Source organism: Stappia sp. TSB10P1A (genome assembly GCF_900185725.1).
Taxonomy (GTDB): Bacteria; Pseudomonadota; Alphaproteobacteria; order Rhizobiales; family Stappiaceae; genus Stappia.
The window spans coordinates 167964-222323 of sequence record NZ_FYAU01000026.1; the positions used below are offsets into that span (position 1 = coordinate 167964).

The 54360-nt window shown below is 68.8% G+C and carries 57 protein-coding genes (2 of these 57 running past the window's edge); 20 read left to right on the forward strand and 37 right to left on the reverse strand.

Features of this window, described 5'->3' with window-relative positions; translation table 11 throughout:
* Nucleotides 1-557 carry the 5' portion of a sigma-70 family RNA polymerase sigma factor gene (locus tag TSB10P1A_RS12160; RefSeq protein ID WP_244293091.1) on the reverse strand. Its footprint begins 22 nt before the window's first position, so only the first 557 of its 579 coding nucleotides appear in the window; the start codon lies at nucleotides 555-557; the stop codon falls past the left edge of the window.
* Nucleotides 558-966: 409 nt separating this feature from the next.
* Nucleotides 967-1488, reverse strand: a complete 522-nt coding sequence (locus TSB10P1A_RS12165) for a superoxide dismutase family protein (protein ID WP_186388190.1) — start codon at nucleotides 1486-1488, stop codon at nucleotides 967-969.
* Nucleotides 1489-1636: 148 nt separating this feature from the next.
* On the opposite strand from TSB10P1A_RS12165, the gene TSB10P1A_RS12170 reads away from it, so the two are divergent.
* Nucleotides 1637-1936: a hypothetical protein gene (locus TSB10P1A_RS12170; protein WP_186388191.1), complete on the forward strand. Its 300-nt coding sequence runs from the start codon at nucleotides 1637-1639 to the stop codon at nucleotides 1934-1936.
* 30 nt (nucleotides 1937-1966) lie between these two features.
* Here the strand turns inward: TSB10P1A_RS12170 and TSB10P1A_RS12175 are convergent, their stop codons facing one another.
* The 7 genes from TSB10P1A_RS12175 to coxB form a co-directional block, all read right to left on the reverse strand.
* Nucleotides 1967-2695, reverse strand: a complete 729-nt coding sequence (locus TSB10P1A_RS12175; RefSeq protein ID WP_186388192.1) for a S9 family peptidase — start codon at nucleotides 2693-2695, stop codon at nucleotides 1967-1969.
* Nucleotides 2692-3813, reverse strand: coding sequence for a DUF3182 family protein (locus tag TSB10P1A_RS12180; protein ID WP_186388193.1), 1122 nt, complete (start codon nucleotides 3811-3813; stop codon nucleotides 2692-2694). Before TSB10P1A_RS12180 ends, TSB10P1A_RS12175 begins: the two co-directional genes overlap by 4 nt.
* Nucleotides 3814-3865: 52 nt before the next feature.
* On the reverse strand, nucleotides 3866-4291 hold the full coding sequence (locus tag TSB10P1A_RS12185) for a hypothetical protein (protein ID WP_186388194.1): 426 nt from the start codon (nucleotides 4289-4291) through the stop codon (nucleotides 3866-3868).
* Nucleotides 4292-4372: 81 nt separating this feature from the next.
* The gene (locus TSB10P1A_RS12190) at nucleotides 4373-4549 is read right to left on the reverse strand and encodes a hypothetical protein (RefSeq protein ID WP_186388195.1); all 177 of its coding nucleotides are present in this window, start codon (nucleotides 4547-4549) and stop codon (nucleotides 4373-4375) included.
* An 18-nt stretch (nucleotides 4550-4567) separates the two neighbouring features.
* Nucleotides 4568-4897, reverse strand: coding sequence for a hypothetical protein (locus TSB10P1A_RS12195; RefSeq protein ID WP_186388196.1), 330 nt, complete (start codon nucleotides 4895-4897; stop codon nucleotides 4568-4570).
* A complete protein-coding gene (gene ctaD / locus TSB10P1A_RS12200; RefSeq protein WP_186388197.1) occupies nucleotides 4894-7416 on the reverse strand; it encodes a cytochrome c oxidase subunit I in 2523 nt (840 codons plus the stop codon). The genes TSB10P1A_RS12195 and ctaD overlap by 4 nt, the downstream gene beginning before the upstream one ends.
* On the reverse strand, nucleotides 7413-8081 hold the full coding sequence (gene coxB, locus TSB10P1A_RS12205) for a cytochrome c oxidase subunit II (protein WP_244293092.1): 669 nt from the start codon (nucleotides 8079-8081) through the stop codon (nucleotides 7413-7415). Before coxB ends, ctaD begins: the two co-directional genes overlap by 4 nt.
* Before the next feature lie 72 nt (nucleotides 8082-8153).
* Here coxB and TSB10P1A_RS12210 point away from each other — a divergent pair, with 72 nt between their 5' ends.
* Nucleotides 8154-8645, forward strand: a complete 492-nt coding sequence (locus TSB10P1A_RS12210) for a DUF2231 domain-containing protein (protein ID WP_244293109.1) — start codon at nucleotides 8154-8156, stop codon at nucleotides 8643-8645.
* Here the strand turns inward: TSB10P1A_RS12210 and TSB10P1A_RS12215 are convergent.
* The 4 genes from TSB10P1A_RS12215 to TSB10P1A_RS12230 all read right to left on the reverse strand — a co-directional run bounded on the left by TSB10P1A_RS12215 (nucleotide 8626) and on the right by TSB10P1A_RS12230 (nucleotide 11555).
* Nucleotides 8626-9120, reverse strand: coding sequence for a CopD family protein (locus tag TSB10P1A_RS12215; RefSeq protein WP_244293093.1), 495 nt, complete (start codon nucleotides 9118-9120; stop codon nucleotides 8626-8628). The genes TSB10P1A_RS12210 and TSB10P1A_RS12215 overlap by 20 nt on opposite strands.
* Complete coding sequence (locus tag TSB10P1A_RS12220; RefSeq protein ID WP_186388200.1) at nucleotides 9120-9848, reverse strand: cytochrome c oxidase assembly protein; 729 nt, start codon at nucleotides 9846-9848, stop codon at nucleotides 9120-9122. The genes TSB10P1A_RS12215 and TSB10P1A_RS12220 overlap by 1 nt, the downstream gene beginning before the upstream one ends.
* Nucleotides 9849-9960: 112 nt before the next feature.
* Nucleotides 9961-10449, reverse strand: a complete 489-nt coding sequence (locus TSB10P1A_RS12225) for a hypothetical protein (protein WP_186388505.1) — start codon at nucleotides 10447-10449, stop codon at nucleotides 9961-9963.
* The gene (locus TSB10P1A_RS12230) at nucleotides 10446-11555 is read right to left on the reverse strand and encodes an AI-2E family transporter (RefSeq protein ID WP_244293094.1); all 1110 of its coding nucleotides are present in this window, start codon (nucleotides 11553-11555) and stop codon (nucleotides 10446-10448) included. The genes TSB10P1A_RS12225 and TSB10P1A_RS12230 overlap by 4 nt, the downstream gene beginning before the upstream one ends.
* A gap of 221 nt (nucleotides 11556-11776) precedes the next feature.
* Between TSB10P1A_RS12230 and TSB10P1A_RS12235 the strand changes: the two genes are divergently transcribed.
* Together TSB10P1A_RS12235 and TSB10P1A_RS12240 are read left to right on the forward strand one after the other, a co-directional pair.
* Nucleotides 11777-11971, forward strand: coding sequence for a DUF3008 family protein (locus TSB10P1A_RS12235; protein ID WP_186388201.1), 195 nt, complete (start codon nucleotides 11777-11779; stop codon nucleotides 11969-11971).
* Nucleotides 11972-11983: 12 nt separating this feature from the next.
* Complete coding sequence (locus TSB10P1A_RS12240) at nucleotides 11984-12262, forward strand: BON domain-containing protein (RefSeq protein ID WP_186388202.1); 279 nt, start codon at nucleotides 11984-11986, stop codon at nucleotides 12260-12262.
* Between the two features lie 116 nt (nucleotides 12263-12378).
* Here the strand turns inward: TSB10P1A_RS12240 and TSB10P1A_RS12245 are convergent, their stop codons facing one another.
* Nucleotides 12379-12645 (reverse strand): hypothetical protein, encoded by a 267-nt coding sequence (locus TSB10P1A_RS12245; RefSeq protein ID WP_186388203.1) that lies wholly within the window; start codon nucleotides 12643-12645, stop codon nucleotides 12379-12381.
* A 319-nt stretch (nucleotides 12646-12964) separates the two neighbouring features.
* On the opposite strand from TSB10P1A_RS12245, the gene TSB10P1A_RS12250 reads away from it, so the two are divergent.
* The 3 genes from TSB10P1A_RS12250 to TSB10P1A_RS12260 all read left to right on the forward strand — a co-directional run bounded on the left by TSB10P1A_RS12250 (nucleotide 12965) and on the right by TSB10P1A_RS12260 (nucleotide 15193).
* The gene (locus TSB10P1A_RS12250; protein ID WP_186388204.1) at nucleotides 12965-13201 is read left to right on the forward strand and encodes a hypothetical protein; all 237 of its coding nucleotides are present in this window, start codon (nucleotides 12965-12967) and stop codon (nucleotides 13199-13201) included.
* A 127-nt stretch (nucleotides 13202-13328) separates the two neighbouring features.
* Nucleotides 13329-14699 carry a trehalose-6-phosphate synthase gene (locus tag TSB10P1A_RS12255; RefSeq protein ID WP_186388205.1) on the forward strand — a complete coding sequence of 457 codons (1371 nt, stop codon included), beginning with the start codon at nucleotides 13329-13331 and terminating at the stop codon, nucleotides 14697-14699.
* 284 nt (nucleotides 14700-14983) lie between these two features.
* Nucleotides 14984-15193: a hypothetical protein gene (locus TSB10P1A_RS12260; RefSeq protein ID WP_186388206.1), complete on the forward strand. Its 210-nt coding sequence runs from the start codon at nucleotides 14984-14986 to the stop codon at nucleotides 15191-15193.
* Nucleotides 15194-15291: 98 nt separating this feature from the next.
* On the opposite strand, the gene TSB10P1A_RS12265 is transcribed toward TSB10P1A_RS12260, so the two are convergent.
* From TSB10P1A_RS12265 to TSB10P1A_RS12280, 4 genes are all read right to left on the reverse strand, one after another.
* The gene (locus TSB10P1A_RS12265; protein ID WP_186388207.1) at nucleotides 15292-16533 is read right to left on the reverse strand and encodes a cytochrome c; all 1242 of its coding nucleotides are present in this window, start codon (nucleotides 16531-16533) and stop codon (nucleotides 15292-15294) included.
* A complete protein-coding gene (locus TSB10P1A_RS12270) occupies nucleotides 16530-18290 on the reverse strand; it encodes a GMC family oxidoreductase (protein WP_186388208.1) in 1761 nt (586 codons plus the stop codon). The genes TSB10P1A_RS12265 and TSB10P1A_RS12270 overlap by 4 nt, the downstream gene beginning before the upstream one ends.
* Before the next feature lie 25 nt (nucleotides 18291-18315).
* Complete coding sequence (locus tag TSB10P1A_RS12275) at nucleotides 18316-19050, reverse strand: gluconate 2-dehydrogenase subunit 3 family protein (RefSeq protein WP_186388209.1); 735 nt, start codon at nucleotides 19048-19050, stop codon at nucleotides 18316-18318.
* 151 nt (nucleotides 19051-19201) lie between these two features.
* The gene (locus TSB10P1A_RS12280) at nucleotides 19202-20134 is read right to left on the reverse strand and encodes a PRC-barrel domain-containing protein (protein ID WP_186388210.1); all 933 of its coding nucleotides are present in this window, start codon (nucleotides 20132-20134) and stop codon (nucleotides 19202-19204) included.
* Nucleotides 20135-20211: 77 nt separating this feature from the next.
* On the opposite strand from TSB10P1A_RS12280, the gene TSB10P1A_RS23890 reads away from it, so the two are divergent.
* The 3 genes from TSB10P1A_RS23890 to TSB10P1A_RS12290 all read left to right on the forward strand — a co-directional run bounded on the left by TSB10P1A_RS23890 (nucleotide 20212) and on the right by TSB10P1A_RS12290 (nucleotide 21842).
* On the forward strand, nucleotides 20212-20337 hold the full coding sequence (locus tag TSB10P1A_RS23890) for a hypothetical protein (protein ID WP_256376674.1): 126 nt from the start codon (nucleotides 20212-20214) through the stop codon (nucleotides 20335-20337).
* A gap of 1 nt (nucleotide 20338) precedes the next feature.
* The gene (locus TSB10P1A_RS12285) at nucleotides 20339-20836 is read left to right on the forward strand and encodes a ferritin-like domain-containing protein (RefSeq protein ID WP_186388211.1); all 498 of its coding nucleotides are present in this window, start codon (nucleotides 20339-20341) and stop codon (nucleotides 20834-20836) included.
* Between the two features lie 79 nt (nucleotides 20837-20915).
* Complete coding sequence (locus tag TSB10P1A_RS12290; RefSeq protein WP_186388212.1) at nucleotides 20916-21842, forward strand: lysylphosphatidylglycerol synthase domain-containing protein; 927 nt, start codon at nucleotides 20916-20918, stop codon at nucleotides 21840-21842.
* 24 nt (nucleotides 21843-21866) lie between these two features.
* Here the strand turns inward: TSB10P1A_RS12290 and TSB10P1A_RS12295 are convergent, their stop codons facing one another.
* The 16 genes from TSB10P1A_RS12295 to TSB10P1A_RS12370 form a co-directional block, all read right to left on the reverse strand.
* Nucleotides 21867-22091: a formate dehydrogenase subunit delta gene (locus tag TSB10P1A_RS12295; protein ID WP_186388213.1), complete on the reverse strand. Its 225-nt coding sequence runs from the start codon at nucleotides 22089-22091 to the stop codon at nucleotides 21867-21869.
* The gene (fdhD, locus tag TSB10P1A_RS12300) at nucleotides 22081-22896 is read right to left on the reverse strand and encodes a formate dehydrogenase accessory sulfurtransferase FdhD (RefSeq protein ID WP_186388214.1); all 816 of its coding nucleotides are present in this window, start codon (nucleotides 22894-22896) and stop codon (nucleotides 22081-22083) included. The genes TSB10P1A_RS12295 and fdhD overlap by 11 nt, the downstream gene beginning before the upstream one ends.
* 4 nt (nucleotides 22897-22900) lie before the next feature.
* Nucleotides 22901-25771: a formate dehydrogenase subunit alpha gene (fdhF, locus tag TSB10P1A_RS12305; protein WP_186388215.1), complete on the reverse strand. Its 2871-nt coding sequence runs from the start codon at nucleotides 25769-25771 to the stop codon at nucleotides 22901-22903.
* A 4-nt stretch (nucleotides 25772-25775) separates the two neighbouring features.
* Complete coding sequence (locus TSB10P1A_RS12310) at nucleotides 25776-27332, reverse strand: NADH-quinone oxidoreductase subunit NuoF (protein ID WP_186388216.1); 1557 nt, start codon at nucleotides 27330-27332, stop codon at nucleotides 25776-25778.
* Nucleotides 27329-27808 (reverse strand): formate dehydrogenase subunit gamma, encoded by a 480-nt coding sequence (locus TSB10P1A_RS12315; protein ID WP_186388217.1) that lies wholly within the window; start codon nucleotides 27806-27808, stop codon nucleotides 27329-27331. The genes TSB10P1A_RS12310 and TSB10P1A_RS12315 overlap by 4 nt, the downstream gene beginning before the upstream one ends.
* 282 nt (nucleotides 27809-28090) lie before the next feature.
* Nucleotides 28091-29836, reverse strand: a complete 1746-nt coding sequence (locus TSB10P1A_RS12320) for an OFA family MFS transporter (protein WP_186388218.1) — start codon at nucleotides 29834-29836, stop codon at nucleotides 28091-28093.
* A 341-nt stretch (nucleotides 29837-30177) separates the two neighbouring features.
* Nucleotides 30178-32229: a HAMP domain-containing sensor histidine kinase gene (locus tag TSB10P1A_RS12325; RefSeq protein WP_186388219.1), complete on the reverse strand. Its 2052-nt coding sequence runs from the start codon at nucleotides 32227-32229 to the stop codon at nucleotides 30178-30180.
* On the reverse strand, nucleotides 32222-33628 hold the full coding sequence (locus tag TSB10P1A_RS12330) for a sigma-54 dependent transcriptional regulator (protein ID WP_186388220.1): 1407 nt from the start codon (nucleotides 33626-33628) through the stop codon (nucleotides 32222-32224). Before TSB10P1A_RS12330 ends, TSB10P1A_RS12325 begins: the two co-directional genes overlap by 8 nt.
* A gap of 172 nt (nucleotides 33629-33800) precedes the next feature.
* Nucleotides 33801-34115: a hypothetical protein gene (locus tag TSB10P1A_RS12335; RefSeq protein ID WP_186388221.1), complete on the reverse strand. Its 315-nt coding sequence runs from the start codon at nucleotides 34113-34115 to the stop codon at nucleotides 33801-33803.
* Between the two features lie 49 nt (nucleotides 34116-34164).
* Nucleotides 34165-35214: a dihydroorotase gene (gene pyrC / locus TSB10P1A_RS12340; protein ID WP_186388222.1), complete on the reverse strand. Its 1050-nt coding sequence runs from the start codon at nucleotides 35212-35214 to the stop codon at nucleotides 34165-34167.
* Nucleotides 35211-36494 carry a Zn-dependent hydrolase gene (locus tag TSB10P1A_RS12345; protein WP_186388223.1) on the reverse strand — a complete coding sequence of 428 codons (1284 nt, stop codon included), beginning with the start codon at nucleotides 36492-36494 and terminating at the stop codon, nucleotides 35211-35213. Before TSB10P1A_RS12345 ends, pyrC begins: the two co-directional genes overlap by 4 nt.
* Nucleotides 36491-37435 (reverse strand): dihydroorotate dehydrogenase, encoded by a 945-nt coding sequence (locus TSB10P1A_RS12350; RefSeq protein WP_186388224.1) that lies wholly within the window; start codon nucleotides 37433-37435, stop codon nucleotides 36491-36493. Before TSB10P1A_RS12350 ends, TSB10P1A_RS12345 begins: the two co-directional genes overlap by 4 nt.
* Nucleotides 37429-38280, reverse strand: coding sequence for a dihydroorotate dehydrogenase electron transfer subunit (locus TSB10P1A_RS12355; protein WP_186388225.1), 852 nt, complete (start codon nucleotides 38278-38280; stop codon nucleotides 37429-37431). The genes TSB10P1A_RS12350 and TSB10P1A_RS12355 overlap by 7 nt, the downstream gene beginning before the upstream one ends.
* On the reverse strand, nucleotides 38277-39563 hold the full coding sequence (locus tag TSB10P1A_RS12360) for a TRAP transporter large permease (RefSeq protein ID WP_186388226.1): 1287 nt from the start codon (nucleotides 39561-39563) through the stop codon (nucleotides 38277-38279). The genes TSB10P1A_RS12355 and TSB10P1A_RS12360 overlap by 4 nt, the downstream gene beginning before the upstream one ends.
* The gene (locus TSB10P1A_RS12365; protein WP_186388227.1) at nucleotides 39560-40063 is read right to left on the reverse strand and encodes a TRAP transporter small permease; all 504 of its coding nucleotides are present in this window, start codon (nucleotides 40061-40063) and stop codon (nucleotides 39560-39562) included. The genes TSB10P1A_RS12360 and TSB10P1A_RS12365 overlap by 4 nt, the downstream gene beginning before the upstream one ends.
* Nucleotides 40064-40407: 344 nt before the next feature.
* Nucleotides 40408-41421: a TRAP transporter substrate-binding protein gene (locus TSB10P1A_RS12370; RefSeq protein WP_186388228.1), complete on the reverse strand. Its 1014-nt coding sequence runs from the start codon at nucleotides 41419-41421 to the stop codon at nucleotides 40408-40410.
* Between the two features lie 230 nt (nucleotides 41422-41651).
* Here TSB10P1A_RS12370 and TSB10P1A_RS12375 point away from each other — a divergent pair, with 230 nt between their 5' ends.
* Entirely contained in the window at nucleotides 41652-42599 is a 948-nt protein-coding gene (locus TSB10P1A_RS12375; protein WP_244293095.1) for a helix-turn-helix domain-containing protein, read from the forward strand.
* Nucleotides 42600-42618: 19 nt separating this feature from the next.
* Here the strand turns inward: TSB10P1A_RS12375 and TSB10P1A_RS12380 are convergent, their stop codons facing one another.
* The 3 genes from TSB10P1A_RS12380 to TSB10P1A_RS12390 form a co-directional block, all read right to left on the reverse strand.
* On the reverse strand, nucleotides 42619-43272 hold the full coding sequence (locus TSB10P1A_RS12380) for a bifunctional 2-polyprenyl-6-hydroxyphenol methylase/3-demethylubiquinol 3-O-methyltransferase UbiG (protein ID WP_186388229.1): 654 nt from the start codon (nucleotides 43270-43272) through the stop codon (nucleotides 42619-42621).
* Nucleotides 43269-43967, reverse strand: coding sequence for an amino acid ABC transporter permease (locus TSB10P1A_RS12385; RefSeq protein ID WP_186388230.1), 699 nt, complete (start codon nucleotides 43965-43967; stop codon nucleotides 43269-43271). Before TSB10P1A_RS12385 ends, TSB10P1A_RS12380 begins: the two co-directional genes overlap by 4 nt.
* Before the next feature lie 181 nt (nucleotides 43968-44148).
* Nucleotides 44149-44955, reverse strand: a complete 807-nt coding sequence (locus TSB10P1A_RS12390) for a transporter substrate-binding domain-containing protein (protein WP_186388231.1) — start codon at nucleotides 44953-44955, stop codon at nucleotides 44149-44151.
* Nucleotides 44956-45300: 345 nt separating this feature from the next.
* Between TSB10P1A_RS12390 and TSB10P1A_RS12395 the strand changes: the two genes are divergently transcribed.
* The 9 genes from TSB10P1A_RS12395 to TSB10P1A_RS12435 all read left to right on the forward strand — a co-directional run.
* Complete coding sequence (locus tag TSB10P1A_RS12395) at nucleotides 45301-47016, forward strand: ABC transporter ATP-binding protein/permease (protein ID WP_186388232.1); 1716 nt, start codon at nucleotides 45301-45303, stop codon at nucleotides 47014-47016.
* Nucleotides 47013-48665 carry an amino acid ABC transporter ATP-binding/permease protein gene (locus tag TSB10P1A_RS12400; RefSeq protein WP_186388233.1) on the forward strand — a complete coding sequence of 551 codons (1653 nt, stop codon included), beginning with the start codon at nucleotides 47013-47015 and terminating at the stop codon, nucleotides 48663-48665. Before TSB10P1A_RS12395 ends, TSB10P1A_RS12400 begins: the two co-directional genes overlap by 4 nt.
* Nucleotides 48666-48778: 113 nt before the next feature.
* Nucleotides 48779-50392, forward strand: a complete 1614-nt coding sequence (locus TSB10P1A_RS12405; protein WP_186388234.1) for a cytochrome ubiquinol oxidase subunit I — start codon at nucleotides 48779-48781, stop codon at nucleotides 50390-50392.
* A 5-nt stretch (nucleotides 50393-50397) separates the two neighbouring features.
* Nucleotides 50398-51561: a cytochrome d ubiquinol oxidase subunit II gene (gene cydB / locus TSB10P1A_RS12410; protein ID WP_186388235.1), complete on the forward strand. Its 1164-nt coding sequence runs from the start codon at nucleotides 50398-50400 to the stop codon at nucleotides 51559-51561.
* A 14-nt stretch (nucleotides 51562-51575) separates the two neighbouring features.
* Nucleotides 51576-51704 (forward strand): cytochrome bd-I oxidase subunit CydX, encoded by a 129-nt coding sequence (cydX, locus tag TSB10P1A_RS12415; RefSeq protein ID WP_186388236.1) that lies wholly within the window; start codon nucleotides 51576-51578, stop codon nucleotides 51702-51704.
* A 151-nt stretch (nucleotides 51705-51855) separates the two neighbouring features.
* Nucleotides 51856-52824 (forward strand): SLAC1 anion channel family protein, encoded by a 969-nt coding sequence (locus TSB10P1A_RS12420; protein ID WP_186388237.1) that lies wholly within the window; start codon nucleotides 51856-51858, stop codon nucleotides 52822-52824.
* Nucleotides 52825-52839: 15 nt separating this feature from the next.
* Nucleotides 52840-53295: a DsrE family protein gene (locus TSB10P1A_RS12425; RefSeq protein WP_186388238.1), complete on the forward strand. Its 456-nt coding sequence runs from the start codon at nucleotides 52840-52842 to the stop codon at nucleotides 53293-53295.
* A gap of 272 nt (nucleotides 53296-53567) precedes the next feature.
* Nucleotides 53568-53789 (forward strand): hypothetical protein, encoded by a 222-nt coding sequence (locus tag TSB10P1A_RS12430; protein ID WP_186388239.1) that lies wholly within the window; start codon nucleotides 53568-53570, stop codon nucleotides 53787-53789.
* Between the two features lie 88 nt (nucleotides 53790-53877).
* Nucleotides 53878-54360 carry the 5' portion of a Crp/Fnr family transcriptional regulator gene (locus tag TSB10P1A_RS12435; protein ID WP_186388240.1) on the forward strand. The gene runs 198 nt beyond the window's last position, so 483 of the gene's 681 nt are visible here — the first part of the coding sequence; the start codon lies at nucleotides 53878-53880; its stop codon lies off the right edge, out of view.

Genomic DNA, 54360 nt, shown 5'->3' on the forward strand with positions numbered 1-54360 from the left:
TCCAGCGAGGCGACCGGATGGCTGGCGTCGTGTTCGAACGAGGAATTGGGAGAGCGCTCGCCCAGCTCTTCCAGAAGCCGGTGGCGGGCGCGGTTGAGCCGGCTCTTGACCGTTCCCATGGCGCAGCCGCAGATCGCCGTCGCCTCTTCATACGAGACGCCGCGCAGGCCGATGAGCACCAGCACCTGCCGCTGCTGCTCCGGCAGGCGCTCGATCGCCTGAGCGATCTCGCGCCCCCGGCAGGACCATTCCTGCGTCGGATCGGCGGCCGGACGCAGCGACACGCAGTCGGCCGCGCCCGGCGCCTCCCGCGTCTCGATCTTGATCTTGGTGTAGAACGTGTTCCGCATGATCGTGAAGAGCCACGACTTCATGCTCGTCCCTGGCCTGAACTGATGAATGCTGGCAAGCGCCCGCGTCAGCGTCTCCTGGACGAGATCATCGGCGGGACTGGGTTCGCGGTAGAAGGTCCTGGCGAAGGCCCGCAAGGCGGGAATGAGGTGAACGATCTCGGTTTGCGGACCACTCAGGCCGGCACGCTTGGGCATCCCCGGCATCGGGTTCCCTCCTCGTCTGCACGAGGTCGTGAACTCATAATTCCGGCGAGAAACGGTCTGCGCGAACCTGTCTGGATACAAGCAGCAAGACCTCAGGAAACCATCAGATTTTCAAGGGCTTCCGACGTCGTTGCCGACGGGTTCGCACAGGTCCGAAGGGCGCCTGCCCGGCTTTGATCTGCGGCGTCGGACCGCTCGGCCGGGGAACCTGCCCCGGCCATCGCGCTCCTCCTGGCATATCCTTGCCGGGCCAGACGCCGTTTCCGGCACAATCATGAGTTCACGACCTAGCTGGCTGGCCCCCTTACGCCCTCCCCAACCCAACGTGGCACCGCGGTCATGGTTCCCCGCGCCCCCGATTTCCGTTCGGCCTCCGCACTCCCGACAGGCCCCGTCCCGCCCCGGCCGGCTAGTCGATGACGGCGCAGGCCTGACGGTCGCCGGCATCGCCGGTCGGCTGGCTGATATAGTCGTCCTCGCCGCCGTGGATCATCAGCGCCCTGCCGCGGATGGCGTTGTCGCCGTCGAGGCTCACCATGGCGTTGAAGACCTGGGCGCGCAGCGTGCCGCCCGCATCCACCCACTGATTGGGCATGTCCCCGGCATGGGGTCCGCCTTCGGCGAGATAGCCGTGACTGGCGTCGGTGGGGTTGAAGTGGCCGCCGGCGGACTCGTGCCCGGTCTGCGCGTCGCAGGTGCCGGTCTCGTGCACATGGAACGCCACCCATTGCTCGGCCGGCAGGCCGGTGACCTCGAGTTCGATGAGCACGCCGCCGGGCGTTTGGGTCAGCGTCGCCTTGCCGTTTTCCTCGCCCGCCTGGTTGACGAAGGTCGCGCTCGCCTGCGCCCGGTTCTGGTCCTGGTTCTGATCCTGGGCGAAGGCCGGCAGTGCCGTCGCGGCAAGCAGGCTTGCTATCATGAGGGTCTTCATCTGGATCTCCTGCGGTGGTGGGATGCCGCCCAACCGCCGGCGGCCGGACTTGTTCCGGGTCGGCGGAACACCGCGCGGCGGCGGGACGTTGGGAGGGGGACGTTGGGAGGATGGAAGGGCAAAAGCCGTGACACGAAGGAGACCGGCCATGACCTGCAGGACAGCCGCGACAGCCCTCGGCCTGGCGCTGCTTCTGGCCTTCGCCATGCCGGCGAGCGGCCAGCCGAAACCGAAGCCGGAGACGCAGGCGCAGGCTCAGGACGAGGAGCACTGCCGGCTGGTGCCCGGCGAGGGCGAGAAGACCCTGTCGGACCGTCTCGGCGCCTGCGACGGCGTGCTCGAGCCGCCGCCCGCCGGCGATGCCGAGATCATCCAGCCGCCGCCCGACATCGGAGAAACGCCGGTGATCCCGCCCGAGCGCCTGCCGGACCAGCAGGACGCCGACTGACGCGCCGCGGGGCGGCCTTGCCGAGGCCGGTCAGCGCGCGCTCAAGACCATTTCCCGAATCCAGCGGATCAGGAGTTCGTCATAGGAGCGCCGGCTTTCGGCGTCGGACAGGGCGTGGTCGGCCCCCTTGATGATCCGGTGGGTGATCGAGCAGGCATTGCCGAAGGCCGCCAGATAGCTGGCGATGGTCGGATGCGGCACCAGGTGATCGTTCTCCGATTCCACGATCAAGACGTCGCCGGCGAAGTCCTGGCAGTGGCGCAAGGCCCGGTTGGCGTGACGCGGCACCTGCCGGCTGCGATAATCCTGCAAGTCGCGCCGGTCCAGCGACCGCTTGGGCGTGTCCCAGTCCTCGTCGCGATAGAGCGCGGGAACGCGCAGGGCCAGCCAGCGCACCGGACGCGAGGAGATCAGGAACGTGCTGAGATAGGCACCGTAGCTGCTGGCGATGACGGCGATCGATGACGCATCGACGGAGGGATGCGCGGCGAGGACATCATAGGCGGCGCAGATATCGGCGAGATTGTCGGCGCGGCTGACCCGCGCCTGGTCGAGATCCGTCGCGCCATGGCCGCGCATGTCGAAGGTCAGGCAGATGCAGCCGAGCCGGGAGATCGCCCGCGAGCGTTTCTCGTCGCGCGTCTGGCTGCCGGCCCAGCCATGCACGAAGAGCACGCCCGGCCAGCCGGTGCGCGGTTCGAAGATGTGGCCGGCTAGCCGGACACCGGCCACCTCGATCCGGGTATCGGTCTTTCTCAACGCTCTTCGCCCTGCACCACGGCATATTTCAACATCGGCCCGACAGCGGCATCGGTGCCGTGGAAATAGAGTCTCGCCCCTTCCGGGGGAACCGCCGTCGCGCCGTATCGTTCCACCGAGGCGGCGACGGCATGCCGGCGGGCCGGATCCTTCGCGAAGGCCTCCAGCGCCACCAGTTCCGCCGGGCTGGCCCCGCCGACCCGCCAGGACTGTTCGAGCACGGCGCAGCGCCGCCGCCCGCCGTGGTCCGTGCCGACGATCACGTCGTAGTTGCGCCGCGAGGCGACCAGCCCGAACTCGCGCTCGGCAAGCTGGTCGAACCTCAGCCCGGTCAGGCACAGGGTCGCCACCTCCGGCGAAACCAGTTTCAGCAATTGCGGAGACCTGCCCCTGACGAGAAACAGCCGCGAACCGCCATAGACCCGCTCGCCGTGGTTGTTGTCGGTCGTTTCCTGCAGGCCGACATAGGCGGCGCTGAGATCGCCGAGCACGATCTCGCCGACGCTGTAGGTCTTCGCGTCCTCCAGGTGCTCCTCCAGGACGAGGCCGCCCGCGATGAGCCCGTCGTCCTGCGCCCGCGCCAGAACCTGGTCCAGCTCGCCGGCCGAGCGGGCGACGAACTGCCCGCTGCCGCCGCTCGCCCCGACCGCCTTGACCCGCACCGGCCCCTTGGCGAGCAGGCCCTCTCCCGCCCGGGCCGCCCCCTCGGCCGTGAACGCGGTCGCCCCGTCGAGGACGATGTCGCGCACCGCCTCGGCAAAGCCCGTGGGCCAGCCGTCCGGCGGCTCTTCCCCCGGCGCCAGCGGATGGACGATGGCCTTGGTCGCGAGCAGGCGCGCGGGCACCCATCCGCCGAGGAACCGGCGCGGGTCGGGGCGCGCGCTTGCGAACACCTGACGGCACTCCGCGCCGCACAGGGTGCCGCGCGGAATGCAGTAGGGCAGCTCTTCGCCGCAAAAGTCCTCCAGCCGCCCGTCATAGCGGCACTGGAGCAGGTCGGCCGCATGCCGGGCCAGCGCCACATGGGTGTGCAGCGCATGGCCCGGCATGTCCTCGCAGCCCCAGGTGACGAGCGGGCCACGGCTCGAGGCGCCGTCAACATCGCAACCGGATCCCATGGACCATCACTCCCGGCGCCGGAGACAGGCCGACCGATCCGGCCGGCAGCGGTTACTGCTCGATCCAGCTACAGACCTGCTGGATCGACGCCGTGTAGTCGGCACCCGCGCCGGCGCCCGCACCCGGCAGGTCCGTCCCGGCCGGCGGCTGGTCGCCGGTGGCGCCGGTCGACCCGGTCACGTCGCTGCCGGTGTCCGGCAGGGTGGTGGCGCCCGCCGTGTCGACGCTGACGCAATGGGAGCGGACCTGAGCCTGCTGCTCGCTGGACAGGGTATCCCAGTTGGCCCGGGCTTCGTCTTCCGAGCGCAGCGTGCCGGTCTGCGTGTCGCTGAAGAAGGCATCGCCGATGGCGCCGTCCCAGCCCATCGGCAGATTGCCGGCGCCGCCGATGGCGGGATCGGTGCTGGTCTGGGCGACTGCCGCCGTGGCGAGGCCGAGGGACAGCGAGGCGGCGAGAAGCAATTTGTGGCAGGTCATGAACAGTCCTCCTGGTTTGTTGACGCCTGCCAACCCGCGGGAGGCGGTTATGTTCCCCGGCGGGCCGCGCTGCCGCGCAAATCACCCGCCGCTCTCGTGCCGGTCCGTCTGGCGGCTCTTCGGATCGGCAGGCGGCGCAAGGTCCACCGGCTCGTCGATCTCCGCGCCACCCAGGGCGCGGGCGCAGGCAAGGCCGGCGAAGCCGCCGCCGACGATGACGACATGCGGTCTGGCCGGGTTGGCGGATCTCGGTGGCATCTCTCGTCACCTCTCGGTTCAGGCGCAGGTGGACAGGAAGAAGACGGCGCCGAAGGAAAAGACGCTGGCACTGAGCGCCGCGATCGCCGCGACATAGGCGAGCGGGTAGAGGAAGCCCCGGTCCTTCCACCGCCGCAGCAGCGCGACCAGCGCAACGCCCGCCGCCAGATGCACCAGGAAGATCGCGACGAGCTGCAAGCGTTGCAGCGACAGGCCGCCGGCCCCTTCGAGCGCCACCTCGTGCCAGCCGAAGCGGCAGCCGACCGACAGCATGGCGTAGAGCGCGACGAAGGCCGAGGCCCAGATGGTGAAGCCGGCGCCGAGAAGGAGGATACTGCGCGGTCTCATGGCGCCGCCCCCGCAGATGAGGCCAGCCAGGCGAAGACGAAGGCGGCACCGATCCCGACGATGCCGGTGGCGGCGGCATAGTCGTGCCAGATCCGGCCGATGCGCAGGTCGAGGCTGCGGACCGGCGACAGGTAGCCGGCCCGCTCCCGCCACAGACCGTAACCGGCGAGCAGCGCACCGAAACCGGCCCGCAGGCCGCACAGGGCAAAGAGCACAAGGGCTGTCGCGTTGTGGGCATGGGTGGTCGGCACCGGCACGCTGGCGGCCATCAGCGCGAAGAGCAGCGCCGCCCCGCCATGGGCACCCGCGCAAAGGGCAAGACGCAGGGCGGGCGGGCCGCCGCGCGTCAGCGCCCGCACCGCATCCCGCCCAAGCAGTGCCGCCAGCAGCATGAGGACAAGACAGGCCGCGGCGAGCAGCGGATCGGGCATCGCCGGCTGCGGCGGCGGCCAGGCCGGCGCCACCAGCCACAGGAACAGCCCGCCGAACAGCAGCGAGGAGAACAGCGTCGCCTCGGCGGCGCAGGCAAGCACCATCGCCCACCACGAGGGCGGGGTGGCGGTCTCCCAATGCGGACGGGCGGAGGCGCCTTTGCCGATGGGAAGCGCGCCCGTGTCCTGCCGCGCGCCGGTGCCGCCGGTCCAGGCCAGCAGCGAGACGACGATGGCGGCGAAGGCGAAAAGCGACAGCCAGTAGAGCTTGGCGAGCAGGCACAGCACGAAGGCGGCGGTGAGGAGCCCGCTCCACAGCGGCAGGAAGGACTGGCGCGGCAGGACGATGAGCTGGTCCGGCCGGCCGCTGGTCATGTCGACGCCGAGCGTCTCCATCCAGCCGTTGCGGGTGAAGCCGAGATAGCCGTGCCCGCCGGCAAGCCGTGCCCCTTCCGCGTCGGGCGCAAGCCGGTCGCCGCGCTCGGTGATATGCGGCAGCGAGGCGAAGGCATAGGAGGTCGGCGGCGTCGGCATCGCCCATTCCAGGGTGCGCGCGGCCCAGGGATTGCGCCGGAACCTTTGGCCGAAGCGCATCTGCACGACGAGGTCGATGACGAACAGCGCAAAGCCGATGATCATCACGAAGGAGCCGACCGAGGACAGGAGATTGAGCCAGTCGAGCCGCGCCTCCACCGGATAGGTGTCGACCCGGCGCGGCATGCCGCGAAGGCCCGTCAGATGCATGTGGAAGAAGGTCAGGTTGAAGCCGAGGAAGATCGCCCAGAAGGCGGGCTTCGACAGCCGGTGCTCGGCACGGCGGCCGGTGAAATGCGGCAGCCAGTAATAGGCCGCCGCCATCATCGGGAAGACGAAGCCGCCGACCAGCACGTAGTGCAGATGCGCGACGACGAAATGCGTGTCATGCGCCTGCCAGTTGAACGGCACCATCGCCAGCATGACGCCGGTCAGCCCGCCGATCACGAAAATGAAGAAGAAGCCGCCGAGATAAAGCATCGGCACGTCGAAGCGCGGCCGCCCGGCCGCAAGCGTCGCGATCCAGGCGAAGATCTGCACCGCCGTGGGGATCGCCACCAGCCCGCTGGCGGCGGAGAAGAACGCCAGCGCCAAGTGCGGGATGCCGACGGTGAACATGTGATGGACCCACAGGCCGAAGGACAGGAAGGCCATGGCGATCAGCGCGACGATGATGGCGCGGTAGCCGATCAGCTCGTGCCGGGCGAAGGTCGGGATCATCATCGAGATCGCCCCGGCCGCCGGCAGGAAGATGATGTAGACCTCCGGATGGCCGAACAGCCAGAAGAGGTGCTGCCACAGCAGCGAGTCGCCGCCGCGCAGCGGATCGAAGAACGGCAGGTCGGCGGCGCGCTCCAGCTCCAGCAGGATCGAACCGAGGATCAGCGGCGGGAAGCCGAACAGCATCATCAGGGCGGTGACGAGCAGGTACCAGGCCATGATCGGCATGCGGGCAAGGCTCATGCCGGGCGCGCGCACCTTCAGCACCGAGACGGTGATCTCGATCGCCGCCGACAGCGCCGAGATTTCCACGAAGGTGATGCCGAGCAGCCAGACATCGGCATTGATGCCGGGCGAATAGGTCGAGGAGGACAGCGGCGTGTACATGAACCAGCCGCTGTCGGGGGCAACGCCGGCGACCATCGCGAGAAGCAGGATCGAGGCGCCGAAGATGTAGCACCAGAAACCATAAGCGGTGAGGCGCGGGAAGGCGAGATCGCGCGCGCCCAGCAGCTTCGGCAGCAGGTAGATCGCAAAGCCCTCGAACATCGGGATCGCGAACAGGAACATCATCACCGTGCCGTGCATGGTGAAGATCTGGCCGTAGGCCTCCGGCCCGACAAAGGCCGTGCTCGAGGTCGCGAGCTGCACGCGGATCAGCATGGCGAGCAGCCCGCCGACGGCGAAGAAGAAGAAGGCGGCGAGAATGAAGCGCTTGCCGAGCACCGTGTGATTGACCGCCGACAGCCGGCGCCAGCCGGCCGGCGTGTCCCACAGCGCCGCTAGCTCCCGGTGCAGGCGGAGCGGGGTCTGCCGAGTGGGGCGCGCGCTCATTCTCCGCCCTCCCCGGCCGTCGCCGCTTCGGAGGCGAGGATCCGGCGGAAGGCCTCCTCCTCGTGCACCTCCACGTCGAAGCGCATCGGCGCGTGGCCGATGCCGCAATACTCAGTGCAGACGCCGCCGTATTTCCCGGCCCTGTCGGCATGCAGCCGCAGGATGTTGGTGTGCCCGGGAATGGCGTCGAGCTTGCCGGCGAGGCGCGGCACCCAGAACGAATGGATGACATCCTCGCTGGTCAGCACGATGTCGACATCGCGCCCGGCGGGCAGATGCAGCAGATTGGTCGTGACATGGCCGCCGGGATAGCGGAACTGCCAGATCCACTGGCGCGCCACCGCCTCAATGCGCAGCGCCGCCGGCTCCCGCGCCGCGGCGATGCCCCGCTCCCCCAGCGCGAAGGCGGCCGCCACCAGACCCGCCAGCAGGACGAGGGGGATGACGAGCCCGCCCCACAGGATCAGCCGCGCCTCGCCGAAGGCGCGCAGCCAGGAGGGGCGGACGACGGCCAGCACCAGCACCGAGGCGGTGGCCATGAAGATCCCCGTGCCGGCATAGGCCATGACCCACCACAGCGTCGTGGCATTGCGCGCCGACGCACTCTCCGGCTCCAGCACCGACAGCGGCCCCGAACAGGCGGACAGGACCAGGCAGCCGGCCAAAACGCCGGCCGGACGGAACCAAACGCCGGGGCCGGGCCTTTCCTGCCAGAAGGGAGCCGCACGATGAACGAAATGAAACCCAGCGACAGTCCAGTCATCGAGAAGGTCGCGGAAGAATCCGTCGCCTCCGCCGTCGCCGTTGCCGGGCACCCGCTGCATGCGATGAGCGTGCATTTTCCGATTGCCCTGGTCGTCGCCACGCTCGGCTGCGACCTGCTGCTGTGGTGGACGGGGGACCCGTTCTGGCTGCGCGCCGGCCTGTGGTCGGCCGGCATCGCCTTTCTGGCCGGCGTCGGCGCGGGACTGGTCGGCACGGCCGAACTCCTCCTGGTCGCCGGCATCCGCATCCGGGTGGCGAGCTGGACCCATGCGGTTGCCGCGATGATGCTGATCGCGATCGCGGGAACCAACTGGGGCCTGCGCCTGACGGATCCGGCTGCCGTGCTGCCCTACGGCCTGATGCTGTCGCTGCTGGCGAGCATCTTCACCGGGCTGGCAGGCTGGCATGGCGGCAAACTGGTGTTCGATCACGGCATCGGCCTCATCATCTCGGAAGAAGATTGAGAGCGCCGGCAAGGCGTCGCAGCCCGCCAGGCTCGTAAAGGATGGCGGGGAGCAGGCCCGCGAGATCGGGCTTGGCCAGCACCAGCAGCAGGATCGCGGCGGACGCCAGCAGGACCGCCGTCACGGCGACTATCCTGCGCCACAGCGGATAGGTGCGCCCCCGTCTGAACAGGCTGACGATGACCGTGCCAGCGAGCACATGCAGCACCACCAGCACGGCGACGAAAGCCAGCTTGAGAAAGAACCAGACGTCGAATGTCTGCCGCAGGAACACCAGCGCCGTACCGCTGGCGACGGCGAGGAAGGCGGCCGGCGAGACGATCCCGACATAGAGAAAGCGCACGAGGGCATGCAGCCGGTGGAAGCTGTCGCGGTCGCGGACCCGCGTGCGGCGGAGATAGAGCCCCGGCAGGCAGACGAGCCCGGCGACCCAGAAGGCAATGGCGGCAAGATGCAGGCCTTTCACCCAGAGCATCAGGGGACCGGCCGCGACGCAGGCGCCCCCCATGCCGCCAGCAGCAGCACCGCCGCGGCGAGATAGGGCAGCGAGGCCGGCACCCACATGATCAGCCCGGCAAGCTGCTGGTCGGCAAGCGGCGACAGCCCGTAAGGCTCGCTCGAGGCGAAGTGCGGCGTGTAGAGCGGCCGGCGGGCAAAGGTCAGCAGCGCCCCGAGCATGCCCATCTGCACCATGGTGGCGAGCAGGGCGAACAGGGCGAGCCCCGGATGCGTTTCGCGCGCCAGGACGCCGCGCCACAGGAAAAAGGCGGCCGCCAGCAGGCTGGCCTGCATCGCCCAGTAAGGCAGCGCCCCGACAATCGCGACCTCATAGACCTGCGGGACATGCCAGAACCACAGGATCGCCGCGTTGACGGCGACAAGGACACTCAGCGGCAGCGCGGGGCCGGGTATCCGCACCTCGCGAAAGGCCAGGGCCAGCAACGGCGCCGCGACGCCGATCAACAGGGTGTGATGGGCAACCCGCGCGGAGAACAGCGCGACCGTCAGCGCGCAGAGCGGCGAGACGAACAGCAGAAGAAGAAGGCCGGTGCCCGCCAGCAGCGCCGGCCGGTCACGCCGGCGGCCGACCCTTGCATGGATGGCGACGAGGGCGACGCACAGGGCGATCGCCACCGGATCGACATTCCAGGCAAGGGCCAAGTTCTGCGGCTCCGGCGCCGCCCCACAGTAGAATTCGGGCATGACGGTTCCCCCTCGCGATCGGGACCGTAACGCCCCGCCCCGGCAAAAGTTCCCCTCCCGCCGCCCTTCGCCGCGCTCGCGCCCCCTGCCCCGGCAGGCGGCGGCAAGGCCCCTACCTGTCGGCCGGACCGCCGTCGCCGTACTGCCGCCGGCGCTGCTCGGCGAGCGCGCTCTCCAGCTTGCGGGCAAGGTCGAGAAGACGCTCCGGCACCGGCTCGCTCTCGACCTGCCGCAGCAGGCTGCGATAGTCGCCCCTGCGAGCGCGCCGGCGCTCCTTGCGGGGATCATCCGTGTCCTGCATTCCTGTCACCGTGGCTTTCTCGTTACGTGTCGCTGTCCGTGCCTCGATCCCGATGCCGGGCCGAGGCGGATCCGCATCGCCGGATCCGACGGTGTCCCACCCGCCCGGACAGAGCGACCAGGGCGAGGCGGGGCGGACCGCCCTCCTCGCCTGCTGCGGCGGGTTGTCCTGCTCGTCCGGGTTGGGCAGCGGCTCCTCGTCGGGGAGCCGTTCGGGATCGGGCTCGCGCACCGGCTGCGGGGGAAACGGCAACGGCAGCGGCGGCGTGCCCGGGTCGGGAAGAGGACGGGGCGTGGTCATGGCAAGGTCTCCTTTTGCCGCAAACCCCGTCCGGTGCCGCCGTGTTCCGCAAGATCGGAGCCGGTCCCCTTTCCCGGCAGCGGAACGGCTTCGCCCAGCGTCCCGCGCAGCCAGACCTGCTTGATCGCAACGAGACAGACGACCGCCAGCGGCGTTGCCAGCAGGATCCCCAGCGGGCCGAAGAGAATGCCGAAAGCCAGCAGCGCGAACAGCGTCACCGCCGGCGGCAGGGCGACGGTCTGCTGCTGGATCAGCGGGTTGAGCAGGTTTCCCTCCATCTGCTGGATCGCCAGATACAGCAGCAGGACCCAGACCGTCGTGGCGGTATCGACGGACAGCGCGATGGCGAGCGCGGGAACGGTTGCCAGCACCGGCCCGACAAAGGGGACGAATTCGAGGATGCCGGCGATGAAGCCGAGCGCCAGCGCCGCCTCGATGCCCAGCGCCCACAGGCCCAGGAAAGTGAGCGTGCCGACCACCAGCATCGAGGCGATCTGGCCCATCAGCCAGCGCTGCAGCGCAGTGCCCAGCGCATCGAGGGTGCTGGCGGCACCGGCCCGCAACCGGCGCGGAAACATGAGCAGAAAGCCATGGAGATAGAGGCCCGGCTGGGAGCCCATATAGAGCCCCGCGACAATGACCAGAACCCCGTTCGCCAGCAGCGTCAGGGCCCATCCCGACAGGCCGGCGATCCGGCTCATCACGTCCACTTCGGACATCATGGCTTCCGCCCGCTCGACCAGCCAGTCGCCGATATTGCCGCCGCCGAGCCAGTGTTCGAGCGGCGCCAGCAGCTCCGGCAGTTGGTCGCGCAACTGCAGGAGCTGTGCCTGAAGCTGGGATCCGAGAATGGCGAAGAACAGGACGATCGCCAGGGCCGCGGCGAGGCTCGCCACCGCGAACGACCAGCCGTTGCCGGTGCCGGTGACCCGGGAGACGAGGGAGGCGAGGCCGCGCAGGGCCACGGCGAGCAGGATCGCCGCGAAGACCAGCAGCAGCAGGTGCCGCAGGTACCACAGCGCCAGCGCCGCAATCACGACGAAGGCAACGGCCAGCAGCCGCTGCGCGAAGGGGCCGAGAGCGGGCGGAGAGATCGAGCCGTTCATCCGCGGCGCCGGATCAGGCGACCGCGCGTCGCGGCGGGATCGCAAAACGGGATGTCGGTGGCGCGCATGCAAGCGTCTCCGGTCTGCTTCTCGTCGCAGCCCAACTGCCGAACGCGCCGTTTGTTCGCCGCCTCTTCCCGAGAACCCCTGCGATCCCGGCAGGGAACATCCGCCCGCGCGCGCAGTTGAACGCGAAGTACCACCAGAATCGGAGACGCGCGATGCCCGCGAAATCCAAGTCCCAGCAGAAGGCCGCCGGCGCGGCCCTGTCGGCGAAACGGGGCGAGACGAAGAAGAGCGATCTGAAAGGCGCATCGAGGCAGATGCTGGACTCGATGAGCGAGGAGCAGCTCGAGGAGATGGCCTCCACCTCCCGCAAGGGCAAACCGGACCACGTTTCCAAGTCGAAATCCTAGGAGGGCATCCCGATGGTTCTGAAAGACCGGCGCTTCTTCGGCGCCCCCGCCGAGCACCGGGCGCCCCGCTCCCCCGCCGCCGAACTCGAGGCACAGGTAGCCTGCGCCCTTGCCGATGACGGCGAGGTCGATGCCTCCGACGTTGCCGTCACCGCCAGCGGGGATGAGATCACCCTGTCCGGCACGGTCACGCGGACCGAGGAAATCGGGCGATGCTCGCGGATCGCGCTGCGGGTGGACGGCGTTGGCAGCGTTCGCAACGTCATCGGCGTCTGGGGCTCGAAGATGTAGCCCCCGCGGAGGACCCGCTGGGGCGTTTCCCTTTTTCGTCAGTCGCGGAAAAGCTTCATCGGTTTTTTTCACGCAATTCCGGGCGGAAAACCGGTGCCCACTTTTCCCGGAATTGCTTAGTCGGGGCTCCTCTGCAAGGACTCGTCCGGCAGGACCGGCGAAGACGGCGGATAGTCCGGCTGCTGGGTCGTGGCGGGTTCCTGCGCCGGTTCGTCCGGCGCCAGCGCGATCTCGCGATAGAGGTCGACGCCCCACCAGTAGACCAGCGCCAGCAGCAGCGAGACCACGAGCAGGATCAGGATGCGGGGCGACCCCGTCCCCTGTCTTGCCTTGCCGGGCGGCAGTTCGACCGGCTCGTCCCTGGTGTCCCGTTTGTCGTTCATCCTGCGTCCTTCCCATGAAAATTGGCGGCAAGATCGTCGCGGCGACCCCTGCGGGCCGCGCGGCCCCAAGGCCAATCCGGATCCCAGCAAGGACAGGATGGCCGGGACGACGACGATCAGCCCGACGAGCGATGCTGGTCGGGCTCCGTCGTGAAAGGGCCGTGCTCCGTCAGGATGTCTCGCCATCCGGGTTTCGCCCTCCACGTCCCTCCAACCCGCACGCGCCGCGATGGTTCCCGGTGCCGGCGATTTTTCCGGACGCCGGTCGGAACCTCGGCGCGCGCCGCGGGTTCGGGGAGAAACGCGAAAGGAGAGACCCATGGGCACGTGCCACCAATGCGGCAACGACTACGACAAGGCCTTCGAGGTGACGATGGCGGGCTCGACCTATGTCTTCGACAGCTTCGAATGCGCCATCCAGGCGCTGGCGCCGTCCTGCCCCCATTGCGGCTGCAGGGTGATCGGCCACGGCGTCGAGGCGGGCGGCACCATCTATTGCTGCGCCCATTGCGCCGCCCGGGAAGGCGCGACGCAGCTCGCCGACCGGGCGCCCTGACATGGCGCCCGGCATGGCGCCCGACATGGCCGACCCACGGGGCCCGCAGCCCATTGCGGCACGGCCTGCTCCGCCGATGACGGGGCCTGCGCCGCCACGATTTGCGAGCGCCCGCGAGGACGAGGCCATGAGCAGACTGGTGGTCGTCTCCAACCGCGTCGCCAACCTGCGCAGCACCAACCAGGCCGGCGGCCTCGCCGTCGGGCTGGCGGACACGCTGAAGCAGCGGGAAGGCATCTGGTTCGGCTGGAACGGCGCCGCCGACGGGGTGACCGGCGGCGAAGCGCAGGTGGAAAGGGTCGGCCGCGCCGAGCAGGTGACGGTCCCCCTGTCGCCCGAGGACATCGCCAACTACTATCTCGGCTATGCCAACAGCGTGCTGTGGCCGCTGTTCCACTACCGGCTCGACCTCGTCGACTACCGGCCGGCGTTTTTCGAGAGCTACCAGCGGGTCAACGAGACCTTCGCGCGGCAGCTCGCGCCGCTGCTCAAGGCCGACGACCTCGTCTGGGTGCACGACTATCACCTGATCCCGCTCGCCCGGTGCCTGCGCAAGCTCGGCTGCCGCCAGCGGATCGGCTTCTTCCTCCACATTCCCTTTCCTCCGCCCGACATTCTCGTCGCCTCGCCCAATCATGCGGAACTGGTCGACGCCTTGCTGGACTATGACGTCATCGGCTTCCAGACCCACACCGACGCGGGCAATCTCAAGGCCTATCTCGGCGAGCGCCTGTCGGCGGTGCAGCTCGGCGACACCCGCTTCCAGGTCGGCGGCCGCAGCGTCACGATCGACCGCTTCCCGATCGGCATCGACGCGCGCGGCTTCGCGGCCATGACCCGGCAGGCCGACGACGAGGTGCAGATCGACCTGATGCGCCGGCGGGTGCTGGGCAGGCGCCAGATCATCGGCGTCGACCGGCTCGACTATTCCAAGGGCCTGCCCGAGCGGCTGAAGGCCTTCGACCGGCTGATGGCGCAGCACCCGGAGCTGGAGAAATCGGTGACCTATCTGCAGGTCGCCCCGCCGACCCGCGAGGAGGTCGGCGCCTATGGCGACATCCGCGCCGAGCTGGAGGCGCTGGTCGGGGCGATCAACGGCCGGCTCGCCGACTTCAACTGGACGCCGATCCGCTACATCCACCGCAGCGTCGACCGGAGCAAGCTGGCACCCCTGATGCGCGGCAGCCAGGTCGGCTTCGTCACCCCCTTGCGCGACGGCATGAACCTCGTCGCCAAGGAATATGTCGCGGCTCAAGATCCGGAAGACCCCGGCGTCCTCGTCCTGTCGCGCTTCGCCGGCGCCGCCGAGGAGATGGACGAGGCGCTGCTGGTCAACCCCTATGACATCGACGAGATGGCCCGAAGTCTCCACCGCGCCCTGACCATGCCGCTGGCCGAACGGCGGCAGCGCCATGCGGCCCTGCTGGAGCAGGTTTTGCGGCACGATTCGAAAGCCTGGCTCGACGCCTTCCTGAGCGCGCTCGCGCACCGGCGCTAAACCGCCGGGCCCCAGGGAACAGACGCACCGCCCGCGTGTTGGGCCTTCAAGGAGGCGACGCGCCATGTGGAACAGGCTTCAGGGTCTCATGAGCGAACTGCTGCCCGGCTGGGCACGGAACCGGGCGCTGCGGCGCCGGCGTGCCTCTCCACGCCCTCCGATAAAGGGCGAGGTCGTTCCGCCTCCGGCCGACCGGCCCCCGGTCGATCGCAACGCCCCACCCACAGGAGGAGGCAATGCCTGACCCGCGAAAACCAGACCGCCGATCTCGCCCTTCGAAAGGGATGAACCGCATCTCGCGCTTTGTTCTCGTCAACCTGGCGACAGGCATGCTGGTCGGGGTGCTGGTCGGCGCCGCGTATCTGCACTGGATCGGCGAGGTCGGCCTGCTGTTTCGCGAGCCGCTCGCGGCGGCGATGCTGCTGTGGAGCTTTGCCGCCAGCACCGGCATGGGAGCGGTGGGAACGGGACTGGCCCTGCTCGGCGACGACTGATCCGGGACCTGTCGCCGGCTCCGTCAGGGGACCAGCCCCGCCTCCTTGCAGTGTTGCAGCGTCAGTTCCGCAAGACGGCCAAGACGTCATGGGGTCCCTCACTTCTCTTCCAGATAGCGGCGCATGTCCTCCACCTGCGAGGCCGAGACCGGCCCCGCCTTCCGCTCGCCGGCATGGCGCAGATAGGTGAGAAGATCGGCGACCTGCCGGTCGCTCAGCTTCCAGGCGAAGGGAGGCATGGCGAGCTGGCTCGGGGCGGCCCTGGTCGCCTCCGCGCGGGCGCCGCCAAGGATGATGCGGATGGCGGTGGAGGGGTCCTCGGCCGCGACCTTGTTGGAGCTGCCGAGCGGCGCAAAGATATAGGGCACCCCCGCCCGATCGGCCGCGTGACAGGCGGCGCAATTGTCGAAATAGATCGCCGCGCCGATCTCCAGCCGCGCCTGGTCCGGTGCCTCCGGCGCCTCTCGCGGCCGGTCGTCGAGGCTCTTCAGATAGACCGCCATCGCCCGCAGGTCCTCCTCCGCCAGGTGCTGGGTGGACAGGCCGACGACCTCGCCCATGCGCTGCATCGGCGCGGTGTGGCGGGCGCGTCCGTCGCGCAGGAAGCGCACGATGTCCTCCACCTCCCAGTCGGCGATGCCGCCGTTGACGCCGCCGCGGATGTTGGGCGCGAACCAGTTCTCCAGCGTGCCGCCCCTCAGATACTCGTCGTCCTTGTCCGCTCCCAGCACGTTCTTGCCGGTGTGGCAGGCGCCGCAATGGGCAAGGGCATCGACGAGATAGCGGCCGCGGTTCCACTCCTGCGGGCGGTCCGGATCGACCGCGAATTCGCGCTGCTCGAAGAACAGCATCTTCCAGCCGGCAAGCGTCTGGCGAAGGGTCAGCGGGAACGGCAACTCATTCTCCGGCCGCTCGTTCCTCACCGGCTCGAGGGTGAAGAGATAATCGTAGATCGCATCGGCATCCGCGCGCGAGATCAAGGTGAAATGGGTATAGGGCATCGCCGGGTAGAGATGCTCGCCGTCGCGGCCGACGCCCTCGTTGAGGGCGCGGTAGAACTCGTCGCGCGACCAGCGGCCGATGCCCGTGGTCTCGTCCGGCGTCAGGTTCGCCGAATAGATGACGCCGAACGGCGTCTCCAGGCCGCGGCCACCGGCATAGGCTTCGCCATCCTCCTCGATATTGGTGTGGCAGGCCATGCAATCGGCGGCGGTCGCCAGATAGCGGCCGCGCTCCACCTGCGAGAAGGCGAGTTCCTGCGCCGGCGCGGACGGGACGGCACCAAGGCCGAGCCCGCCGGCGAGCGTGCTCGCCAGCAGCATGTCGCGCAGCCGTCTCATGTCCGCACCAAGGGTCCCGGATCGGGGAGATAGCGGCTGACGATGGCCTCGGCCGACCAGTAGGCCAGCGCCGCCACGGTTGCGGTCGGGTTGTATCCGGCGTTCTGCGGGAAGAGCCCGGCGCCGCTGACGAACAGGTTCGGCAGGTCCCAGCTCTGGCAATAGCGGTTGACGACGCTCGTCGCCGGATCGGTCCCCATGATGGTGCCTCCCGTGTTATGCGTGGTCTGATAGGGCATCGTGTCGTAGGAGCCGCGGCGGGCGTTGACCTTGATCTCGCGCCCGCCCATGCCGCGGGCGATCTCCTCGGCAACCGGCGTCAGATGCGCGGTCAGCCGCCGGTCGTTGAGCGTGAAATCGTAGGTCATGCGCAGCAGCGGCCGCCCGCGCGCATCCGTATAGGTCGGATCGAGATCGAGATGGTTGCCGCGATGCGCCATGGAAGCGCCATGCACCCCGACATCGGCCGTCTTCAGGAAGTTCTCGCGCACCGCCCGCTTCCAGCGCGAGCCCCAGTTCGGCACGCCCTCGGGCACCGGATGGCTCTCGATCGGGCGGGCATTGGTGGTGTTGCAGGCGATGTAGCCGCCGCCGATGAAGCCGAGGCCGGAATGGTCGAAATTGTCGCCGTTGTAATCGTCGACCGCCATGCCCAGCGCGCCGGCCCCGACGAAGCCGTTGGTATGCTCCTCCTCGAAGAAGACGGTGACCGACGACATCACCTGATAGCAGTAGTTCTTGCCGACGACCCCTTCGCCGCTGCGCGGATCGTACGGCGTGCCGATATTCGACAGCAGCAGCAGCCGCGTGTTCTGCAGGGGATAGGCACACAGGACGACAATCTCGGCCGGCTGGAAGACCACTTCGCCGCTGGTGTCGACATAGGTGACGCCGGAGGCGCGCGAGCCGTCGGCCGTCTTCTCCACCGACAGCACTTCCGAGTTGGTGCGCAGGGAGAAGTTCCTGCGCTGCATCAGGGCGGGAAGGATGGTGGTCTGGGGCGAGGCCTTGGAGTAGTTGCCGCAGCCGTATTTCTCGCAGTAGCCGCAATAGGTGCAAGGGGCGAGCTGCATGCCGAGCGGATTGACATAGGCGCGCGACATGTTCGCCGACGGCACCGGAAACGGGCTCAGGCCGAGCTGCCGCGCCGCCTCGCCGAACCGGTCCTGCGAGAAGGTCATCTGCATCGGCGGGGTCGGATAGTGATCGCTGCGCGGACCCTCGAAGGGATTGCCGCCGGGGAGGATCTCGCCGCGCAGGTTTCCCGCCTGGCCGCCGATGCCGCAGATCTTGTCGAAATGGTCGAAATGCGGCTCGAGCTCGTCATAGGTGACGCCGTAGTCCTGCACCGTCATGTCCGGCGGCAGGGGGCCGTAGCGCTCCTCGTTGTGGCTGCGGGCGACGAAGTCGGACGGCAGGAAGCGGTAGGTCTGGCCGTTCCAGTGGACGCCGGCGCCGCCCACCCCGTTGCCGGGCAGGAACGAGCCCCAGCGCCGCATCGGCAGCGCCGTCTGGGCGCTGTTGTTGCGGAACGTCAGCGTCTCCTGCGAAGCCTCCTGGAACATGGCGTGACGCCAGTAGTAGCGCAGCTCGTCCTGGGCGAAGGTGGTGGCGAAATCGCTGTGGGTGTCGCGCCAGGGTCCGCGTTCGAGCGCCAGCACCTCAAGCCCCGCGGCCGTCAGCTTTTCGGCATACATCGCGCCGGTCCAGCCGAAGCCGATCAGCACCACATCGACGCGTGGACGTTGCTTGGTCATGGGTCTCCCTCTGCCGGGCGCGCATCTACGGACCGGACCAGCCGGGCCGCCCCGAAAGGCCGACCGGTTCCAGCACGATGGCCGCCCCGTTGTGGTTGATGAAATCGCGATAGTCGTAGCGGGTGCCCGGGAAGCCGACATAGCGCCAGCCAACCATGTCGCGGTTGCCGCCATAGATCGGATCGGCAAAGAAGCCCTCGATCGCGTTTTCAAGGACGAGGTCGAAGAACGTCTTCGCCGAGACGCGATCGAACTCGATCTCCTCGCCCTCCAGGCCGGCGAGGATGGCGTCCTGGTCGTCGGCGCCGAGATCCGCGAAGGGCGCGCCATGCTCCGCCCGGCAGTAGGCATCGAGCTCCGCCAGCGCCAGCCGGTAGAGCATCGCCGGCGGATGCTCGCTCTGATAGCCTTGCGTCGAGGTCCCCTCGCCGAAGGGGCCCTTCATGTACCAGTTCTGGCCGCGGCCGTAGAAGCCGGCCAACTGCCGGTCGATGAAGGTGACGACATCGGCTTCCGCCGCCCCGGCCCCGTCCTCGTCGCTGGGAATGAGGCGGGCACAGATGGCCGCCACGGCCGCGTGCTCGGCAGGACCGAGGAAACGCTCCTCGCCGGTGCCGTGATGGGGAACGTCTCCCGACATCGGCGCCCAAGGGGTGCCTTCGCCCTGGCCGTATTCCCGCGCCATAAGGCGCGGCGCGGCAAGGGCGGTGCCGGCCAGCAGCAAAAGCCTCACCGCCTGGCGTCGTGTGAAGGACGTCACGTCTCGTCTCCCGGTTTCCCCCCGCCCAACCCGCGAAAGCGCGGCGTGTTCCATTCCGGCCCGGCTGCGGCCGCGATCCGGAGGCCGCGGCGAACAGGGGGCGCTGTCCGCCGCGGCCCAATATGGCTGCGCGATGATCTGAAGCGCGCTGTCAGCGCCGGCCGACGCCCGACCAGAACTCATCGACCGGCCCGCGATCGGCCTGCATGTTGTCAGGGCTTCGGAACCGGTCCGGATCGATGGTCGGCGCCCGCTCGAGCTCTTCCTGGCTGACATTCAGCACGATGGTCTCCAGGCCCGGCGTCGCGTTCAACTGCTCCCAGGGGACCGCGACATATTCCTCGCCGAGACCGAGGAAGCCGCCGCGCGCCACCAGCACATAGGAGACGGCGCCCGATGCGGGATCGAGGATCACGTCATGCACGCTGCCGAGGTTCTCGTCCTGGATGTTGCGCACGTCGGTGCCGGTGATGTCGTCGATGCGGTAGGACCGCATGCCTTCCGCCTGATCGATCGGCTGCGCCAGAGCCAGTTGCTCCTGGCGCCAGTCGGTGACCTGCGCCGGGTCGACGCCGGCCGAGGTCAACTGCTGCGTATAGTCCTGATAGACGGCATCCAACTGCCCGGCGACATAGTCGCAGCCTTCCTGCTCGCCGCGCTGGGCCAGGATGTGGGCGGCGAAATAGAGCGTGCGGATCTGCTCGCGCGGCGAATAGGCGCCCTCGACCGCCCCGCGCGGATCGCCCGCCAACGGTACGCCCTCGCCGGTCGGGGCGACCGAGGTTTCGGCTCCCGGCCGTGCCGCGCCGTCGGGCGCCGTGGTCGGGGTTCCCATCGGCCGCGTACCGTAGCCGGCGCCCCAGCCGGTCAGCCAGAACTGGTCCTGCCGCATCCGATCGGTCGCCTGTTGCAGACGCGCCTGGCACTGGGCGGAGGCCTGCTGGTTGGTTTGCGGATTGGTCTGCTGATTGGTTTGCTGGGCGGCCGGCTGGCCCGTCTGCTGCGCCGAGACGGCGTGCGGAAGCAGCGAAAGCGCGGTCGCGGTCAACAGCACGCCCGCCATCTTCGTTGCATGTCTGGTCATTGGCTACTCCTCAAGTGGGGACAGGCAGCACCGCCGCCTGTCGTGGGGTCCACCCTGCAAACAGCCGACGCCGCCGCATGTTCCGCCCCTCACCCGGCGTCACCGACACGGCGCAGCATCCCGCCGCCTGGAACAATCCCGGCGGCCCTGCGTTCGAAGGCGGCATCGCCCAGGGCGGCGAGCACCATCAGAAAGGGAAGTGACATGGCCAGGGAAAAGACCCTCGAAGATCTGTTCCACGACACGCTCAAGGACATCTACTATGCCGAGCGCAAGATCCTGAAGGCGCTGCCCAAGATGCAGCGCGCGGCGCAGTCCGAGGAGCTGAAGAAGGCTTTCGAGATGCATCGCGAGGAGACCGAAGGCCACGTCGAGCGCCTGCAGCAGGTGTTCGAGATCATCGGCAAGGCGCCGCGCGGCAAGACCTGCGACGCCATCGAAGGCATCGTCTCCGAAGGCGAGGAGATCATCGACGAGTTCAAGGGCACGCCCGCGCTCGATGCCGGACTGATTTCCGCGGCCCAGGCGGTCGAGCACTACGAGATCACCCGCTACGGCACGCTCAAGCGCTGGGCGAGCGAGCTCGGGCTCCAGGATGCGGCGAAGCTCCTCGACGAGACCTTGAAGGAAGAGGCCAAGACCGACGAGACCCTGACCAAGCTCGCGGACGCTTCGGCAAACGATCGCGCCAAGGCGGCGTGATCACCGGCACGCTCGGCCCCCGCAACGGCCCTGGTCTGCGGAGCAGGGCCGTTGCGGGACAGCGTCCGGGAACATCCCCATGTCGATCTACCGCCTTTTTCTCCGCCTGCTGATCCTGGCGGCCCTCTGCGGCGCGGCGTTCCTTCTGTACCGGACGCTGGGCCGGTACACGCTCGAGGACATCACCGACGCGGTTCGCGCCATTCCGGCCGGGCAGCTCGCCCGCGCCGCCGCCTTTGCCGCCGCCTCCTATCTCTGCCTCACCGGTTTCGACTGGCTGGCCGTGCGCTACGCCGGCAAACCGCTCGCCTGGCGCCGCACCGCGCTGGCCTCCTTCGTCAGCCTCTCCATCGGCCACAATGTCGGCGTCGCCGCCCTGTCCAGCGGCGCGATCCGCTATCGTTTCTATTCGCGCTGGGGATTGCGGGTCGGCGACGTCGCCAAGGTGATCCTGTTCTGCGGCATGACCGTGGGGCTGGGACTGGCGACGCTCGGCGGGATCAGCCTGCTGCTCTATCCGGAGGAGGCGGAGGGGCTGATGGGCATCACCCGGGCCGAACTGCGGGGCATGTCGATCGTCTGCCTGTCGCTGCCGCTTGCCCATGTCGTGCTGTCGGCGACCCTGCGCGGCGACCTGAGGCTCCGTCGCTGGAGCGTGAGGTTCCCGCCGCTGCGGCTGGCCCTGCCGCAGATCGTTGTCGGAACGGCAAACTTCGCCTGCGTGGCGGCCTGTCTTCACCAGTTGCTCGCGGCGATCTCCGAGGCAGCCTATCTGGAAGTCACGGCGATCTACGTCATCGGCAATGTCGCCTCGCTGATCAGCCATGTGCCGGGCGGCCTCGGCGTGCTGGAGGCGACGGTCCTGTATCTTCAGCCGGGAGCGGAGGCGATCGGCGCGCTGATCGTCTTCCGCGTCCTCTATTTTCTCGTGCCGCTGGCTATCGGCCTGCCTGTGCTGCTTGTCAGCGAATATGTTCTGTGCCCCTCGCGGGCGGCCGAGAACTGAAGGTCCGGCGCGGCGGCTCGCCGCTCAGGCGGCCTGCTTCGGCTTGCGGATGGCGGGGGCGGCCTCGACCACCAGCGGGTCGAAGCCGGCGCCGCCCGCCTCCAGCATGGCGAAGAGCTGGGTGCGCATGCGCGGCTCCCAGTACTTGCTGATGTGGTCGGCGATCCCCGCCACCGCCTCGTCATGCGGGCGGGTGCGGAAGAAGCCGGCGATCTGGTTGGCCATGTAGGTCAGTTTGTCAGGCGACATCTTTCAGGCTTCCCCCGATGATCCTGTGCGGATGCGTGAAGAGTTCGAATTCCTCGCCGCGCGCGATCCCCGCGAGCGTGATGCCGGCGGCGGCTGCCTCGTCGACGGCAAGGGCGGTGGGCGCAGACACCGCGACGAGGATGCCGCAGCCGGCGACCGCCGTCTTCTGCACCAGTTCGATGGAGAGCCGGCTGGTGAGGATGACGGCGCCCGTCGCCATGTCGATGCCGGCCCGCGCTGCCGCGCCGATCAGCTTGTCGAGCGCGTTGTGCCGGCCGACATCCTCGCGCACCAGCACCAGCCCGCGCTCGCCCTGCCAGAAGCCGGCCGCGTGGACGGCGCGGGTGCGCAGGTTCAGCGCCTGCGCCTTGGCCATCGCCGCGACAGCGCGCGCGACCTCGGCCGGCGCGAGACGGATATCGGCGGAAACAGGCGCGATCTCGCGCATCGCCGCCGCAAGGCTCTCGATCCCGCACAGCCCGCAGCCGACCGGCCCGGCCATCGACCGGCGCCGCTCGCCGAGACGCTGGCCGGCATCGCCGGCAAGGCGGACCTGCAGGTCGAGGCCGCGGCCGCAATCGACGATCGCGATCTCCTCGACCTCGCTGACCGAGGCGGCGAGCCCTTCCGTGAGCGAGAAGCCGTAGGCGAGATCCTCCAGATCGGCCGGCGTTGCCATCAGCACGGCATGGGACGTGCCGTTATAGCTGATGGCCACCGCCACCTCCTCCGCCAGCTCCCTGGTGGAGGCGGAGAAGCGGCCGTTGCGATAGGCCGTGCCGGAGGCGGGGCGATGGGTGAGCATGGCGCTACTCCGCCGCCTCGATCCGCCGCGACAGGGTCGAGAATTCCTCGTATTTCTCCTGCCAGTCGGTCGGGCCGTTGGACGGCATCACCTGCACCGCCGTCACCTTGTATTCCGGGCAGTTGGTCGCCCAGTCGGAATAGTCGGTGGTGATGACATTGGCCTGCGTCGTCGGGTGGTGGAAGGTGGTGTAGACGACGCCCGGCGACACCCGGTCGGTGATCTGCGCCCGCAAGGCCGTCTCGCCCGAGCGGCTGGCGAGCTTCACCCAGTCGCCGTCCTTGACGCCGCGCGTCTCGGCATCGTGCGGATGGATCTCCAGCACGTCCTCCGCATGCCAGACCACATTGGCGGTGCGCCGGGTCTGCGCGCCGACATTGTACTGCGACAGGATGCGGCCGGTGGTGAGCAGCAGCGGGAAGCGCGGCCCGGTCTTCTCGTCCGTCGCCACGTAGTCGGTGCGGATGAACCGGCCCCTGCCCCGCACGAAACCGTCGACATGCATGATCGGCGAGCCGTCCGGCGTCTTGTCGTTGCACGGCCACTGCACCGAGCCCTTCTTCTCCAGCATCTCGTAGGAGACATTGGCGAAGCTCGGCGTCGTCGCGGCGATCTCGTCCATGATCTGCGAGGGGTGGGTGTAGGACCAGTCGGCGCCCATCGCATTGGCCAGCATCTGGGTCACTTCCCAGTCCGCATAGCCGTTGCGCGGTGCCATCACCTTGCGCACCCGGTTGATCCGGCGCTCCGCGTTGGTGAAGGTGCCGTCCTTCTCCAGGAAGGTCGAGCCCGGCAGGAAGACATGGGCGTAGTTGGCCGTCTCGTTGAGGAAGAGGTCGTGGACGATGACGCAGTCCATCGCCGCAAGGCCGGCCGAGACATGGCGCGTGTCGGGATCCGACTGCAGGATGTCCTCGCCCTGGCAATAGAGCCCCTTGAACGTGCCGTCGACCGCCGCATCCAGCATGTTGGGAATGCGCAGGCCCGGCTCGTCGGAAATCTCGACGCCCCAGAGCTTTTCGAAGATGTCGCGCACCTCCTGCCCGTTGACATGGCGGTAGCCGGGCAGCTCATGCGGGAACGAGCCCATGTCGCAGGAGCCCTGCACGTTGTTCTGGCCGCGCAGCGGGTTCACGCCGACGCCCGGCCGGCCGATATTGCCGGTGAGCATGGCAAGGTTGGCGATGCCGATGACCGTGGTCGAGCCCTGGCTGTGCTCGGTGACGCCGAGGCCGTAATAGATCGCGCCGTTGCCGCCGCGGGCATAGAGCCGGGCCGCAGCGCGCAGCTCCTGCGCCGGGACGCCGGTCAGCGCCTCGACGGCTTCCGGGCTGTGCTTGGCGTCGGAGACGAATTCCGCATAGTCCTGGAACTCGTCCCAGTCGCAGCGCTCGCGGATGAAGCTCTCGTCGAACAGGCCTTCGGTGACGATGACATGGGCGAGCGCCGTCACCACGGCGACATTGGTGCCCGGACGCAGCGCCAGGTGATGGGCGGCCTGCACATGCGGCGTCCTGACCAGGTCGATGCGACGCGGGTCGACGACGATGAGCTTTGCCCCCTGGCGCAGCCGCTTCTTCAGCCGCGAGGCGAAGACCGGATGGCCGTCGGTCGGATTGGCGCCGATCACCATCACCACGTCGGCATGCTGGACGCTGTCGAAGTCCTGGGTGCCGGCGGAGGTGCCGAAGGTCTGGCCGAGGCCGTAGCCGGTCGGCGAATGGCAGACGCGGGCGCAGGTGTCGGTGTTGTTGTTGCCGAACACCGCGCGCGCCAGCTTCTGCACCAGATAGGTCTCCTCATTGGTGCAGCGCGAGGAGGTGATGACGCCGATGGCGTCCTTGCCGAGCTCGTACTGGATGGCGCGCAGCTTCGTCGCAGCAAAGCCCAGCGCCTCCTCCCAGGACACTTCCCGCCAGGGGTCGGTGATCTTGTCGCGGATCATCGGGCTGAGGATGCGGTCCTTGTGCGCGGCATAGCCATAGGCGAAGCGGCCCTTGACGCAGCTATGGCCGCGGTTCGCCTTGCCGTCCTTGTAGGGCACCATGCGCACCAGTTCGTCGCCGCGCATCTCCGCCTTGAACGAGCAGCCGACACCGCAATAGGCGCAGGTCGTGACCACCGAATGCTCCGGCTGGCCGATCTCGATCACCGACTTTTCCTGCAAGGTCGCCGTCGGGCAGGCCTGGACGCAGGCGCCGCAGGAGACGCATTCGGAGGACAGGAAGTCCTCATGCATGCCCGGCGAGACGCGGCTGTCGAAGCCGCGGCCCTCGATGGTCAGCGCGAAAGTGCCCTGCACCTCCTCGCAGGCCCTGACGCAGCGCGAGCAGACGATGCATTTGGACGGGTCGTAGGTGAAATAGGGGTTGCTCTCGTCCTTCGGCATCCAGCGGGCATTGACCTCGCCCAGCCCATCGCGCGCCTTGACGTGGTTGTCGCCGTCATGGCCGTAGCGCACGTCGCGCAGGCCGACGACGCCGGCCATGTCCTGCAGCTCGCAGTCGCCATTGGCGGCGCAGGTCAGGCAGTCGAGCGGATGGTCGGAGATGTAAAGCTCCATCACGCCGCGGCGCAACTGCTTGAGCCGGCCGGTCTGGGTGCGCACCACCATGCCGGGTTCCACCGGCGTGGTGCAGGAGGCCGGCGTGCCGCGCCGCCCCTCGATCTCCACCAGGCACAGCCGGCAGGAGCCGAAGGCGTCGACCATATCGGTGGCGCAGAGCTTGGGGATCTGGATGCCGGTCTCCATCGAGGCCCGCATCACGGACGTGCCTTCCGGCACGGTGACCTCGAAGCCGTCAATGGTCAGCGTGACCGTCTTGTCCGACGTCGAGGCCGGTGTGCCGTAGTCGGTTTCCTTGATCAGGGTCATCGGTCTACTCCGCCGCTTCGGCCATCGGCCGGGGGGTGAAATCCTGGGGGAAGTGGGTCAGCGCGCTGAGGACCGGATAGGGTGTGAAGCCGCCGAGCGCGCAGAGCGAGCCGGCCTTCATCGTGTCGCAAAGGTCCTTCAGCAGATCGACCTGCGCCTCCGGGCGCTCGCCGCCGGCGATCTTGTCCAGCGTCTCGACGCCGCGCACGGCGCCGATCCGGCAGGGCGTGCACTTGCCGCAGCTCTCGATGGCGCAGAACTCCATGGCGAAGCGCGCCTGCTTCAGCATGTCGACCGTGTCGTCGAAGACGACGATGCCGGCATGGCCGATCAAGCCGTCCTGCGCCGCGAAGGCCTCGTAGTCGAACGGCGTGTCGAACAGCGCCGGCGGGAAATAGGCCCCGAGCGGGCCGCCGACCTGCACCGCGCGCACCGGACGCCCGCTCGCCGTGCCGCCGCCGATCTCCTCGACCAGGGTGCCGAGCGTCACGCCGAAGGCGGTCTCGTAGAGCCCGCCATGGCGGATGTTGCCGGCAAGCTGGATCGGCATTGTACCACGCGAACGGCCGACGCCGAAATCGCGGTAGAAGGCGGCGCCCCGATCCAGGATCACCGGCACGGAGGCCAGCGACAGCACGTTGTTGACCACCGTCGGCCGGCCGAACAGGCCCTGCAACGCCGGCAGCGGCGGCTTGGCCCGCACCACGCCGCGCTTGCCCTCCAGGCTGTTGAGCAGCGAGGTCTCCTCGCCGCAGACATAGGCGCCGGCGCCGACGCGCAGCTCCATGTCGAAGGCGTGGCGCGAGCCCAGCACCGAGGCGCCGAGAATGCCGTCGCGGCGGGCGATCTCGATAGCCTCGCGCATGATCGCGATGGCATGGGGATATTCGGAGCGGGTGTAGATATAGCCCTTGGTCGCCCCGGTCGCGATGCCGGCAATCGCCATGCCCTCGATCAGCACGAAGGGGTCGCCCTCCATGATCATCCGGTCGGCAAAGGTGCCGCTGTCGCCCTCGTCGGCGTTGCAGACGATATATTTGCGGTCGGCCTCAGCCTTCAGCACCGTGTTCCACTTGATGCCGGTGGGAAAGCCGGCGCCGCCGCGGCCGCGCAAGCCGCTGTCGGTGACCGTGGCGACGATCTCCGCCGGTTCCATGGCGATGGCGTTGTGCAACCCGCGCAGGCCCTTGTAATGGCGGTAGTCCTCCAGTGACAGCGGATCGGTGACGCCGACGCGGGCGAAGGTCAGCCGGGTCTGGCTCTTGAGGAAGGGAATCTCCTTGGTCTCGCCGTGGAACAGCGGATGCTCGCCGCCCTCCAGAAAGCCGGCGTCGAACAGGCCGGGCACGTCCTTTTCCGTGACCGGACCATAGGCGACGCGGCCATGGGCGGTGCGCACCTCGACCAGCGGCTCCAGCCAGTGCATGCCGCGCGAGCCGTTGCGCACGACCCTCGCCTCAAGCCCTCGGGCGGAGAGTTCGCCTGCGATCGCCTTGGCGACGCGGTCGGCGCCGACGGCCAGCGCCGCGGAGTCCCTGGGAACGAAGATCACCGGGGTCATCGGCCGGTCTCCTTCACCAGCTCGCGCATCGCCGTCTCGTCCAGCCGTCCGTGCAGCTCGCCGTCGAGCATCGCTGCCGGGGCGCAGGAACACAGGCCGAGGCAATAGACCGGCTCCAGCGTGACGCGCCCGTCCGGCGTCGTCTCGTGCCAGTCGATGCCGAGCGCGGCCCGCACCCCGTCGGCAAGCCCGTCGCCGCCCATCGACTGGCAGGCCTCGGCCCGGCAGATCTTCAGCACGTGGCGGCCCGCCGGCTCTTTACGGAAATCGTGATAGAAGCTCGCGACGCCGTGCACCTCGGCCCGGCTCAGATTGAGCGCCTCGGCGATGGTGCGCAACGCCTCGTCCGGCACGCAGCCGAACTCCTTCTGCACCTCGTGCAGGATCGGCAGCAGCGGCCCCTCGAGCTGCGCAAGGTCCTCCACGACGGCCTGCGTCCGTTCCGCGACCTGTCGTGACGACAATTGCAATGACATGCGTTCTCTCCCTCGCCTCGCCCGCCTCCCGGAAAGTCCGAAATGCGCGGAGAAACATCAACATCACTGTTCCGTTGTGCGATTGCACATCCCTATAGATGAGTAATCGGCTCCACTTTTATCTTCCCCTCGGCCCGGCTGCGTCGGGACGCGAGGGCTCGGCCGCGCCGGATGAACGGCACGCGGGGCGAAAGCACGGAAACGGTGGTTCGGAGCCCGGGACGCCGGAGCGCCCCGGGCTTGGGTCTGGGCTTGGGCCTGGGCTTGGGCCTGGGGCCTGCCTCAGGCCTTGGCCGGCTGCGCGCCCTCCGGGCCGGTGCTCTTCGCGCCGGCGCCCGCGCCGCTTTCCATGTGATGCCTGGCATCGACCGGGCGCACCAGCGCATTGGCCACCAGCGCGACCACCAGCAGGGTCGCCATGGCATACATGGTGGTGTTGTAGAGGCTGGGCGTCGGATCGACCGTGCCAATGGGCGCGATCTCCATCAACTGTGCCACCGTCACCGTCTTGGCCGCCACCAACTGATCGAGCTGCTCGACGCCCGCGCCGAACTTCTGCGCGAAGGCCTGCGGGTCGACCCTGGACGCAAGGTCCCGGATGGCACTGTTGAGCGACATGTTGCGCAGCTCGGTGATGGCGAGCGGGCCGAGAACGCCGGCCGTGCTCCAGGCGGTCAGCAGCCGCCCGTGGATGCCGCCGACATATTTGGTGCCGAAGATATCCGCGAGATAGGCCGGGATCGTCGCGAAGCCACCGCCATACATCGTGAAGATGATCATGGTGGCGCCGTAGAACATCACCAGCCAGGTCACCGCCGGGTCGACGCTGACCTGCGCCGCCGCGAAGGGGATCGACAGGTACAGCAGCGTGCCGAGCACGAAGAACACGTGGTAGGTGTTCTTGCGCCCGATATAGTCGGAGGTGGAGGCCCAGAAGAACCGGCCGACCATGTTGAACACGGAGATCATGAACACATAGGTCGCCGCGAAGGTGGAGTTGACGATCAGCGGCAGGGTGGTGCCGAAGATCTCCGACATCATCGTCTTGGCGACGCCGATCACGCCGATGCCGGCGGTCACGTTGAAGCACAGCACGATCCACAACAGGTAGAATTGCGGCGTCTTCAGCGCCTGGTCGATATGGACGTTGTTCTGGGTGATCATCTTGCGCGAGGCGGCGGCCGCCGTCGGCGGTGTCCAGCCGGCCGGGCGCCAGCCCTCGCGCGGCACCCGGTAGGACAGGGCCGCGACGATCATCACCAGCAGATAGGCGAGCCCCAGGGTGAAGAAGGTGCCGGCGGCGCCGGTGTTGCCGGTGCCGACCACATAGATGCCTTCCTGCAGCGCGACCGGGGCGGCGGCCACCTCCTTGGCGCCGGCGAGCACCACCTCGACCAGTTGGCCGTTGACCTCGGCGAGGCGACGGCCGCCCTCGGTGACGAGATCGATGGAGCCGAGCGGGCCGAGATAATCCGGCGCCCGGTAGAACACGCCGAGCAGCCATTCCTTGATCGGCGTCGCGATCATCGCACCGCCGCCGAAGCCCATGATCGCCATGCCGGTGGCCATGCCGCGGCGGTCCGGGAACCAGCGGATCAAGGTCGACACCGGCGAGACATAGCCGAGACCGAGGCCGCAGCCGCCGAGCACGCCATAGCCGAGATAGAGCAGCCAGAGCTGGTGCGTCATGATGCCGAGGCCGCCGATCAGGAAGCCGCCGCCCCAACACAGCGCGGCGACGATGCCGACCATGCGCGGGCCGACTTCCTCCAGCCACTTGCCGGCAAAGGCGGCGGACAGGCCGAGAAAGACGATGGCGACCGAGAAGATCCACACGACCGACGACAGGCTCCAGTCGCCGGGCGCCGCCGCCACGACGCCGAACTGCTTGATCAGCGGCGGATTGAAGATGCTCCACGCATAAACGGAGCCGATGCACAGGTGGATGGCAATGGACGCCGGCGGAACCTTCCAGCGGTTGAAGCCGTCCTCTGCGACGATGTGTTCCTTTTTCAGCCAGTCAAACATGCACCTATTTCCTCCCGTGCACGGTTGTCGAGGCAGCTCCGCAAGCCATGCCGCGCCGTTGACCGGATCGTCGGCAGCTTCCGGCCGGTCCCCTCCGGAACCGGATGCCTGCCGTCCGCCCTCCCCGCACGCCGCCAGGGCCTCCCGCCCCGCCGACCGCGGCAGACCGGCCCGCTCGGGCGGCCTGCGACCAGACAGCGCAGTCCCCTACGCAAGTTCGGCGCCAGTTTGAATGATCTTTGTTTTTCAAGGGATTGACGGAAAAGCCCCACCCAACGCGGACATTTTGTCCACTTGACGCGCCGGTCGCCCGTCGCGGCCTGGACATTTTGTCCGAAGGCTCAGGAGGCGTCGGCCAGCGGCTCCTCGGGCAGCCAGATGGTGAAGACGGTGCCGGCGCCCGGCGCGCTGCGCACGCGGATCTCGCCGCCCTGGCGGCTGACCAGCGTCTGGGTGATCGACAGGCCGAGCCCCGTCCCCTGCCGGCTCTTGGTCGTGTAGAACGGGTCGAAGACGCGCGCGAGCACCTCCGCGCTCATGCCGACGCCGGTGTCGGCGACCTCCACGGTCACGCCCGGCACGCCGTCGCGCTGCGTGTCGGCGGTGGCGAGCGACAGCCGCCCGCCCTTCGGCATCGCGTGGATGGCGTTGACGATCAGGTTGATCAGCACCTGCTGCAGCTCGGTCCGGTTCATCAGGACGGTGCGGGAGGCCCGCATCTCGCGCGCCACCTCGATCTCGGTCTGGCGCAGCAGATGACGCACCAGCGGCAGGCAGTCGGAAATCACCTCGTCCGGCGCGTGCCGGTCGGCATAGCCGGCATATTCGTCGGGCTTGGCGAATTGCAGCAGCTTCATGACGATCTGGTTGATCCGGTGGACCTGCTCGTCGATCAGCCGGATCTCGGTGCCGGCGACCTCGGCATGCGCACCGAGCAGCATCCGCAAGACCTCCAGGTTGCCCTGGATGACGGCGATCGGGTTGTTGATCTCATGCGCGACGCCGGCGGTGATCTCGCCGATGGCCGCCAGCTTCTCCGACATGATGAGCTGCTTGGTGGTCTCCTCCAACTGGCGGTTCGCCAGCATCAGGTCGCGGGTGCGCTCTTCCACGCGGGCGTTCAGCTCCTCGTTCCAGGAGCGGAGCTGCCGGTCGCGTTCCTGCACCAGGTCGAGAAGATGGTCGAGATGCTGCGCGACGCGGGCGATCTCGTCGCTGCCGCCGCCGCCGGGCCGGGTGCGCGCGCCCAGATCGCCGTGCTCGACCCGCCCGATCGTGTCGGTCATCCGCTCCAGCGGCTTGAACACGCCGCGCGCCCAGCGCAGGAACAGCGGCACGCTGCCGGCGGTGACGACGAGGAAGCCGACCAGCACGGCAACCAGCGTCGCCAGCTTTTCCGCCTGGAACGGCGCCTCCAGAAAGCCGACATAGAGCATGCCGACCCGCTCTCCCCGGCTGTCGGCGATCGGCTCGTAGGCGGAGATGTACCAGTCGTTGACGACGAAGGCGCTGTCGAGCCAGACCTGCCCCTCGCCCAGCACGCGCTCGCGCACCGCCGCCGAGACCCGCGTGCCGAGCGCCCGGCGGTTCTCGAACAGGCGCACATTGGTGCTGACCCGCACATCATCGAGAAACAGCGTGGCGGTGCCCTGGCTGCCCTCCGGCAGGCTCGCCTCGCGGTAGACGAGATCGTTGATCGTGTCGATGAAGACGAGGTTCTGGTTGAGCAGGATGCCGCCGACCAGCGCGCCCGGCACCGCCTCCGCCAGACGCGCCGGACTGGCGGAATGCACGACCATGCCGCGCGTCTCGGTCGTCCGCTCCGTCGGCACCGCGTTGGCTGTGGGGATCAGCTCCAGGCTCGCCCGCGCCGCAAGCTCCGGCGACAGGCCGGCAAGCTCCTCGCCCTCGAAGATGTCGACGCTGCTGGCCGGCGTGCCGGCCATGGCCCGGTCGATCACCGGCCAGTCGCGGCCGAGCGGCGGGCTGGCTCCAGCCGGAGAGACGGCCCGGACCCGGCCGTCGCCGCCGACCAGATAGAGAAAGTCGAGGCCCATCTCCGCGCGGCTGCGCTCCAGCAGCGCGGCCAGCGCCGCCCCGTCGCGCGCGTCGGCGATGTCGCGGAACTCCGCCGACTTGCCGAGCGCGTCGAGCCGCTCGCCGGTGTTGTCGAGGATCCGGGTGAAATACTGGTGGGCGACCGTCAGGTCGGCATTGACCTTGGTCTTCAGCAGGGCATCGAACTTCGAGTTCCAGCGCACCATCGCCCAGCCGAGGAACAGCGGCAGCACCACCAGGGTCGGCAGCAGCGCGATGGCCAGCAGCCGCACCCGGACCGACAGCCGGCCGCGGCGCGCGGGCACCGCCCGCCGCCCGTCCTCAGGCTCAGCCATTCCAGTCGACGAGCTTGCGGTCGATGGTCTTGCGCGAGATGCCGAGCCGGCGCGCCGCCTCGGCGCGGTTGCCCTCGCACGCCTCCAGCACCCCGAGGATATGGCGCCGCTCGACGTCTTCCAGCGCATCCGTCCGGACTTTGGCCGGCGCGGGCGCAGGTCCGCGCGCGGGCTGGCCCACCAGATCCTCCGGGAAGCGTCCGAGGATCAGCGAGCGCTCGATCATGTTGCGCAACTCCCGGACATTGCCCGGCCAGTCATAGGCGAGCAGCCCGGCGACCACCTGTGGCCCCATCGGCACCGGCGGCATGCCGAGCTGGACGGCGAGCTTGCTCATGAACAGTTCCGCCAGTTCGCGAATATCGTCGCCGCGCTCGCGCAGCGGCGGCATCTCGATCTGCAGGACATTGATCCGGTAGAACAGGTCGGCGCGGAACCGGCCGGCCTCCACCTCGCGCTCCAGATCCGCGTTGGTGGCGAAGACGAACCGCAGATCCACCGGCACCTCGCGCTCCGAGCCGATCGGCCTCACCCGGCGATCCTCGATCGCCCGCAGCAGCTTGCCCTGCAGCGGCATCGGCAGATCGCCGATCTCGTCGAGGAACAGCGTGCCGCCCTGGGCATGCATGAACAGGCCCTCGCGATTGCCCGCGGCGCCCGTGAAGGCGCCCTTCAGGTGGCCGAACAGCTCCGCCTCGATGACATCGGCGGGGGTCGCCGCGCAATTGACCGGCACGAAGGGCTTGGCCGCACGGTCCGACAATTCGTGGACCGAGCGTGCCGCCACCTCCTTGCCGGTGCCGGACTCGCCGGTGATCAGCACCGAGGTCGGCAGCGGCGCGACGCGGGCGATGGTGTCGCGGATCTGGCCGATCTCGCGGGAATGGCCGATCAGCTTGTCGCGCAGCAGCAGGTGGTCGGAGGTGGCCTGCAACTGGTGGCGCAGCAACTGGTTCTCGCGCAGCAAGGTCACCCGGTCGAGACAGCGCGCCACCGCGTTGAGCAACTGGTTGGACCGGAACGGCTTCAGCACGAAGTCGACCGCGCCCGCGCGCAGCGCCTGGATCGCCGTTTCCAGGTCCGCATAGGCGGTCATCAGGATCGCATGGGCGAAGAAGCCGATCTCCCGCTGTTCGGCGAGCCATTCCACCCCGGTCTTGCCGGGCATGATATTGTCGAGGATCACCACGTCGAAGTGATGCCGGTCGAGCAGCAGCGAGGCGGCGGCCGCGTCCTCCGCCTCCTCGATCCGCTTGCAATGCGGCGCCAGCGTGCGCACCAGGAAGTTGCGCATGCCGGGCTCGTCGTCGACGATCAGGATCGAGGCCTGCGACAGCCACGGCCCGAATTGCGCGTCGACGGACGCGTCCGTCGCGCGCTTGAGCGATCCCGTGCCCATGAACTCCCTCCCCCGGATTCTTTTGTCGTTCTGTGTTTTTCTCTTCCAAGAGATAGCACAGCCGGCCGGACACGATAATGCCCGCGAGGCGCAGCTTGCAAACACACGAAGACGCGAGAACCGGAAGACCGGCGCTGTGGGAGGGACGACGCGCGCCGCCGACGCGCGCCTCCTAAACGGCGCTGAGGCGCAGGGCGACCGTGTTCAGCGCCGCGACCTTGGCCTCGGCCGAGCCGCCGGCATAAGCGCTTTCCAGCGTCTCCAGCACCTGGCGGAACCGCTCCAGCTCCTTGCCGGCGATGTCCAGCGTCAGCGGCTGGTCGTCATAGGCATCGACGAAGGCTTGCGCGGCGCGGGCCACCAGCAGCCAGGCGATGGCCTGTTCGGGCTCGCCGACGATGCGGGCACGGGCCTCGCGCGCGCAGGCTTCGAAGCTGCGCACGCTCGCGCTGTGCTCGGTCAGACCATTCGCAATCTCGATGAACATCCTGCTCTCCTTTGGCGAAGACCTTTCGCCGGCCTCGTTCGCGGGGACCCTACGCCGTGCGGGCCGAGACCGTCCAGTGCACCGGCACCATGGGATCGAAGACGGTAACCGTGCCCTCGCCCGTCACCACCTTGTCCGGCACCGGGACCGGCGCCGCGCGCTTTTCCAGCACCAGATGGCCCTCGTTCGGCGGCAGCCGGTAGAAGGCCGGCCCGTTCAGCGAGGCGAAGGCCTCCAGCCTGTCGAGCGCGCCCTCCTCCTCGAAGACATGGGCAAGGCAGGCCATCGCGTTCGGCGCGGTGTAGATGCCGGCGCAGCCGCAGCCGCATTCCTTCGCCGGATCCACATGCGGCGCGGAATCGGTGCCGAGGAAGAAGCGCGCATCGCCCGAGGTCGCGGCCGCACGCAGCGCCAGCCGGTGTTCCTCGCGCTTGGCGACGGGCAGGCAGTAGTAATGCGGGCGGATGCCGCCGGCGAAGATCGCATTGCGGTTGATCATCAGGTGATGGACCGTGATCGTCGCGGCGAGATCCCTCTCCTGCGCGCGGACATAATCGACCCCCTCGCGCGTCGTCACATGCTCCAGCACGACGCGCAGGCCCGGAATGCGCCGGCGCAGCGGATCGAGCACCGTTTCCAGGAACACCGCCTCGCGGTCGAAGATGTCGACGGCCGGGTCCGTCACCTCGCCATGGACGCAGAGCGGCAGGCCGATCTCGGCCATGCGCTCCAGCACCGCAGTGACCTTGGAGAAATCGCGCACGCCGCCATGCGAATTGGTGGTGGCGCCGGCCGGATAAAGCTTCACCGCGGTGATCAGCCCGCTGCGGAAGCCGGCCTCGACATCGTCCGCCGCGGTGCCTTCGGTGAGGTAGAGCACCATCAGCGGGGTGAAGTCGTGCCCCTTGGGCAGGGCGGCGAGAATGCGCTGGCGATAGGCCTCAGCCTGCGCCGTCGTGACCACCGGCGGCACCAGGTTCGGCATGATGATCGCGCGGGCGAAATCGGCCGAGCTGTGCGGCAGCACGCCGGCGAGCATCGCCCCGTCGCGCAGGTGCAGGTGCCAGTCGTCGGGCCGGCGGATCGTCAGTCGGGTCATGGCGCCCCCACGAGATACTGGTGGACGATATCGGTGGCGGCGAGCAGATCGGGCAGCTCCATCGCCTCCTGCGGATTGTGCGAGCCGTTGCGGTTGCGCACGAAGACCATGCCGGCCGGCACCCCGACGGACGAGAACACCGCCGCGTCGTGGCCACCGCCGCTCGCCATCACGAACGGCTCCTGGCCGACGGTCTCCATGGCTTTGCAAAGGCCGGCGACGAGACCGGGATCGCACAGGGCGGGGGCGACGCGCAACTCCTCGTCGAGCTCGAAACGGACTTTCCGGTCGCGCTCGATCTGCGCCATCTCGGTCTTCAGCAATTCGCGCATCTCGTCCAGCACCCGCGCGCTCTGGCTGCGGATGTCGAGGCTGAACGACACCTGGTCGGGAATCCGCGTCATCGCGTGCTTTTCCGGATCGGTGCCGACGATGCCGCTGGTCAGCACCAGGTCGTCGCCCTTGGCGAGAATGGTCGCCCAGCTCTCGTCGAGCCGCACCAGGAGGTCGGCCAGCGCCAGCACCGGATCGCGGCGGAAGGCGCGCGGCACGGCGCCCGAATGGCCGGCCTCGCCGAGGCAGCGCAGGGAGCGGTAGCGGATGTTGCCGCGAATGCCCGAGACCACCGCCGCCGGCACGTCCTTGCCGATCAGGAGCGGCCCCTGCTCGATATGCACCTCCAGATAGGCGGCGATCCGCGACAGGTCGATCAGCGGCCGGCCGGCGCGCACGCCCGCCATGTCGATGCCGAGCGCGTCCATATGGGCATCGAGGCTGCGCCCGTCGCCTTTGTGACGGGCGGCGAGATCGGAGGCGGACAGCGTGCCGGTCAGCGCCTTGGAGCCGATATAGCACGGGCCGAACCAGGCGCTTTCCTCGCCGCGCATGGCGAGCACATGTACCGGGACGGCGAAGCGGCGGCCCTCGCGCCGCGCCCGCACCAGGCACAGTAGCCCGGCGACGACGCCGGCAAGCCCGTCGAAATTGCCGCCGAAGGGGACGCTGTCGACATGCGAGCCGATCAGCGTGTAGCGCGCCGCCTCGCGCTCGCCCGGCAGGCAGAAATTGGCGTTGAGCCCGGCGTCGTACCAGACCTCCAGCCCTTCGCGGCGGGCGAAATCCTCCAGGAAGGACAGCGTCTTGGTCTCGATGTCGGAAAAGGCCGGGCGGCTGACGCCTTCCACATCCGGCGACAGGCGCGCGATCTCGTCGAAGAGGAAACCGGCAAGGCGCAGCTCCTCGGCGCGGTCATAGGCCCCGGACTTCCTCAGCGCGGTCACGGCGCCGCCTCCATGAACACGACGCCCTCCTTCTGCTCGCCGTCGATCAGCGTGCCGATCAGCTCGCGCACGGACGAGAGCTTCTCGCGCTGCAGATAGCGCTCCAGCTCGGCGATGACGGTGACCATCGCCGTCGGGTTGATGAAGGTGGCGGTGCCGACCTGCACGGCGGTGGCACCGGCGATCAGGAACTCGATCACGTCCTCGGCGGTGGAGATGCCGCCGCAGCCGATCACCGGAATGGTGGTCGACTTGGCGCACTGATAGGCCATGCGCAGGGCGATCGGCTTCAGCGAGGGACCCGACAGGCCGCCCATCAGGTTGCCGAGCTTCGGCCGCCGGGTGCGGATGTTGATGGCCATGGCCAGCAGCGTGTTGGCGACGACCAGCGCATCGGCGCCGCCCTCCTGCGCCGCGCGCGCCACTTCCGGCGTTTCGCCGGTGTTCGGCGTCAGCTTGGCCCAGAGCGGCAGATGCGTCGCCGCGCGCAGCTTGCGCATCACGTCATAGGTCGAGGAGGGACGGATGGCGAAGGCCTTGCCGTCTTCCTCGATGTTCGGGCAGGAGATGTTGACCTCGATGGCGGCAACGCCCTCCACCGTCACTTCCGAGCACAGGCGGGCGAACTCGTCCGCCGTATTGCCGGAGATCGACACGACCAGCGGCGTCTCATAGGCGCGGTAGAACGGCACCACCTTGTCGAGGAAAGCGCCAACGCCCTTGCTCGGGATGCCGATGGAATTCAGCATCGACCCGCCGACCTCGCACACGCGCGGCGTCGGATTGCCGTCGCGCAGGCCCCTCGTGATCGTCTTCGTCACATGGGCGCCGAGGCAGTCGAGGTCGAAGACCTCGGCCAGTTCCTCGGAAAAGGTGCCCGAGGCCGGCATGATCGGGTTCTTGAGCTTGAGGCCGGCAATGTCGACGGACAGGTCTACCACGGCATGGCCTCCTGGATGTCGAAGACGGGTCCCTCGCGGCACACGCGCAGTTGCACGGTCTTGTCGCCCTTGCGGAACGGGCGGACGCAGCAGTGGCACATGCCGAGGCCGCAGGCCATCTGCTGCTCCAGCGCGATCTCGCCGGGAATGCCGTGGCGCTTGCCGATCCGCTGCAACAGGGTCAGCAGGCGGTTGGAGCCGCAGGTGTAGAAGGCATCGATGCCGGGACCTGCGATCCGCTCCTCGATCAACCCCTCCAGATGCTCAAGCGACGAGGTGCCGTCCGCATCGGTGACCGGCACGATCTCGGCCCCGAGATCGCGGAAATAGTCGATCGACATCAGCAGGTCCGGATGGCGGGCGCTGCAGATCGCGGTGAGATGCCGGCCGAGCCGGTTGGCCTCCAGCGCCAGCGGCGCCAGCGTTGCAAGGCCGACGCCGCGGGCGACCAGCACCAGCCGCTGCCAGTCGTCGTCGATGCGGAAGCCCTGGCCGAGCGGGCCCATGACGTTGAGCGTATCGCCCGCGCGCAGCTTCGCCAGCGCCCGGGTGCCGGCGCCCGCCACCTTGTAGAGGAAATGCAGCTCGCCGCGCTCGGGATAGAAGCCGTAGATGCTCATCGGCCGGCGCAGATAGGGCGTCTCGCCGCCAAGCACCGGACACAGCAGGTTGAAGAACTGGCCGGCGCGGCACAGGTCGAGCATGTCGCGCGGGGCTGCCAGCACCAGGCGCATGTACTCGCCGTTGACCGGGTCGTTGGCGAGGACGCCAAGGTCCCGCTCGAAGACGACGGGTTGCGCCCGCCCGCCAATGGCGGGCGCGGCTCTTGTCAGCACGCTGGTCATCCGAACACCAGATTGGGCAGGAAGGTGGAGATCGACGGGATATAGGTGATGATCCCGAGCGCCACGAGATTGGCGATCACGAAGGGCCAGATGCCGGCAATGATCGTCATCACCGGCTTGCCGAGCGTCGAGGACGCCACGAAGAGATCGAGCCCGAAGGGTGGCGTGATCATGCCGGCGGAGATGTTCAGCGTGACGATCATGCCGAAATGCACCGGGTCGATGCCCATCGCCATCGCCACCGGATAGAGCGGCGGCACCAGGATCAGCAGCGCCGAATTCGGATCGATGAACATGCCGGCGATCAGGAAGACGACGTTGACCACCAAGAGGAAGGCGATCGGGCCGGCATCGACCGCTGCCAGGAACTGCAGGATCTGGCTGGGGATCTGCGCCAGCGTGATGAAGTAGGAGAGCAGGCCGCCGAGCGCCAGCAGGATGAAGATGATCGCGGTCGAGACCGCCGCCCGTTCGGTGACCTTGAACAGCTTCTTCAAGGTCAGTTCGCGGAACACGACCATCTCGACGAAGATGGCGTAGACGACGCTGACGGCGGCGGCCTCGGTCGGGGTGAAGACGCCCGAATAGATGCCGCCGAGAATGATCGCCGGCATGCCGAGCGCCCAGCCGGCATGGCCAACGGCGCGCAGCCGCTCGCCCCAGGAGGTGCGCTCGCCGGCGGACACGCCGGCGCGCCGCGCCTCGATGGCGACCATGATGGCGAAGACGAGGCCGAGCACCAGGCCGACCGCCATGCCGGCGACGAACAGCCGCGCGACCGAGGTGCCGGTCATCCAGCCATAGATGATGAAGGTGATCGACGGCGGGATCAGCAGCGCCGTCTCGGCGCTGGAGGCGATCAGGCCGAGCGAGAACTTGTCGCTGAAGCCGGCCTTGCGCATTTCCGGATAGACCAGCCGGCCCATCGCCGCGACCGTCGCCGGCGCCGAGCCGGAGACCGAGCCGAAGGCCATCGAGCCGCCGACGATGGTATAGCCGATGCCGCCCTTGCGATGGCCGAGCAGCGACTGCACGAGGCCGGTGAGGCGGCGGGCGATCTGGCCCTCGCCCATCAGCTCGGCCGCCAGGATGAAGAAGGGAATGGCGAGCAGCGTCGAATGGTTGATGCCGCCGACCAGCTTCTGCACCACGACCGGATCCGGCAGGGTGCCGTAGAAGATCTGCTTGACCAGCAGCGCCGGCACGCCGAGCACGAGGAACATCTCGAAGCCCGCGACCAGCAGCAGAACGGCCAGCGCGACGATGAGGTAGAGAAGAATCATGCCTCGTCGGCCTCCCGTGCCGGCATGCGGTCGATCAGCCCGAGGAAGCTCAGCAGGTAGCGCAGGGCAAGCAGCCCGAAGCCGACCAGGGGCGCGACATAGATCCAGCCCATCTCGAGGCCCAGCGTCGGGCTCTTCTGACCCGAGCCGAAGACGAACAGCGTCATCTTCCAGGCGAGCCAGACGAGATAGAGCGAAAACAGGAAGCCGGTGGCATCGATGATGCGCTGGACCGGCAGGCGGGTAGCGGCGGCGATGCGCGCGCGCCAGGTGTCGACGGCGACATGGCGGCCGATCTCCAGCGCGTAGCCGATGGCGAGGAACACCAGGTAGAGGTTCATCAGCCGCACCGCTTCCTCGATCCAGCTCAGGCTGGAGGCAAGCGGGCTGCCCGAGGCGCGCACCACCACGTTGACGAAGTAGAGAGCCACCATCGTCAGGAAAATCAGGACCAGTGCGGACCGTTCGACGGTCCGCAGGATCGAGAGGGCACTGCGCATTGACCTGCTCCAGTCGTCCGCCGCAAGGGCTGTCCTGCCCGCCGCTCACGGCGGACCCGGAATGAAATCGGGCGCGGATCCGGCCGCGCCACCCACCACACAAGGCGGCGGGCAGTTCTTAAGCGGTGCGGGCGCAGGTCCGGGCCGCGCCCACCCGCCGCAAGGGCGGCGGGCAGTAAAGCGGTGCGGGCGCAGGTCCCGCCGCGCCCCCCCGCCGCAAGGGCGGCGGGCAGTAAAGCGGTGCGGGCGCGGTCCGGGCCGCGCCCACCCGCCGCAAGGGCGGCGGGCAGTAAAGCGGTGCGGGCGCGGTCCGGGCCGCGCCCGCGGGCCGGAACAGCCGGCGGTTACTTGGTAACCGCGGCGTATTCCTGCTCGTAGAGGTTCACCAGCAGCATGCCTTCCTCGCCGGCGCCCTGGATGTAGGCGTTGCGGGCGGCCGGATACATGGTCTCGCGGAACGCGGCCTTCTCCTCGGCGGAGAGCTCGCGCACCTCGACGCCGGCACCCTTGATCTCCTCCAGCGAGGCGGCGACCGACGCCTGCTTGTGGGCGATCAGGTCCGGGATCACCTCGGCGAAGGCCTCGGTGATGACCGTGCGATACTCTTCCGGCAGGCTGGCCCAGAAGGTCGGGTTGAACAGGACCACGTCCTCCATCGCGCCGTGATTGGAGAGCACTAGGTGCTTCTGCACCTCGTAGAACTTCATGGCGCGGATGGTGTCGAGCGGGTTCTCCTGGGCATCGACGACGCCGGTCTGCAGCGAGGTGTAGAGCTCGCCGAAGGGCAGCGCGATGGCCGTGGCGCCGACCGCCTTGAACTGCTCGATCAGGATCGCCGAATCCATGACGCGGAACTTCTGGCCGGAGAAGTCCTCCATGCTGGCGAGCGGCTTGTTGGACGTGAAGTTCTTCTTGCCGTTCGGCCACAGCATCAGGCACTCGACGCCGCGGCTCTCGAAGGACTCGCAAAGCGCCTTGCCGAAGGTGCCCGAGCGCAGCTCCTGCGCCTTGGCATCGTCATCGGGCAGCAGGAAGGGAATGTCGAGGATCGACACGACCGGATTGAAGCCGCCGAGGAAGGCGGCCGGGGCGACGGTCGCCTCCAGCGAGCCGAGCTGCACGCCCTCGGTCATCTCGCGCTGCTGGCCGAGCTGGCCCTGCGGGAAGATCTGGAACTCGACGGCGCCGTTGGTGCGCTCGGCGACCAGGGCCGCGACCTTTTCCAGATGCACGTGGCGGGACTGCTGGGTCGATTCCAGATGGCCGATCTTGGCGACGAAATCCGCCGCGAAAGCGCCGGACGAGAAGGCGACGGCGAGGACGGCCGTTGCGGCCAGCTTGCTGATTGAATGTGACATAGGGCTCCACCTCTAAGGCTAACAGGCACCGGATACGCTTTTGCTTCTTGGCGCGACAGCGCGGAAGGAAGGACGCAGCGTATGGGGCGATCCGGAGCCTGTCAATATTTCATCTCAAAAATGAGACAATTGGACATTTCATCCAAGAACTGATTATCTTGATCGGAAATGAGCCGCCACACGAGATCGCCGGCCGCGCTGCCGGCCCTCGCAGGCCATGGGAACCCGTGGTGACCCCGATACCGACCTCGATACCGATGCAGGACGACGACGCCATCCGGTTCAGCGATATCGGCGCAAGGCTGCGGGCCCATCGCCTGGGCAAGGGCCTGACGCCGGAGGCGCTGGCGGAAAAGCTCGGCATTTCCCGTGCCGCGCTGTACCGGGCCGAGAAGGGCGAGATCCGCAAGATCGAGATGCTGACCTCGATCGCCGCCGAACTCGGCGTGTCGCTGCCGAGCCTGCTCGGCGTCGGGGTGGAATATGTCAGCACCTCCATCGGCTTCTTCGAGCGCATGCGGCAACTGGAGGACGAGTGCCAGCAGATCATCGGCCTGTTCAGCCCGATGTCCTACTTGCTGACCTCCGACGACTATGACGCGATCCTGAGGGAAGTGCTGCTGGAATCGATCCCCGACGGCACCGATCCGGACGGCGAGGCGGCCGATGCGGTGGAGCGGCTGCTGGAGATCCTGCGCGCCCGCAAGGAGGCCTTCCGCCTGCGCCGGCCGCTGATCGTCAGCCTGATCTCCTCGGCCGATCTCGAACGCTTCCTGCTGCACGGGCTGATCGGCCGCCACGACCTGCCGCCGCAAACGGTCGACCGCCGCCGGCTGATGGCGCGGCGCGAGGCGGAGTATCTCCTGTCGATGCTGCGCGACCAGCCGATCGGCATCCAGATCGGCATCGTCCGCGGCCCGGTGCCGGCGACGAGCTTCCAGATCTTCCGCCAGACCAGCCGCTCGGTGCTGGCGATCAGCCCGTTCCGGCTCGGCGAACAGCCGAATGTCCGCCTCGGCGTCGCCATGATCACCTCGGCGGCGGAGGCGATGACCCTGCACGAGACCATCGCCGAACGGCTGTGGGGCGACGCCCTCAAGGGCGCCGAGGCGATCGCCCATCTGGACGCGACGATCGACAAATACGCCATCGCCGCCCCGCCGACGACGGACGGTTGAGACGCCGGGCGAGGCCCGATCAGCCGCCAGTCGCCGGCGTTCCCTTCCGTGCCGCCACCAGATAGCGGGGGGTCGTGCCCGGCCAGATCCCCGCCCGCGCCAGGTTGAGCTCGCCGAACGGCCCGGCCCTGAGGATCTCGAACCCCACCGACGACAGTGCCTCCGCAACGGGCCGGGCGCTTTGCACTGCGGCAAAGGGCTGCCGCGCCCGCTCAGCGGCGGGCCAGTCCGACGCGCGCCAGAACCCGTCCACAAGCAGGACGCGGCCGCCCGGCCTCAGCCATCCGGACCAGGCGGAGAAGACCCGATGCGGATCGACCAGATGGCAGAGCACCTGTCGCGAGACGATCCAGTCGAAGGCGCCAGCGGCAAAAAGCGCGGCGTCGTCCGATGCGCCGACGACAAATTCGTGCCGCCGCAGGGCCGGGTTCCGCTCCAGCGCCCGCTCGACCATCGGCCCGGAGGGCTCCAGCCCGGACACTGCGTAGCCGGCCGCCTTCAGCGCCACCGTCAGCAGGCCAGTCCCGGCGCCGATATCCAGCACGCGCGACGGCGGCCGCTCCTTCCCGGCAAGCGCCGTCATCACCGCGAGCCAGGTTTCGACCTCCTCGGGAGGCAGCCGGTGCTCGGGGTCGTCATCGTAGCGGGCTGCCCCGATCTCGTCATAGCTCATGTCACCGATGCCATCCGTTGGGGAGCGGCCCTGCGAGAGCTGCCCGTCACATCGCAGGTCGCGAACCTGCTTTCGATCACCTGCTGGAGCCGCGCGATCGCGAAGGAGAGTGCCCAGTAGATCGCGGCGGCGATGACGAACATCTCCAGATACCTGAAGCTGGAGGAGCCGACTTTCTCCGCGACACGGGTCAACTCGACGACCGTGACGACGGAGGCCAGCGAGGTCTCCTTGACCGCGCCGATGAAGCGCGTGCCGAGCGTCGGGATCGCCGCCCGCAGCGCCTGGGGCAGGACGATGAGGAACAGGACCAGCGCCGGTTTCAGCCCCAGGGAGGCACCGGCATCCCACTGTCCCGGCTCCACCGACCCGATCACTCCGCGCAGGTCCTCGCCGATGAAGGCGCCGGAATGCAGGGCAAACGCGGCGATGACCGTGGGGATCGCCGGAAGCACCACGCCGACCTGGGGCAGGCCGTAATAGAGGAGCAGGATCTGCACCAGCAGCGGCGTGCCGCAGAGAAACGACACGGCAATGCGCGCAGGCACCCGCAGCAGGCGCGGGCCGTAGAGCCGCGCGACGGCCAGACCCAGCCCGATCGGCAGGGCGAGGAGAAACGACACTACCCCGAGGACGACGGTCAGCACCGTCCCCGAAACGAGAAGCGGCCAGGCCCGGATGAAAAGATCGATCACACGCAGTGCCCCACGACCTAGTCACCCGAATCTGAAGTTCGTCACAGGTCTCGGCATGCTCTGAACGAACTTCAGATTCAAAAGGGTGACTAGCAAGTCTATGTTTCTAGTGTGGTTTTCGAATTTGAAATACGCTCACCGGCACGCTGCAAAAATGAGGCGTATTTCAAATTCACCACACCTAGTCGGCGGCCTTTTTCAGCTCAGCCGCCATGTCGACGCTGCCGAGCCATTTGGCGGACAGGCTGCTATAGGTGCCGTCGTCGATGATCGACCGGAAGGCCGCGTTCAGCGCCTGCCCGAAGCGGTCCTCGCCCTTCCGGAACACCATCGCGTTGATTTCCCGGTTGACCTGCACCGCCCGGACCACCGGCAGGGCGTTGATCCTGGCGATATAGGCGCCCGCATCGTCGGAATAGATCACCGCGTCGACCCGGCCCACCGCAAGGTCGGACAGCGCCAGAGTGGCGTTCTCATAGGCGCGCACATCGAGCTTCTTGTCGCCGTGCTCGGCCGCCAGATACCCCTCGGTGATCGAGCCCGCGAGCGTGCCGACGGACTTGCCGTCGAGATCGTCCAGCGTCCGGATCCGCTCGTCGCCCGTACGCACGAAGACGCTGGTCCCGATCGCCATGTAGGGCAGCGAGAAGTCGACGATCTTCGAGCGCTCCTCGGTGATCGTGTGGCCGGCGATGACCAGGTCGAACCTGTTCGCCTGGATGCCGGGAATGAGGTCGGGAAACCGGGCCGGCACGAACTCGACCTTGCCGATGCCCATCCGCGCCGCCAACTCGTTCGCCAGGTCGATCCCGAGCCCGGTCAAGCGGTTGTCGTCGTCGAGAAAGTCCCAGGGCGCATGCCCCTGCGTGTTGGCCACCCGTAGGGTCCCCGCCGCTTCGACACGGGCGAGAAGGTCGTCCTGCGCAGCGGCCGCGGACGCCGCGACGGACAGAACGATGGAGAGGGCAAGCAGGATCGCTCTGCGCATGGCGGCTCCCTTGACGGATTGCGGGTGGGCACGGCAGGCGGAACCGCACAGGACGGTGGGCCAAGCCGCCCGCCCCTGCCGATGACGCCCGGCGCGTTACAGGGTAACATTTACATAGACGTGATAACATAACAGTTGCCGTGGTCAAGGGGCCGGATCGGCATCGGCACGGGGGATCCGCGCCCGCGCTGGACGCCACGGTGACATTGTCACCGTTCCCGCGGGGCGGTGCATGGCATCCCGGCCGGACGTCGTGCCGAGCGGCCCGGGATTGCGACTGTGAGATCAAACCCATTCCATCGCAGGATGCCGGCCTGTCAGGGAGGCTCGGGAGAGCACGGGACCATGGACAGCCCTGAACGGCCGACCGCCGCCCCACCGGAACGGGGCGCGTCGGAACGGGACGCGTCGGAAGGGCGCGCGTCGGAACGGGACGCGCGGGCACGGATCATCGCCCCGGTGCGGGCGGAGCTGCGCCGGGCCGGACTGCTGGCCGTGCTCGCCGGCATGATCTGGCCGCTGCAGGCCGCCGCCATCGCCTGGGCGATCGCCGGCTGGGCGACCGGCACGGATGTGCTTGCCCGCAGCCTCGCGGCCGCGCTCGCCATCGGCATCGGCGGTCTGGTCCGCGCCGGGCTCGAGCACCGGAGCGGCCGCCTGCTGTTCGAGGCCGCCGACCGGACCATCGCCCGCGAGCGCCAGGCGCTGCTGCTGCGCGAGGCCCGCGCCCGCGCGCCCGAAGGCTCCGCCGCCGTCGCGGCGCTGGCCTTGCAGAAGCTACCGCTGCTGCAGCCCTGGATCACGCGCTACCATGTGGCGATGACGCGGGTCGCGGTGCTGCCGGCGCTGCTGCTGCTGCTGACCGTCTCGATCTCCTGGGCGATCGGTCTGGTGCTGCTGGTCGCCGGGCCGCTGATCCCCGTGTTCATGGCGCTGGTCGGCATGGCCGCCGAAGCCGCCTCCCGCCGGCAACTGGCCGAGATCGGCACCATGAACGACATGCTGATGGACCGGCTGTCGGCCCTGCTCGACATCCGCCTGCTCGGCGCCGCCGACCGCGCGGCGCAGGATTTTTCGGCCAGAGCCGAGGCCCTGCGCGAGCGGACGATGGCGGTGCTGCGCATCGCCTTCCTGTCCTCCACCGTGATGGAACTGTTCTCGGCGATCGGCGTCGCCATGGTCGCGGTCTTCGTCGGCTTCAGCCTGCTCGGCGAGATCGGCTTCGGCACCTGGGGCGCGCCGCTAACCCTGGGCGAGGGCGTGTTCCTGCTGCTGATCGCCCCGGAGTTCTTCCAGCCGCTGCGGGACCTGGCCGCCGCCTGGCACGACCGCGCCGCCGGCCAGGCCGTGGTCGCCGAGCTGGAAGCGTTCGACCGCGCCGAACGCGTCACCGTGGTCGGCCAGGGCGAGCCCGCCGCACCGCTTGCCGGCCCGATGTCGCTCGAACTCTCCGGCGCGGTCGCCGCCCTGCCCGCCCGCGCCCTGCCGCTGCCCGCCTTCGCCGTCGCCGGCAGCGCGCTGATCGCCTTGAGCGGGCCGAGCGGCGCCGGCAAGTCGACGACGCTCGCCGCCATCGCCGGACTGGTGCCGCTCGCCGCCGGGCGCATCACCGTCTGCGGCCGGCCGCTCGGCCCCTCGACCGCCGATGCCTGGCGCGCCCGCCTCGCCTATATGGCGCAGGCGCCGCATTTTCCCGACCAGATGCTCGCCGACTATCTCGATCCGCTCGGCGAGGGCGCCGACCCCTGGCACGCGCTCGACCTCGCTCGCGCCCGGCAGGTGGTCGAACACCTGCCGGCGGGCTTGCGGACCCGGCTCGGCGAGACCGGCGGCGGCGTCTCCGGCGGCGAGGCGCGCCGGCTGATGCTCGCCCGTGCCATCCTCACCGGCGGCGACCTCCTGCTCGCCGACGAGCCGACCGCCGACCTGGACGGCGAGACGGCGGCGATGATCATCGCGGCGCTGCGACAGCTCAAGGCGGGCGGACGCACGGTGATCGTCGCGACGCACGACCCGGCGCTGATCGCGGTGGCCGACCGCACCGTGGAGATCACCCCATGACGCCGCTGCTGCGCGTGGCGCGCCTGCTGGTGTCGGCCTCGCCCCGGGCGATGGCGCGCGGCGCCGCGCTGACCCTTGTGGTGCTGCTGATGGGCGCCGCCCTGCTCGGCCTGTCCGGCTGGTTCATCACCGCGACGGGCCTCGCCGGCCTTGCCGGCATCGGCATCGCCTTCGACGTGTTCCGCCCCTCGGCCGGCGTCCGTCTGCTGGCCCTCGGCCGCACCGCCGCACGCTACGGCGAACGGGTACTGACCCACGACGCCACCTTGCGCGCGCTCGCGGCGCTGCGCGTCGACCTGCTCACGCGGCAGGCCGGGCTCGATGCCCGCGCCCTGGCGCGGCTGCGTGGCGAGGCGAACCTGACGCGGATCGTCGCGGATGTGGACGCGCTCGACGGCATCGTGCTGCGCCTGCTGCTGCCGGTGCTGGCCGGGCTGGCGACCCATGCGGTGGTCTTCCTGGCGCTCGGCCTGCTGGTCGACTGGCTGGTCGCCTGGCTGGTCCTGCTCGGCTACCTGCCGCTCGCCGCGCTGGTGCTGCGGCGCCTGGCCCGGCGCGGCATCGCCCCCTCGGCCGCGGCGGAAGACCGCGCCCAGACGCTGCGCCGCGGGCTGATCGACATGCTGCGCGACCGCGAGGCGCTGATCCTGACGGGAACGCTCGGGGCGCGCGAGACGGCGCTCCTCGACGTGGAGCGGCAGGCGCGGGCGGCGGCGCGGGAGCTCGACCGCAGCGAGCGGGAGGCCGGCGCCCTGCTGTCGCTGGTCGTCGCCCTCGTCGCCGCGCTGGCGCTGCTGGCCGGCGGCTGGCTGGTGCAGCGCGGCGATGTCGACGCCGCCGCCGCCGCCATCGGACTGTTCGTCGCCCTGGCGCTGGCGGAAACCGTCCTGCCGTTGCGGCGCGGCTTCGCGGAGCTGGGACGCATGCTCGGCGCCGCCGAGCGGATCCTGCAGGACGACCCCGGCCCGCGCGCGCGCGGCCCCGCCCCGGATCGGGATCAGGACCGGGATCAGGACCGTGATCCGGCGCCCCCCGTCCCGGCGGCCGGCGCGCCGCTGCTGGACTGGCGCCGCGGCCCGCTCTCGCTGATGCTCCATGCCGGCGAGGCAGCGGCGCTGGAAGGGCCGAGCGGCGCCGGAAAGACCACGCTGCTGCTGCGGATCGCCGGCATGACCGACGCGCCCGCCGACGAGATCCGGGTGCTCGGCCGGCCGCCACTGGACTGGCCGGAGGATCTGTTCCGCGACATCGTCACGATGGTGCCGCAGCGCAGCGCCCTGATCGCCGGCAGCGTGCGCGACAATCTGACGCTCGCCGGGCCGGCAACGGACACGCAGATATGGGCGGCGCTGGAGGCGATGGATCTCGCCGCCGCGATCGACGAGCGCGGCGGCCTTGGCGTCCGGCTCGGCGAGCGCGGCGCCGGCCTGTCGGGCGGACAGGCGCGGCGGCTGTCGCTCGCCCGCGCCATTCTCCGGCGTCCAGGGCTGCTGCTGCTCGACGAGCCGACCGAGGGCCTCGACGAGGCGACGGCCGAGAGGGTGCTCGCCGGCCTGCGCCGGGCGCTGCCCGAGACCGCGCTGCTGGCGGCCCTGCATCGCGGCGGCGAACACCCGGTGTTCGGACAGCGGCTGCGCCTCGCCCGGTGACCATGTCACCGTCGCGGCGGCGGCCGGCGCGCTAACCAGATCCCCGAACCTCAACACCCCGGCACCGATCGCTTACGCGCTGGCGATCGCGGCCGGACGTTCGGGAGAGTCCGATGGAACTCGATGTCGTCGAGCTGTCGCGCCTGCAATTCGCGATGACAGCCATGTACCACTTTCTCTTCGTGCCGCTGACGCTGGGCCTGTCGGTCATCGTCGCGATCATGGAGACGGTCTATGTCATGACCGGCCGCCCGATCTGGCGGCAGATGACCAAATTCTGGGGAACGCTGTTCGGGATCAATTTCGTCCTCGGCGTCGCCACCGGCATCACCATGGAATTCCAGTTCGGGATGAACTGGTCCTATTACAGCCACTATGTCGGCGACATTTTCGGCGCACCGCTGGCCATCGAGGGCCTGATGGCCTTCTTCCTGGAGGCAACCTTCGTCGGCCTGTTCTTCTTCGGCTGGGACAAGCTCTCCAAGGTCGGCCACCTGACGGTGACCTGGCTGGTGGCGATCGGCTCGAACTTCTCGGCCCTGTGGATCCTCATCGCCAACGGCTGGATGCAGAACCCGGTCGGCGCCGTGTTCAACCCCGAGACCATGCGCATGGAGATGACCTCCTTCTTCGAGGTCATGTTCAACGAGGTGGCGCAGGCCAAGTTCGTGCATACCGTCTCGGCCGGCTACGTGACCGCCTCGGTCTTCGTCCTCGGCGTCTCGGCCTGGTATCTGCTGAAAGACCGCCACGTCGAACTCGCCCGCCGGTCGATCGCCGTCGCCGCCTCCTTCGGGCTGGCCTCGGCCCTGTCCGTCGTCGTGCTCGGCGACGAGTCCGGCTACTCCGCCACCCATACGCAGCGCATGAAGCTCGCCGCCATGGAAGGCATGTGGCAGACCCATGAGGCACCGGCCTCGTTCACCCTTGTCGGCATTCCCGACCAGGAGGCGCGCGAGACCCGCTACGCCGTCGAGATCCCCTGGGTGATGGGCCTGATCGGCACCCGCTCGCTGACCCGCGAGATCCCCGGCATCGAGGACCTGGTCGCGGAATCGGACCGGCGCATCCGCTCCGGCATCATCGCCTATGACGCGCTGATGACCATCCGCGAACAGCGGAACGACACGCCGGCGGAGATCCGCGAGACCTTCGAGGAGCATGGCGGCAACTTGGGCTATGCCTTCCTGCTGCTGCGCTATGTCGAGGACCCGCGCGGCGCCTCCGACGAGTTGATCGCCAAGGCGGCGCAGGACACGGTTCCCACCGTCTGGCCGCTGTTCTGGGCGTTCCGGATCATGGTCGGCCTCGGCTTCGGCTTCATCGCGGTGATGGTCTACTTCTTCTGGTATGCCAGCTTCCGCGCCCATGCCTATCCCCGCTGGGCCCTGCGCGCGGCGGTCGCGATCATTCCCACGCCCTGGATCGCCGCCGAACTCGGCTGGTTCGTCGCCGAATACGGGCGCCAGCCCTGGACCGTCGACGGCGTGCTGCCGACGGCGCTCTCGGTCAGCCACCTGTCGGTGCAGGACGTCCTGCTGACGCTGGCCGGCTTCGTGCTGTTCTACACGGTGCTCTTCGTCATCGAGATGGGGCTGATGCTGAAATACATCCGCAAGGGCCCGACGCAGGATGTCGATGTCACCGACGCCTGGGAAGCGCAGCACCGGCGCCGCCTTCTCGATCGTGGCGGCGCGCCCCTGCCGGCCGCCGCACCCGCGGAGTAAAGATCATGATCCTCTACGAACTCATGAGTTACGAACTGCTGCGCGTGGTCTGGTGGCTGCTGCTGGGCGTGCTGCTGATCGGCTTCGCCATGACCGACGGCTTCGACATGGGGGTCGGCGCCCTGCTGCCCTTCGTCGCCCGCACCGACACCGAGCGGCGGGTGGCGATCAACACGGTCGGCCCGGTCTGGGAAGGCAACCAGGTGTGGTTCATCCTCGGCGGCGGCGCGATCTTCGCCGCCTGGCCACCGCTCTACGCGGTCAGTTTCTCCGGCTTCTACCTCGCCATGTTCGTGGTCCTGGCGGCGCTGATCCTGCGGCCCGTCGGCTTCAAGTACCGCTCCAAGCGGTCGTCGCCGGCCTGGCGCAACGGCTGGGACTGGGCGCTCTTCGTCGGCGGCGCGGTGCCGGCGCTGATCTTCGGCGTGGCGGTCGGCAACGTGCTGCAGGGCGTGCCCTTCGAACTGACGCCCAACCTGTTCGCCCGCTACGAGGGCGCCTATTACGCCAAGTTCATCGGCCTGCTGAACCCCTTCGCCCTGCTTGCCGGGATCGTCTCCCTGACGATGCTGGTCACCCATGGCGCGGCCTGGCTGTCGCTGAAGGCGGAAGGGGCGGTCGCCGAGCGGGCGCGGCAGATCGGCGCCGTCACCGGGCTTCTCACCATGGGCGGCTATGCCCTGGCCGGCCTGTGGCTGGCCTTCGGGATCGAGGGCTATGCGCTGGTCGGCGAGGTCGTCACCGACGGCCCGTCCAACCCGCTCTATTCCGAGGTCGAGCGCACCGCAAGCTGGCTTTCGGCCTATGGCGAGCGGCCGTGGATCGCCATCGCGCCGGTCCTTGCCTTCCTCGGCACCGGCCTGGCGGTCAGGGGCCTGCTGAGCGGCCGCGAGGTCTCGACCCTGCTGTGGTCGAAGCTCGGCATCTTCGGCGCGATCTCCTCGGTCGGCCTGACGATGTTTCCCTTCATCCTGCCGTCGTCGCTCGACCCGCGCAGCTCGCTCACCGTGTGGGACAGCTCGTCCTCGCATCAGACGCTGTTCGTGATGCTGGTGACGACGGTGATCTTCATGCCGCTGATCCTCGCCTACACCGCCTGGGTCTACAAGGTGCTGTGGGGCAAGGTCACAGAGGCCGAGGTCAGCGAAAACTCCGAAAACGTCTACTGAGGAAGGGGTTCGCAATGTGGTACTTCGCCTGGCTGCTCGGCCTGCCGCTCGCCGCGATCTTCGCGGTCATGAACGCCATGTGGCTGGAAATGCAGCGTGACCGCGCCCTCGCCGAGGAGCGCGACGACCGCTGGCCGCGCTGACCGAACACCGCTGCCGCAAGGACGGGAGGCCGACCGGTCGCCTCCCGTTCTTTCCCGTTTCAGGGCCCGTTTCAGGTCCCGTTTCAGGGCCCGTTTCCGGCCCCCGTCTGCGGCCTTCCGCTTCGGCGGACACTACCGAAAGAACCGATACATGACCACCATCGAGGCACACGCGGCCGAACCCCGGTCGCGGCTGGAGCACTTTCCGATCAGCTTCTTCGGCGTCAGCATGGGCGTCTTCGGCCTCGCCCTGGCGCTGCACGCGGGCGGCTTCGAGCGCGCCTCGCGAGCGACCGGCTGGACCGGCATCGCCGTGCTTGCCGTCCTGTTCCTGGTGCTCGGGCTCAAGGTGCTGCGGCATCCCGCGGCGATCCGGGCGGAATGGTCGCACCCCGTCCGCCTCGCCTTCTTCCCGGCGACCAGTATCTCGCTGCTGCTGCTGGCCACCTTCCTGCGCGAGGCGGCGCCGGCGGCGGCGAACCTGATCTGGATCGCCGGAGCGGCGGTGCAGGGCGTCTTGACGCTGGTCGTCATCTCGGTCTGGATCGGCCACCGCGCCTTCGGGCCGGGGCACCTGTCGCCGGCCTGGTTCATCCCGGCCGTCGGCAATGTCGTCGCCCCGCTGGCCGGCGTGCCCCTCGGCCATGCCGAACTGAGCTGGTACTTCTTCTCCGTCGGCATCCTGTTCTGGATCGTGCTGCTGACGCTCGTCGTCAACCGGCTGGTCTTCCACGATCCCCTGCCCGAGCGGCTGCGCCCGACCCTGGTCATCCTGATCGCGCCGCCGGCCGTCGCCTTCCTCGCCTGGATCCAGTTCAACGGCGGCACCATCGACGCCGCCGCGCGCATCCTCATCAATGCCGGCTTCTTCTTCACCGCGCTGGTCGCCATCCAGGTTCCAGCCTTGCTGCGGCTGCCCTTCGTCCTGTCCTTCTGGGCGCTGTCCTTCCCGCTGGCCGCGATCACCACCGCCAGCTTCCGCTTCGCCGCGCTGACGGGATCGGACCTGCATCGGGGGCTCGGCCTGGTGCTGCTCGCCCTGCTGGTCCTCACCATTCTCGCCCTCGCGGTTCGCACCGCGCGGGCGGCCATCGCCCACCAGATCTGTCAACCCGAGTGAACGAGGAGAGATCCCATGAAAGCAAAGATCATCGCCGCCACCCTGCTGGCCGCAACCGCGTTCGGCACCGTGATCGGTGCCGGCCAGGCTGTCGCAGAAGACCGGCAGAAGCTGGTGACGATCGTCACCGCGGCCGAACCGCAGACCCAGTTGATGGCTATGGTGCTGACCATGCAGGCCGCGCAGCAGGGCGCCTCCGTCCACATCATGCTGTGCGGCCCGGCCGCTGACATCGCCTTGAAGGAAGCGCCGGACAGCGCCACCGCCGGCCAGCCGCCGCGCGGCATGAGCCCGCAAGGGCTGATGCAGACGATCCGCGAGAAGGCCGGCGCGACCGTCGAGGTCTGCGCCATCTACCTGCCCGGCAAGGGGCTGGAGCCGGCGGCACTGCTCGACGGCGTCGGCGTCGCCAAGCCGGAGGAGATGGCGGCGCGGATCCTGGATCCGGCCACCCGCATCCTCGATTTCTGACCGCAGGGGTCGAAGACGGCGGGAGGGGGTTCAGCGCCCGGCTCCCCGCTGCCGTCCTCGGTGCGCCGCCGCGCCGGCTATCCCGGCGCGGCGGTCTCCACCGCTTCGCGCCCACCCTCCCGGCCCGCTCCGGGCGCCTCGCCGACACGCGCGCGCGCCTGGCGCAGGCACGCACCGATCCGGCTGTAGAGCGCGCCCTTGGACGAGCTCTTGCGCCAGACCAGGGCGACGCGGCGTGGACAGGCATCGGGCAGGGCGGCGTCCTGCGCGCCATGATCTACTACCCGATGAACAACGGCCGCTCGGTCGACGAGATCCACCGGCTGGTCGAGGCGCTGCAGACCTCGATCGCACATCAGGTGGCAACCCCCGAGAACTGGAAGCCCGGCGACGCGGCGATCGTTCCGACGCCGCAGACGGTCCAGGCCGCCGAAGCCCGGATGAGCGAGGGCTACGAGACGAAGGACTGGTATTTCTCGACGCGCAGCCTGTAAACAGTGCCTACGGCATCGGCCCGGGAACCGGACGCGGTTTTCGGGCCGATGCGGACAGTCAAATGCGCGCACTGACGGGAGTGACGAGATGAGCGAAACGGCGGGAGCCTGGATCGAGCAGTTCGAGGCCCTGAGCGGACTGCCGCAACCCTTGCGCGACGACCTGGTGAACGGCAGCCAGGTGGTCGAGATTCCCGCCGGGACGCAGGTCTTCGGCCCCGGCCAGACAGCGGACAGTCTGCTGCTGCTGCTGGAGGGAACGGTGCGCGTGCAGCAGCGGTCGGAAACCGGCCGCGAAGTCTTCCTCTACCGGGTGCACGCCGGCGAAAGCTGCGTGCTGACCACCGCCTGCATGCTGGCCTTCGAGGACTATTCCGCCGACGGCATCGCCGAAACGGATCTGCGCGCCGTTGCCATCCCGCGGGCGATCTTCGACGGTCTCGTCGGCCGCTCGCCGCTGTTCCGGGATTTCGTGTTCAAGGCCTATTCGCGCCGCATCATCGACCTGTTCACCCTGATCGACCACATCGTGTTCCAGCGCATGGACGTGCGGCTCGCCGCCCGGCTGCTG

Coding starts and splice junctions, on each gene's coding strand:
- TSB10P1A_RS12370 (WP_186388228.1), bottom strand. CDS start 41,421: ATGTCACATTCAATCAGCAAGCTGGCCGCAACGGCCGTCCTCGCCGTC.
- TSB10P1A_RS12245 (WP_186388203.1), bottom strand. CDS start 12,645: ATGAACGACAAACGGGACACCAGGGACGAGCCGGTCGAACTGCCGCCC.
- TSB10P1A_RS12295 (WP_186388213.1), bottom strand. CDS start 22,091: ATGTCGCCTGACAAACTGACCTACATGGCCAACCAGATCGCCGGCTTC.
- TSB10P1A_RS12285 (WP_186388211.1), top strand. CDS start 20,339: ATGGCCAGGGAAAAGACCCTCGAAGATCTGTTCCACGACACGCTCAAG.
- TSB10P1A_RS12180 (WP_186388193.1), bottom strand. CDS start 3,813: ATGGGATCCGGTTGCGATGTTGACGGCGCCTCGAGCCGTGGCCCGCTC.
- TSB10P1A_RS12390 (WP_186388231.1), bottom strand. CDS start 44,955: ATGCGCAGAGCGATCCTGCTTGCCCTCTCCATCGTTCTGTCCGTCGCG.
- TSB10P1A_RS23890 (WP_256376674.1), top strand. CDS start 20,212: ATGTTCCGCCCCTCACCCGGCGTCACCGACACGGCGCAGCATCCCGCC.
- TSB10P1A_RS12290 (WP_186388212.1), top strand. CDS start 20,916: ATGTCGATCTACCGCCTTTTTCTCCGCCTGCTGATCCTGGCGGCCCTC.
- TSB10P1A_RS12235 (WP_186388201.1), top strand. CDS start 11,777: ATGCCCGCGAAATCCAAGTCCCAGCAGAAGGCCGCCGGCGCGGCCCTG.
- TSB10P1A_RS12400 (WP_186388233.1), top strand. CDS start 47,013: ATGACGCCGCTGCTGCGCGTGGCGCGCCTGCTGGTGTCGGCCTCGCCC.
- TSB10P1A_RS12330 (WP_186388220.1), bottom strand. CDS start 33,628: ATGGGCACGGGATCGCTCAAGCGCGCGACGGACGCGTCCGTCGACGCG.
- fdhF (WP_186388215.1), bottom strand. CDS start 25,771: ATGACCCTGATCAAGGAAACCGACTACGGCACACCGGCCTCGACGTCG.
- TSB10P1A_RS12360 (WP_186388226.1), bottom strand. CDS start 39,563: ATGATTCTTCTCTACCTCATCGTCGCGCTGGCCGTTCTGCTGCTGGTC.
- TSB10P1A_RS12255 (WP_186388205.1), top strand. CDS start 13,329: ATGAGCAGACTGGTGGTCGTCTCCAACCGCGTCGCCAACCTGCGCAGC.
- TSB10P1A_RS12420 (WP_186388237.1), top strand. CDS start 51,856: ATGACCACCATCGAGGCACACGCGGCCGAACCCCGGTCGCGGCTGGAG.
- TSB10P1A_RS12310 (WP_186388216.1), bottom strand. CDS start 27,332: ATGACCCCGGTGATCTTCGTTCCCAGGGACTCCGCGGCGCTGGCCGTC.
- TSB10P1A_RS12170 (WP_186388191.1), top strand. CDS start 1,637: ATGACCTGCAGGACAGCCGCGACAGCCCTCGGCCTGGCGCTGCTTCTG.
- ctaD (WP_186388197.1), bottom strand. CDS start 7,416: ATGAGCGCGCGCCCCACTCGGCAGACCCCGCTCCGCCTGCACCGGGAG.
- TSB10P1A_RS12165 (WP_186388190.1), bottom strand. CDS start 1,488: ATGAAGACCCTCATGATAGCAAGCCTGCTTGCCGCGACGGCACTGCCG.
- TSB10P1A_RS12395 (WP_186388232.1), top strand. CDS start 45,301: ATGGACAGCCCTGAACGGCCGACCGCCGCCCCACCGGAACGGGGCGCG.
- TSB10P1A_RS12405 (WP_186388234.1), top strand. CDS start 48,779: ATGGAACTCGATGTCGTCGAGCTGTCGCGCCTGCAATTCGCGATGACA.
- TSB10P1A_RS12325 (WP_186388219.1), bottom strand. CDS start 32,229: ATGGCTGAGCCTGAGGACGGGCGGCGGGCGGTGCCCGCGCGCCGCGGC.
- fdhD (WP_186388214.1), bottom strand. CDS start 22,896: ATGCTCACCCATCGCCCCGCCTCCGGCACGGCCTATCGCAACGGCCGC.
- TSB10P1A_RS12195 (WP_186388196.1), bottom strand. CDS start 4,897: ATGAGACCGCGCAGTATCCTCCTTCTCGGCGCCGGCTTCACCATCTGG.
- TSB10P1A_RS12380 (WP_186388229.1), bottom strand. CDS start 43,272: ATGAGCTATGACGAGATCGGGGCAGCCCGCTACGATGACGACCCCGAG.
- TSB10P1A_RS12355 (WP_186388225.1), bottom strand. CDS start 38,280: ATGACCAGCGTGCTGACAAGAGCCGCGCCCGCCATTGGCGGGCGGGCG.
- TSB10P1A_RS12365 (WP_186388227.1), bottom strand. CDS start 40,063: ATGCGCAGTGCCCTCTCGATCCTGCGGACCGTCGAACGGTCCGCACTG.
- pyrC (WP_186388222.1), bottom strand. CDS start 35,214: ATGACCCGACTGACGATCCGCCGGCCCGACGACTGGCACCTGCACCTG.
- TSB10P1A_RS12240 (WP_186388202.1), top strand. CDS start 11,984: ATGGTTCTGAAAGACCGGCGCTTCTTCGGCGCCCCCGCCGAGCACCGG.
- cydX (WP_186388236.1), top strand. CDS start 51,576: ATGTGGTACTTCGCCTGGCTGCTCGGCCTGCCGCTCGCCGCGATCTTC.
- TSB10P1A_RS12280 (WP_186388210.1), bottom strand. CDS start 20,134: ATGACCAGACATGCAACGAAGATGGCGGGCGTGCTGTTGACCGCGACC.
- TSB10P1A_RS12220 (WP_186388200.1), bottom strand. CDS start 9,848: ATGCCCGAATTCTACTGTGGGGCGGCGCCGGAGCCGCAGAACTTGGCC.
- TSB10P1A_RS12210 (WP_244293109.1), top strand. CDS start 8,154: ATGAAACCCAGCGACAGTCCAGTCATCGAGAAGGTCGCGGAAGAATCC.
- cydB (WP_186388235.1), top strand. CDS start 50,398: ATGATCCTCTACGAACTCATGAGTTACGAACTGCTGCGCGTGGTCTGG.
- TSB10P1A_RS12265 (WP_186388207.1), bottom strand. CDS start 16,533: ATGAGACGGCTGCGCGACATGCTGCTGGCGAGCACGCTCGCCGGCGGG.
- TSB10P1A_RS12315 (WP_186388217.1), bottom strand. CDS start 27,808: ATGTCATTGCAATTGTCGTCACGACAGGTCGCGGAACGGACGCAGGCC.
- TSB10P1A_RS12430 (WP_186388239.1), top strand. CDS start 53,568: ATGATCTACTACCCGATGAACAACGGCCGCTCGGTCGACGAGATCCAC.
- TSB10P1A_RS12320 (WP_186388218.1), bottom strand. CDS start 29,836: ATGTTTGACTGGCTGAAAAAGGAACACATCGTCGCAGAGGACGGCTTC.
- TSB10P1A_RS12190 (WP_186388195.1), bottom strand. CDS start 4,549: ATGCCACCGAGATCCGCCAACCCGGCCAGACCGCATGTCGTCATCGTC.
- TSB10P1A_RS12270 (WP_186388208.1), bottom strand. CDS start 18,290: ATGACCAAGCAACGTCCACGCGTCGATGTGGTGCTGATCGGCTTCGGC.
- TSB10P1A_RS12215 (WP_244293093.1), bottom strand. CDS start 9,120: ATGCTCTGGGTGAAAGGCCTGCATCTTGCCGCCATTGCCTTCTGGGTC.
- TSB10P1A_RS12230 (WP_244293094.1), bottom strand. CDS start 11,555: ATGAACGGCTCGATCTCTCCGCCCGCTCTCGGCCCCTTCGCGCAGCGG.
- TSB10P1A_RS12185 (WP_186388194.1), bottom strand. CDS start 4,291: ATGACCTGCCACAAATTGCTTCTCGCCGCCTCGCTGTCCCTCGGCCTC.
- TSB10P1A_RS12225 (WP_186388505.1), bottom strand. CDS start 10,449: ATGACCACGCCCCGTCCTCTTCCCGACCCGGGCACGCCGCCGCTGCCG.
- TSB10P1A_RS12260 (WP_186388206.1), top strand. CDS start 14,984: ATGAACCGCATCTCGCGCTTTGTTCTCGTCAACCTGGCGACAGGCATG.
- TSB10P1A_RS12250 (WP_186388204.1), top strand. CDS start 12,965: ATGGGCACGTGCCACCAATGCGGCAACGACTACGACAAGGCCTTCGAG.
- TSB10P1A_RS12425 (WP_186388238.1), top strand. CDS start 52,840: ATGAAAGCAAAGATCATCGCCGCCACCCTGCTGGCCGCAACCGCGTTC.
- TSB10P1A_RS12335 (WP_186388221.1), bottom strand. CDS start 34,115: ATGTTCATCGAGATTGCGAATGGTCTGACCGAGCACAGCGCGAGCGTG.